This window comes from Luteibacter yeojuensis (genome assembly GCF_000964085.1).
Classification (GTDB): domain Bacteria; phylum Pseudomonadota; class Gammaproteobacteria; order Xanthomonadales; family Rhodanobacteraceae; genus Luteibacter; species Luteibacter yeojuensis_A.
Map to the genome: position 1 here is coordinate 1 of NZ_JZRB01000013.1, position 53707 is coordinate 53707.

The window sequence follows — 53707 nt, forward strand, 5'->3', positions numbered from 1 at the left end:
ACCCACGCCACCCCCACCCGCCAGCGCGTAGCCCTTGCGGTAGCGCGCCGCCAGGCCCTCGCGCTCCGCCCATTGCGGGAACACCAGCAACGTGCCGCTGTTGCCCGTGTCGATGCCGAAGATGCCGCGCCTGCCATCGAGCGCGCCCTCCACCACGGGCATATCGAACGTGAAACGCAGGGGTATCCGCTCGCCCTGCAACGGCAGGTGCTTCTGCAGATCGAACGGCACGAGGCCGAGCTGGCCGCGGTCGTAGTCGAACGTGACCACGAAGCGCTCGAAGACCTCCAGGCCCAGGATGCCGGCGATCGGTTCGCGCTCGCCACGGTCGGCGAAGCTGAAACCGAAGGGCATGACGAGGAAGGTCTGGTCGCGCAACTCGGCGTTGCCGAGCGCCAGCGATTTCACAGGCGCGTAGGTGATCGCCATGGAGCCGGGCCCCGACCCCGTGCTTACGCCCTTGCCTTGCCCCTTGATGCCAAGCGCCTTGGCCGTCGTTTCGGTGAGGATGGCATGGCCCCCGGTATCGAGGATGAAGGGCATCGGTTTCGATCCATTGATCGATGCCTCCACCAGCAGTGCGCCACCTTCGAGCAGCAGGGGGGTGTTCGCGCCCTTCGCACCGTTGCGCATCGTGACGTCGCCGGGGAGTAGCGGCGGCCTTGCCAGCGCCTTCGCCATCGCGGGCCCCGCTGGTGTGTCGTAGCGGGTGATGCGGATGCTCTCGCGGCTGTCCTCGGTGCCGCTATCGGTCTTCGCCAGCGTCTCCATGCGGTAAGGCAGCGCCGCGCCGTTCGTGTCGCGGTAATCCGCGTAATCACGTGTCACCGTGAGGAACGACACGCGCCAGGTCGCCCGGACCAGGTGCCCGGTTGTCTGGTCGAACCACAGCGTGGCCTCCCGGCCGCCGGGCGGCGTCGCCACGGTGCGGCGCAGGTCCATGCCACGCTCGCGCGTCACGACGGATGGCCCCATCACGGCGCTATCGGGGTCCAGCCACCCAAAGCCGAGCAGCCAGGCCTCGGTGACCGCCACGGTCTTCGCCTCGGCCGAATCGAAGGGATGCAACGCACCCGAGACATCCTGGTGCCATCGGCCGGCGGCGTCGGCGCCATCGGCATAGCGGCGGGCCGGGTGCGCGACGCTGACGCGCCATGCGCCGGCGCGGGGGTCGACGGCCTCGGTCCAGGTGCTTTCGAGGCCCTCGCTCACCAGCGTTCCGTTGGCCACGAACGCGGCGGGCCGGGTGGCCTCCGCGGCAAGCGCGCCGCATGCGGCGGCAACGAGGGACAGGAACAGCAGGATCCGATGCATGGGGCACGCCTCCGCCTGGGTTCCCCGGCATTCTAGGCGCCCCGCGATGCGCCGCCATCATCCGTTAGGACGGGGGTGCCTCAGGGCTTCGTTCATGGGAACACCCTACGCAACGTTGGCCACGCCCGATGCCAGCGGATTCGAGAGAACGCTGCGGAATCGGCACACGGCCGCCAGGTGCTCCCGCGCCTCGGGAGAAAGCCACCCAAGCAATTCCACCATCGCGCGGTGTCGCTCATACAGGTCGGGGCGCTGGACGATCGGCAATCGGTGCCATATCTGGACTTCCCGCTGTGCTCCCCTCCTCACACGCTCGACGTGAGTGATGGGCCCCGGGGTATCTTTTTGCGAAAGAGAATTCTAGGCACGCCGCCCTGGGCGGTAAGCCGGCTAATGCTTCAAGCCATGTGCGCCTGCGGCGCTACGTCATGTCAGGGAAAACTCACCCTGTGAGTTCTACCGCGCGCTCGCGCCGCCACGCGCGCCAGCCAAAGGCAGCAAGTACCACGAAGCCCGCATAAAGCACCGCCGTGATGGGCAGGGACTTGTACACATACTCGCCCACGTAGATCACGTCGACGGCGATCCAAAGCCACCACGCCGCGGCGTGCCGCCGTGCCTGCCACCATTGCGCTACCAGGCTGAACGATGTCAGCGCAGCGTCGAGCCACGGAAGCGATGCATCGGTCCACCGATGCATGGCGTAGCCGAGCGCCAGCGCGGCCGCCGTGCCGACCGCCAGATGCAGCGTGGCGCTTCGCGTGCCCAGTGCCGCTACGCGCACATGGCCACTGCCATCGAGGTTACGCATCCACCGGTGCCAGCCATAAACGATGAGCAGCGCGAACACCACCTGCAGCAGCGTATCGGAGTACAGCTTTGCGTCCACGAAGATCCACGCGTACGCCACCACCGATACCAGGCCCACGGGCCAGCACCACGGGCTGCGCCGCGCGGTCAGCCACACACCCGCCGCGCTGACCAGCGCGGCGGCTAGCTCGAAGAACGAGAGTTCAAAGTTCATAGGTCATCGACAGGCGGGCGAGCCGCGGCATGCCGGGGAACAGGTAGCTGTCACCGCCGGATGAGCCGGTATCGCGCCAGTAGAAGTGGTTGAAGACGTTGTCGACGCTGAGGCGCCAAGTCATGGCGTGGCCGCCCACGGTGGTGGCGAAGCGAAGGCCTGCATCGAACACATGGTACGCCGGCACGCGCGTGGCACCATCGGGCGTGGCCACGTTGCTGCTGGCGTAGCGCCAGCCGCCCAGCACGGCAAGGCCCTGCGCGAACGGCAGGCTGTAGTCGGCGTACACGGCGGTGCGATAGCGTGGCACGTTGACCACCTGGTGGCCCTCGTACGCGGCCGTGCCGGTGTTGTCCGCACGCGCACGGATGACATTGGCGCTGGCGGTGAGGCGCAGGTTCTCGGTGACACGGCCGGCGAGGTTCACTTCCACGCCGGTATGCACTTCCTGGCCACGCTGGACGAACGTGAAGCCGGCCTCCGTGTCATCGGGCTGGGCAAACTGGTAGGGCTGGCTGATGCGGTAGACCGCAGCCTGCACATCCAGCGCATCGTTGACCGCATATTTCGCACCGGCTTCGAGCTGGCGCGAATGCAGGGGCGGCAAGGTGGTGCCATCGTTCGATGTCCAGTACGGCGCGGCGCGGCCCAGCGCGAGCCCTTCGCCGTAGCTCACGTACGTGGTCAGCGCGGTGGCCGGCTGCCACAGCACGGCGGCTTGCGGCAGCGTCTTCGTCATGCGCGTATCGCGCTCGAGCACGCCCGTGTCGTCATAGGCACGCTCGTGCAGCTTCACGAAACGCGCGCCGGCAAGCACCTGCCAGGTATCTGACAGGTGCACCCGATCGATCGCGAACAGCGTGCGCTGCCAGCTGGTGAGCCGGCGGGCGGATGGCCCCGGCTGGTTCGGCGATGGGGCGAACACGGGCACCACCGGGTCGTCGATGTTCGCCGTGCCCACGTAGTCGTATACGTCCGGCCGCTGGTCGACCGTGCGCCGGAACGACGTGGCACCCACGTTGAGCTCGTGGTCGATGGCGCCCGTGGCGAACGCACCGGTGAGCGAGGCGCGCACCTCGTCGTTCTGGCGGGTGTCGTCGGGGCTGCGGTAATCGTAGACGTCGTAATCGCCGTTTGGGGCGAAGAAATACCCTGGCGTGGCACCGCTGGCGCACGACGGGGCATAGAAGCAGCCATACGCGAATGCGACGTTGTCGTCGATCACCGTGTGGCTGTGGCCGGCGGACAACTGCATGTTCCACTGGTCGGTGAAACGGTAGTTGAAGCGCAGCGATGTGTTGCTGGAATCGATGCCGACGGGGCGCTGCCACGGCTGGTAGCCCAGCAGGCGCGTGCGGCTCGCGTGGCTGGGAATGGTCGTGCCGCCCAGCAGCTGGTAGCCCGATGCCGAACGCCCGCCGCTGGTCTGGTAGTCCGTATCCAGCAGCAGCGTGGCCTTGTCGGTGATCTTCCAGTCCGCGGCGAGGGAAAGGAAGCTGCGGCGTGCATCGGTATGCTCCACCACGCCGTGGGTTTCTTCATGCGCGGCGTTGACGCGCATGCCGAACGTCGGCGTGAACCATGTGCCGAGGTCGAGGGCTTCGTACGCCGAGCCGTGCGAATCGGTACCTAGCGTGACCTCATGGACCTCCGCGGGCCGCTTGCTCACGTAGTTCACCAGGCCACCCGGCTCGACGACGCCCGCCTCGAGGCCGCCCAGGCCTTTCAGCACTTCGACCCGCGCCTTGCCCTCCAGCGCCAGCAACTGCTCCGCCGACATGATCATGCCGTTGAAACGGAAGCCCGTGGCCAGGTCGAGGGGGAAGCCACGGATCGATACGTCCTGGTAGTAGCCTGCCGGCGCGTAGTTGTCGTTGATGGCGGCATCGCCGCGAACCAGTTCGCTGAGGGAACGCGGCTGGCGGTCATCGATCTGCGCGCGGGTGATCACCGTGATGGCGGCCGGCGTGTCGTGCAGCGGTGCGCTGCCAAAGCTCCCGAAGGTATCGAGCTGCGAGTCGGCGGCGCGGTAGCCTTCGCTGGTGGTGGCGCGCACGTCGATGGACGGCAGCGTGCGGGCCTGCTGCGGCGCGTCGTCCGCGGCGCGCACGGCGGGGGCGAGGGCGAGCAGCAAGGCCAGGGCGATCGGGGTACGGTTCACGGTCATCTTCGTCATTGGGGGCATGGACGAAGCGACGGCGGCCACGGGGCCGCCACCCAGGGAGACGGACGACGACCGTGGCTCTGCAAGCTCCCTACGCCGGTACTAACCGGGTCAGGTTCCAAGGGACTCTCTCAGCCCGGCAACGCCAGGCACCCCCGCTTCAAGACCCCTATTGAACCACGAAACCGCGGCGCGCGTGTCGAATCGTGGCCAGGAAGGCCTGGCCATGTGGCGTGGCGAACCAGGCGGCATGGCCGTGCAGGAAGGTATGCCATGCCACGTCGGCGTGGTCGCCACGGCGGGTGACCCCCTCGAAATACTCCACTTCCGAGAGGGCGAAATCGACGTGGACCAGGGGCAGCAGGCTCGCGATGGCGCGCAGGTCGTCGTCGCCGAGCGGCCGCACGGCGTGGTACCCGGCCAGCAGCGCGCAGGCCAGGTCGCCACGGCCGATGTCACCACGTGCGATATCGAGCCAGGCGATGGCATTGCGCTCGATCGCCGTCGCGATGTCGAACCACGCGAACGTGGCTGCGCACAGCCCGGCGTCGAGGACCTCGGTGATGGCCGCATCGTCGGTGGCATCGCTCCAGCACAGGTTGGAGACGTGCCAGTCGCCGTGCGTCCAGAGGCGCGGTGGCTCGCCGATGGCGTCACGCATCGCGGCGTGCCATGGCGCCAGCGTGGCGTGCAGCGCCGCGTGCCAGTCGCGTGCGCGGAGGTAGGTGGCGAGCGCCGGGCGCTCGTCGAGCTGTGCTTCCAGCGCGGCGACGGGATCGCGCGCGCCCAGTATCTCGGCGCGGGCGACAAGGATATGCGTGCCGCGCTGGGGGGCGTCGAAGCCCTCGGCTGCGAGGTGCAACCGCGCAAGCATGGCACCCGCGGCTTCGGCATGCTGGCGCCCGCCGACTGGCGACCACGAGAACGCGTCGCGGTAGATATCCTGCCCGCGGGCGAGCGCGTGCACCTCATAAACCCAATCGCCCTCGGTGAACACGGTATGGCCAGCCGCGTCGGCGTAAGGCGCGGGCATGGGCACCCCGCCCGCGCGCAGGTGCGCCGCGTACGCGTGCTCCTCGGCCAGCGTGGCCACCGAACGCACGGCCACATGGTGGCGTTTGACGAACACCACCCCCGTGGTGGTTTCGACCAGCGCGGCGGCCGACAGCGGGCGCGGCGAGCGCCATGGCATGCCGCGGAAGCCCCCCGCGCCGACAACGCGTTCGAGCACCGGCGCCACCTCGCTGGCGGCCAGCGGTGGCCAGTCTGGCGGTAGTTCATCGCCGGCAAGGCCATGCGCGAGGTGGGCGTCGTCGATCATCGCGCCAGTGTAGCCCGCGTCAGCCGTCGACGAGGCCCTGCACGATGCCATCGTCGACCCAGCTGCGCAGCAACGCGCCGGCCTGCCGCGCGGCGGTGTCGGGTTCGTGCAGGCGGGTCAGCGCTTCGCACATCTCGCCAAATGTGGCGCCGGCCAGCGCCAGGTCGAGGCAGGTGCATTCCGGCGCCAGCATGCTGGTGAAGCGCGGGGAGAAATCACGCCGCCATACACGCACGCCGGCGTCCACGTCGAAGACCTCCGCGGCGGGCGGCATGGACTCGTTGTTGAGCGCATGCCATATCGCCGTGGCGTTGGTGCGTGTCCAGCGGAACCGCAGCGTGGGCACGAAGCGGAAGCCCGTGGCCTCCCAATCCGCCGAGACGAGGCCATCGACGCCGATCGGCTCGGCGTCCGCGCCAGAGAACGCGCGGCGCAGGTGCCAGTCGAGCCAGGCAAGCTCCGCGATCTCGGGGTCGGCGGGGTAATGCGTGTCGAGCGACTCGATGAAGCTTTCGCCGTAGGCATCGAGTGTCCACGACGCGGGCGGCGTCGAGGCGACATAGGATTCCGCCAGCTCGTCGAAGACGCCATCGCCCAGCCACAAGCGTGTCTTCGCATACGTGTCGCGCAACGACGACACGAGTTGCGAACGGTAGTTGTTGGTGTAGACCGCCATGCCGCGACCATCGAGGCCGCTGATCGCGGGGGCACCCCGCAGCGTGGCGGCGAAACGTTCCTGGAGATCGCGCAGGTTCATGCGGCCCTCCGCGATAGCGCCATGATGGCGCGGGCATGGTCCAGTTCGGCGAGCAGCTCCGCCAGCGGCGGGATATGGTCGTCGCGCTCGATCATCACGGCGACGGGCCCGAGGCGCGCGGCGAAGCGGGCGAACAGGGCCCAGACGGGGTCGGGCACGGGGGCGTCGTGGGTATCCACCAGCATTTCGCGGCCCTGGCTGTGGCCGGCGAGGTGCACCTGGCGCACGCGCTCGAGCGGCAGCCTGTCCACCCACGCGGCGGGGTCGAGTCCATGGTTGGTGGCGCTGACGAAGATATTGTTCACGTCGAGCAGAAGGTAACACCCTGTTTGTTTACAAAGTGCGTCGAGGAACACGGCCTCGTCGAAGCCCGGCTCGGCCATGTGCAGGTACGTGGAGGGGTTTTCGAGCACCAGCGGCCTGCCGAGGATATCCTGCGCCTGGCGGACGTTCGCCGCGACCACGGCGAGAGCCTCCTCGGTGTAGGGCAGCGGCAGCAGGTCGTGGCTCTGGAAGCCGCCCACGGCTGTCCAGCAGAGGTGGTCGGAGACCCACAGCGGCTCGATGCGATCGGCAAGCCCGCGCAGGCGGCGCAGGTAGTCGGGATCCACGCCGTCGGTGGAACCGATGTTCATGGAGACGCCGTGCAGCGCCACCGGGTGGCGTTCACGGACGCGGGCGAGGATATCGAGCGGGCGCCCGCCCTCTACCATGAAGTTTTCCGAGATCACCTCGACGAAGTCGACGGGCTGCGTCGTGGAGATGAAGTCGGCGTAGTGAGGCACCCGCAGGCCAAGCCCGAAACCACCGAACGAGGGCAAGCCAGCCTGGGTCATGGAAGGGCTCCGGGTGCATGCCCGGCCGCACGCTGCGGCCGGGCGGGATCATGATGCCAGCTTATTTCGCGGGCGGCGTGGTGCTGCCGCCCTGGGCCGTGCATTCGCTGGCCGAGACGGCCTTGAAGCCCTGGCCCTTGCAATCGTTCTGGCCCTTGCACGCGTGGTTGCCCGACTTGCAGTCGGAGGTGCCCTTGCAGCTGTTGATGCCGTAACAGTGCACGGTCTTGCCGGCGGGCTGCTCGGCCGCCTGGGCGGGTGCGCTGATGGCGGCGACGGAAACGGCGAACAGGGCGGCTGCGGCGGCGACGCTGTGGGTGGCGGTATTCATCGGGGTTCTCCAGGTGGTGGTGCCATGGGTGGCTTGGGTAAGTTCGCCGCGGGTGGCGCGGCGGTTACAACGCACGAACAACTAGCGGATGCGCAGCGCGTGGTCGAGCGACACGCGGCCGCCACCGCGCGCGATGAGGTATAGCAGGATCGCGGCCCACGAAAGGTGCGTTGGCCACGCATCCGGATACACGAAGATCTCGATGATCGTGGTCATGCCCAGCAACACGGCCGCGGACAGGCGCGTGGCCAGGCCCAGCACCAACAACATGGGCACGAACGTTTCGACGTATGCGGCCATGTGCGCCGCGACCACGGGGGGCACGAGGGGCAAGCGGTATTCGTCCATGAACAACTGGTAGGTGCTGTCGGTGAGGGTCAGGAAACCCTCGACCTTGGTCCGGCCTGACTGGAAGAAAATGGCGGCGATGGCGACGCGCGCGACGAGCGCAAGGACGTCGTGCGTCACGCATTGCTCGATGCGCTCGGCGAGGCTGTTCCAGCGGCTACGCAGGGGCATGGTCGGGTTCCTTCAGGCAAGGGCCAGCGCGCCGGCGCCGAGGGCGGCCGCGATGGCGTGGTCGATGGGAAACGTGGGGAAGGCTTCGCACGCGTGGTCAGCGGCGGCGGCCAGCGGTTGGCCCGCGCCGCATGCCTCGAGGAAGCACAGGGTGGCGGGTGGCACGGGGGTAGCCAAGGGCTGGCTGCCCGGGCGCGTGAGCAGGATCGCTTCGGGCAGCCACGCGAGGTTGCGTGGGGCGACGCCATCGCGACTTGCCTGCCACAGGCTTGCGACGGGGAACGCGGAGGCCACCCAGCGCGTCGCGGGGTGGAGCCGCCAGCGGCGGCGGCCCTCCCAGGCGTCCAGCCAGGCATGGGCATCCAGCGGCTCGGCATCCGCCGCATCGTGGCACGCCGACCACGCGAGGTCGGTGTGTGCCACGTCAACGAGGTAAGGCATGTCGCCGTGCGTCGGCAGGCTTGCAAGGAACGCGGGAAAGCCTTGGCCGTAGCGCGCCATCCGTGCATCCACGGGCGGGGACGCCTCGGCGAAATGCGCGGCGGCAGAGCGGAACCACGCCGCGCCGACCAGCGTGGCCACCGCCGGGAAGTTGGCTTCCAGCGCGTCGATGCAGCCCCGGCGCACCGTATTGCGATACACGTGGAAGCCGTCGTCATGCGCGCCCTCGCATGCACTGGCAAGCAAGGCGTCGGTGAAGGCCGCCTGGAAGGCGCCCAGCGTGCTCACGCGGCCGCCGCTGATATAGCGAGCGCATGCTCGCGCTCGGCAAGCAGCTCGCCGAACGCTGGCACGTTGCCGTCCCGCTCCAGCAGCGTCGGCCGAGGGCCGGTGAGTCGCAGCAGGTCGGCGAACAGCGCCCATACGGGGGCTGCCACCGGTGCGTCATGCGAATCGACGAGCAGGCCCGTCGCGTCCGTGGCATGGCCCGCCAGGTGGACTTCGCGCACCGCGTGCAACGGAAGTGAGCCTAGCCACGCGCGTGCATCGGTGCCGAGGTTGTGCGCGCTCACGTGGATATTGTTGACGTCGAGCAACAGCCCGCAGCCCGTGCGGCGCACCAGCTCGGCGAAGAACTCCCCTTCGCTGTAATCGTGCCCGTCGATCGGCATGTAGTGCGTCGGGTTTTCAACGGCGATGGTGATGCCCAGCGCATCCTGCGTGCGGCCGATGTTATCCGCGACACGCTGCAAGGCCGCGTGTGAGCGCGGGAACGGCAGCAGGTCGGGAAGGTAGGTGCCGCGGCGCGTGGACCAGGCCAGGTGCTCGGACACCAGCACTGGCTGGACGCGATCGACCATGGCACGCAGGCGCGCCAGGTGCGCCGCATCGGGTGGCTCATCCGCGGCGAGCGACAGCGACACGCCATGCAGTGAAAGCGGGTAAGCCCCGGCCAGCGCGTCGAGCAACGCGAGGCGCGGGCCGCCATCCACCATGTAGTTCTCCGGGTGGATCTCGAGCCATAACCCGGGCACGGCCTGGCCAAGCGCCGCTTCCGCGTGCGCGGGCTTGAAGCCAAGGCCGATGCCGGGCGCGGCCATGCGGGTTCAGCCCACCTTCGTCAGCGAGCCGTGGCCCTTCGGGGTCACGATGGAGGTGCAGGTGCCCGCCGGCACGTTCTTCCACGCGTTCTTCTGGTAATCGGCCTTGGCCGTGCCTGCGCACGTGGTCCCGGGGCCGGCGGCACAATCGTTCTGGCCCGCCTTGGCGACGCCCCAGCATTTCTCGACGGCGGGCTTCTTCGCCTCGTCGGCATGGGCTGCGCCGGCGACGAGCGCCGCGACGGCGAGGGCAAGGGATGCGGCGGTACGGTTCATGGTCTCTCCTTCGGGTGCCGGGCCCTGTGCCCGGGGTCGAAGGGGGATTCGCCGTGGCGCCACGTGCGGTTACAGTCGGCGCACACGGAATTTTTTTCATCCCCGCTGTAACCGGGGCCACCGCGCGCGCGAACTGGTAGACATGAGTGCCCTTGCCGCCGAACACGACCTGCGCACGCGCTTCATCGCTGGCTTGCGCGGCGATGCGGGCGCGTACAGGCAATTCCTGGACGACCTGGCGGGTTACCTGCGCGGGTGGTTGCGGCGGCGCCTGCCGCGCGCCCACGCCGACGTGGAAGACATCCTCCAGGAAACCCTGCTGGCCATCCACAATGCCAGGCATACCTACCGCGAGGACCAGCCGCTCACCGCGTGGGTCCACGCCATCGTTCGATACAAGCTCATGGATTACTTCCGCGCCCACGCACGCCGCGAGGCGCTGCACGACCCCCTCGCCGACGACGGCCACCAGGTGTTCGTCGACGCCGAAACCGAACCCGCCGATGCCCGGCGCGATGTCGGCCGCCTGCTCGAAGCCCTGCCCGACCGCCACCGCCTGCCCATCGTGTTCGTGAAGTTGCAGGGCCTGTCCGTGGCCGAAGCGGCACGCCGTTGCGGCATCTCCGAATCCGCCGTCAAGGTCGGCGTCCACCGCGGCCTCAAGGCACTGGCCGCCAGCATCCGGGAGGCCTCGTGAAGACCGACGACCTCATCAGCCTGCTCGCCACTGAAACGCCCGCGGTGGATCGCCGGGTACCTTCGCGACGCTTCGCCGCCGCCGTGCTGGTGGGCCTGGGTGCGGCCCTGCTCCTCATGGTGGCCGGCCTGGGCCTGCGCCCCGACCTCGGCCAGGCGATTCGCCTGCCCATGTTCTGGCTACGCCTCGCCTACCCCGTCGCCATCGCGGCCACCGCGTTCCTCGTCGTGCTGCGGCTGGCCCGGCCCGGTGCGCACGTCGGCGTGCGCTGGGTGGCGCTGGGCGCCGCGCCGCTGGGCGCCCTCGCGGCCATGGCTTGCGTACTCGCCGGCGCGCCCGAGGGCACGCGCATCGCGATGTGGCTTGGGCATACGTGGAAGGTGTGCCCCGTGTTGATCGCCGTGCTGTCGGCGCCCACGTTCGCCGCCATGCTGTGGGCCGTGCGTGGCATGGCGCCCGTGCGCCCGCGGCTCGCCGGCGCCGCCACGGGGCTGTTCGCGGGGGCCGTCGCCACCACGGCGTATTGCCTGCATTGCCCCGAGATGGCCCCGCCTTTCTGGGCGTTCTGGTATCTCGTTGGCATGCTGCTACCCACCGCGCTGGGTGCGCTGGCGGGGCCTCGCTGGTTGCGCTGGTAAACGCCGCACTGACCCATCCGCAATTCTGGCAAATTTGAGTAATCCTCCTGTATTCGCTCGTCTGGATGCCGCTATATCATTTATCCAGAAAGCGTCAGCTGTAACGGGACTTCATCCCCGTGCGGCGAGAATCAGTCGAGGGCGGCCCGTGGGCAAGGCAAACAAGGATCCGTTGGCGTGGGGCCGGTACCTTGCGGTCGCGGCCGCGTATGCCGCGTGTTACGAGCTCACGCGCAATATTTCGTTCTCGCATTGGCTGCTGCCCGCCGGCCTTCGCCTTGCGTGCCTGCTGCTGGTGCCGCGCCGCTTCTGGCCCGCGCTGGCCGTCGGCGAAACCCTGCCTATCGCTGAAATGGCGCTGCTGCACGCGCATCTCTACGGCACCGTGTGGGCCATCGCGGCGTCGGTGCCACCCATTCTCTTCTGCATGCCCGCCTTCGCCTGGCTGCGCCGCCGCTTCGCCGTCGTGGCCAGCGACGGCACGCTGAACATCGGGGTTATCCTCGCGGCAACGCTGGTGTGCGCCATCGTGAACACGGCGGATAACGCCCTTGTGCTCTCGCTCGTGGAACTGGGCGACGGCACGCCCGCACCCGTGCCCACGGTGCCGGTGCTGCTCGCGTGGGTCCTCGGTGCCTACCTCGGCGCCCTGACGCTCACCCCCGTGATCCTCGCCATCCGCGAGCGCATCGCCGCATTGCCCGGCGGCGTCGTCACGTGGCGCACGGTGAAGGAAAGCCCGCTGCTTCGCGATGCGCTGCTATTCGCGGTGCCGTGCCTTGCGCTGCTGCTGCTCGTCGCCGACGGCACCGATGATGGCGACAGCCTGCTTACCTGGATACGCGTCGCCATGGCCGTGCCGGTGGTGGCGCTGACCCTGCGCCACGGCTGGCACGGCGCGGCGGTGGGCGGCATGCTGGCCAGCGTGGCCCAGGCCAGCACCTCGTTCCAGTTGCAGGACCCGGCCATGATCCGCTCGCAGGCCGTGCTGGCCTTCGTGGCTTCCACCGCGTTGATCTTCGGGGTGCGCGTGGCCCAGCGCGTCGCCGCGGCGCAACGCGCCGCGCGTGCCGGCATGCCCGTGCCCGCGCCAGCGCCCGTGCGCCGCCACTGAAAACGCGGGGTGCCGGGCCATCACCCGGCACCCCGCGATGGCGGTGCGTTCAACTCATGGCCCGCGCGTGGAGCACTCCAGCGGGTTCTTGCACTCCACCGGTGCCGCCGCCACGCGCATGCTGCCGTTGGGCTGGGGTGCTACGAACACCTGCACCGCATCGTCCTTGTAGACGGTTTCGCCTACCGAACTGACAGGCGCGGCCATCGGCTCGTCGGGCGTCGCCACGTTTGCCGCGTCCACGCCGACGGGTGAGCCCAGCAGGCTCGTGGGCGTTCGCACGACGGCGGCACGGACGTTACCTCCTGCGTCGTTCACCTGGATGTATTTCAGGCTGCCGCGCTGGAACACGTAGACATGGTAGTTGGGGCTGGTGCTGACATCGGTGGCATTGGGCCAGGACTGGCCGAGGCCCGTGATGGCGGTCTGCGCGTGCGCCGCGCCGACACCGAGGGTTGCGACGGATAACGCAAGGACAAGCGAGCGGAGCGAGCTGGACATGGCGGAATCCCCATATGGGTGCTTGCCAGGCGCGCCACCCCACGTGGCGGTTGCCGGCCTGCCGACTCTCCCGCAATGGCCCGGGCCCAAGGGGCCCGGGTGCCGATTCCGCACAGTGATGCCGCGGGCCATTCAGGGACACGTCGATTCCCGGGGCGCGCGGTGGAGGCGTACCGCCCAGCGCAGCAGCAGCGAGGCCACGCCGACATCCACCAGGACTTCGCTCGGCCACACATCGCCGTAGAAGAAGCCATCCAGCGCCGCCAGCATGCCGTAGATCCCAATGGTGTTGACGCATGCGCCCGCCACGATGGCCGCGCAACACACGCGGGCTGCCCGTGATAGCTGCCGGTCGGTCACGAGCCAGCCCGCGGTAAGCGTGACGAGGCCACAGGCCGCGAGGTCGACGACGAGAAGCCCGCCACTCACTTGCCACCTCCCGCGATGCGCTGGATGAAACGCTCGGCAAGGCCTTCGCCGTGCCGGTCGAGCAGGTGCTGCGCGATCACCGTCACCTTGAGGCCAAACGCGCCGACAAGGAACGCGACGCCTGCCTGCACCTCCGGCAGGGCGTCGGGCAGGAACTGGCGCAGGAACGCGGGGGCCAGGAACACGGCGATGAGCGTACCGCACACCACTTGAACCATGGCGCGGCGGCGTGAGCCCGAATCGCTCATCGCGACCGGGAGGACGGCGCCGCCCACGGCGGCGAGCAATAGCCAGAAACGGGCAAGCAACAAGGTATCCATGGCACGCTCCTCATGGGCCCGGCGTGGCCGACAGCACGCCTTCCCAGGTACGGCCCGCCCGCACGAAGGTGACGCGCACGCCACCACCCGCCCTCGCCATGCGCATCTCGCCAGGGTACAGGCCCTGGCAAAACGGGCCGCCGTTCGGCGGCGGGTTGAACGTCAGGCGTGTTTCGTTGCCGTCCTCCACGAGTACCTCGGCAGGTATGTGGCATTTGTGCGGCTCGCCGATCGCCATGCGCAATGCGTCGCCGCGGCGCGTGATGGATGTGCGCACCAAGGCATCACCCGATGCCAGGGTGCCCGTCCACTGCCCCTCCATGCCCGCCAGTAACATGATCGCCAACATTCCGTGTGACATACCGCTCTCCTTCATTCGGGGATGGCATCCCCGTCGGCACGACGGCGACGCCGTCGATGGATAACCGCGGTACCCAGCCGTCATCGGCTGCGCACCGCACGTTGATTCGCCGCACGGCGTGCCGGCGGGGCCACGTGAACCCGGGGCGCCCCGGCACGACGTGCCATGCACCGTCGACATAGCGTGTCGTCGCATCGAAAGCGAAGCACAATGCCTCGATCGAGGCGGCCCGCCGTGTCGCCGCCCGCCGCATGGCCCCGGCCACGACCTCCAGCTTCGCCACGAGCGTGGCAAGCGGCAGACTGGCGCTGCGCACTTATTCAGTGACCCACGCAGGCTTGCGCGTGAACGCCACGTGGTAACAGATCCACTGCAGCACGACCTGGTGCTCGCCCACCTGCAGGATGGTGAAGCTTTTCTCCGTCGCGAGCAGGTGCCCGCGCGGCGAATCGTTGAGGCACCGGTTCAGCAGGGCGCGCGCTTCTTCGATCTGTGCTTCGGCAGCCATCTGGTTCGGGTTGCTGCTACCAACCACGATGCGTTTGACGAAGCGGGTATCGGTGAGTTCGAACATGGGCCACTCCTTGGGTGTCGTGGCGCGGCGGGCCGCGCCACGACGGTGGGCTGCGCGCGTTACGGCGTCGGCGTCGGTGCCGGCGTCGATGCCGCGGTGGTCTTCGGCACGACGGCCGTCTGCAGGATATCCATGACGCGTGCGAGGCCTTCGGGCATGCCCGTGTCACGCGCCTGGACGTTCACGTGGTACTTCGCCGAGTTATCCGACGTCCGCGTGTTCTCCTTGTGCGTGCTGACCGACCCCGAGACCGCCACCTTCGCCCCGAAGCCGCCCCACGAGGCACTGAAATCGGTCTTGGAGTCCACGGCGTTCTTGTCGTTCGTGGATGTCTTCACCTCCATGTCGAACGTGATGTTGACGTCCTCGACGGCCAGGGTCGGCACCTTGACGATGGCCAGCAGCGGTACGCTCATCGACACCTGCTCTTCCTTCCACGTACCATCGTCCTGCTGCACGGGGCGCATGAACTTGAAGTCGGAGGTGCGCGATTTATCCGTTGCGACGCCGTTGGCATCGTGCTCGAAGCCCACCTTGTTGATGAAGTCGGCCGTGGACTGCGCGAGCCGCACCTGTGCTTCGCACGCCGCCATCAGCGGTGCGCCTACCAGGTCGCCCATGGGCAGGCCGCGGAATTGGTCGGAAATAGTCATCACATCACTCCTTGCGTATGGACATCGACCCTGTACACCTCATGTGCGCAGGGGTTCGGCCGGTGTGTTCAGTCACCTGGCCTGAACGTCTGGAAGACCCCTTGGGTCATCGCTAATTGGTTGGTAAGCCGCGCCAGGCCATCGGTCGGCTCGGTGCCTTCGACGCGCAGCTTCACCTGCACCTTGCCTGCACCGCCTTCGCCGCGGCGAGCATGGGTGTCGAGGGCGACCGAGCGCCTGCGCAGCCTGGAAAGGAAAGCCCAGCGATCACCGAAGCCGCCCGGTGACGCCCCGGCGTCGGCATCGTCGTCGCCCGGCTCGAAGAAAGCACCCAGTTCGGCGTCGAACTCGATCTCCACGTCCCTGATGCGCAACGAGGTGCTCGGCACGAGGGGCAGCAGGGGAACGCGGTAGAGGTCTTCGTCGTTCTCCGTGGCGCCGGGTTGCATGGAAGGCATGCGTATCACCACGCTCTTGGGCCGGTTGTCGTCGTCGAAGTATTCGCCCAGGTGGGCGACCTGGGCTTGCTCTATCCGTGCCTGCGCTTCGACCACGGCACCTGCCATGGCTTCGATCAGGCCCTCGAGCGGTGCTGTTCCCGTCACGCGATCTCCTTGTTCATGTGTTGCTCCGTGGGGTCACTATCGCGCGCCCGCCGACGCCTGGGTATCGGCGATCGCCTGATTCGGTGTCACTGGCCAAGCGTGACCCAGCCCTCGCGCAGCGCGTGGCGTGTCACGTCGGCGATGCTTTCGCCGTCGAGTTTCGAGAGGATGTGCTCGCGGTGGGTCCCCACCGTTTTCATGCTTATGTGCAGGGTTTCGGCGATCTGCCGCGTCGAGAGGCCCTTGGCGTAGAGCGTCGCCACTTCACGTTCGCGGTTCGACAAGGCGGGTGCCGATGCACGGCGGCCATCGTCGTCGAGCAGTGCGTGGGCCAGCCCGGGGCTAACGTGGTACCGCGCCGACAGCACGTTGTCTATGCCGTCGATGAGGTGGGCGAACGTGCAGCGTTTCAGGACGTAACCGTGTGCACCCGCGTCGAAAGCAGCCCGCACGCACGGCCTGTCGCCGTGCTCGGCGAGGCACAGCATGCGCGTGGACGGGCAATGCGCCGCGACGTGCCGTACCGCCTCTGCACCCGTGAAACCGGGCATCGCATCGTTGAACACCAGCAAGTCGGGCTGCGTGTCGACGCAAAGGCGCAGGCAAGCGTGCCCATCGCCTGTTGTTCCCACCACGTCGAAACGCGGCTGGGCCGCGAGCAATGCGGCAAGGCCCTCGCGCATCAGGGCCTGGTCGTCCGCGAGCACCACGCGGACCGGATACGGTGCACCGTGTGACAGAATGCCGCCCGCCCGGCGGCTGTTCGTAGCGTTCCCTTGCATCCCACTGCTCCTCGGTTGCTTGAGAAGCTAACGTCGGCGAGGAAAATTCTCACGTCCTTCCGGCAACCTTACGGAATGACTATTTTTCGTTGAATCAAAGCGTTGCCTGAACAGGCGCGCGCTGCTGGCCGCATGCAGGACCCACTCACCTCTTCTCTTTTTCTCATTGGTGACTGGGTCGTGGATGTCCGCCGCCGTGAAATCACGCGCAGCGGGCTCACGCGCGTGCTTGAGCCGCGCCACATCGACGTGCTGTGCGCACTCGCAAGGCGCGCGGATGGCGTGGTCAGCACGACTGAGCTACTCGATGTGTGCTGGCAAGGCGGCTACTTCGGCGATAACCCCGTGCACAAAGCCGTGGCGATGTTGCGCAGGGCCCTGGGTGACGATGCCAAGGTGCCGCGGTATATCGCCACGGTGCGCAAGCGCGGCTATCGGCTGGTCGCACGGGTGCGTGCGCATCGCGCCGTCGGCGAGCGGCTGGAGCGGGCGATCATCCGCTGGGGGCACTCAGGCAAGTTCCAGCGACGCGTGCGCGCCCTCGGGCCCGTCGACGAGCGGGACTGGCATGTGCTGGTGGCCGTGCTGCTGCGCGTGGCGTCGTCGCTGGTGGAACGGGGCGCCTATGCCGATGCCCTTGGCACGATGGACGACGCCCGCGGCTGGCTGCTGCGGCTGGGGCCGGGTCAGTCGACGAAGAACGCCTGCGTTTCGCCGTCGACATAGCCGGCCAATGCGGCAAGCACCACCCGCCGGGTGTGCGCAAGGCGCGCCTCGACCCAGGCTTCCAGTACCGGATCACCCGGCAGGGCGAACGCCGCGATGCGCGCCGGGGTGAGCTTGCGGCCATAGGAGAAGCGCCATTTCTCTTCATGCAGGCACGCCGCGGCAATGACGAGCATGGCTTCGCTCATGGGCTTGCGCGGCAGCAGCACCAGGCAATCGTCGTTGACGGCGCACGGCTCGAACTGCACGAAGGCCTCGCCAATGCTGCCGGTCTGCGCCACGGTGACGAAGGGTGGCCGCATGGCCTGGCCGAATTCCAGCCAGCCATAGCAGCCGTTGTAGGCCTCGGTGGGTGAGATGACGAGTGTCTCGCCGTCGGCGATGCCATCGCGGCTGTGCAGCTCCTTCATGCCATAGACGATGTCGAAGGCGTCGCCGATGCTTCCGGGCCGCGCCGCATCGCTCAGCGCCCTGGCGTTGTCTTTCTTCGCCTGCGAAATGAGGCCACGGTAATCGGCCATGCGCAGCGCGCCCTGGCGTACCTGCTCGCGCTGTACGGTGACTTCGCGCGCGTAGCGGATGTAGAACGACGCGAGGCGGCGCAGGTGGACGTCCACGGCCTCCTGCACTTCCTCGCGGCTAGGGGGCGCGGAATCGACGTAGGCACCCGCGGCCCACTCGCGCTCGCCCGAGACCTTGCCCAGGCCCGAGAACCCGGGGATGGCCTGCTTGTTGACGATGGCATCCACCGCCTTCGGGATGTGGTTGGGCTCCGTCGGGCGCTCGACGCGGATGCCCTTGCGCAGCGTCAGCCCATCGTGGTGCAGGCGCACGAACACGGTTGCGACGCCCGGATCGTGCTTCACGCCCTTCTCGAGCAGCACCACCGACGTGGTAGCCGAGGCGTAGGGCTGGAACAGTTCATCGGGCAGCTGGCATACCGCCAGCAGGCGGTTGTGCTTCAGGATCTTCTGCCGCCACGCGCCCTTGCTCTTTTTCACGATGAGGCTGGTCGGCAGCACCACGGCGAGCTTGCCACGCTGCTTGAGCGCATCGAGCGCACGGTCGACGAAATCCTCCGACGGCGTATCGGAGGCCTTGTGCGGGAACGGCGGGTTCATCAGCACGACGTCCACCTCGCCCTCGGGGAAATCCGGCGCGGTGAAGCAGTCTTCCTGGTGGATCCGCGTGGCCCCATCGCCGCGCAGGATCATGTTGGCGACGCACAGGGCCGCCGTGACCGGCTCGGTCTCGAAACCGTACAACTGCTTGCGCGCCACCTTGACCATCTCGGCGCGGCTGAGCTCGTGCGCGCGTAGCAGGCGGTCCATGGCGGCAACGAGGAAGCCGCCCGTGCCGCAGGCCGGGTCGAGCACGTGGTCGCGCGGGCCCACTTCGCATACATCGGCCATGAACTGGGCGATGTGGCGGGGCGTGAAATACTGCCCGATGGTGTTGCCGCCGGTGTAGCGGAAGAAGGTTTCGTAGAGCTGGCCGAGGTAGTCGTGCTCGGCCGTCAGCACGCTGACGTTGAGCTTTTCGAGGATGCGTGCGATCTCGACCGCGCGCGTGGCCAGCTTCGCGTTCGCCTCTTCCACGTGCAGGCTGCGGCCGAGCGCGGGCTTGCCCGCTTTCTCAAACGCGCGCAGGCACTCGGCGTTGATGTCGGCGAGGATGTGATCCTCGTCGCGCCGGATGCGGCCCTTGGAGCTGGCCAGCGCCAGCATGATGGCGGCCACCACCGCAGGGCGGAACTCATCCTTGATCTTGGCCTCGCGCAGCAGGCGGTTGATCTCCTCCGCGCGGCGCGCCAGCACCTCGGGCGGCGGGATGGTGGGGCGTAGCTCCGGCCGGCCGTGCGGCGAGGCAATACGTTCGAGATCGGCGCGGTTGGGGATCCACGACACCGGCTTGCCACCATAGGTGACGATGGCCCACTCACCATCGGCGAAGCGCGATACACGCAGCTCGAAGCTATCGTCGGACGTGCCGGCAAGGCCGATGGCCAGCGGCGCGTAGCCCTTGCGCTGGAACCGCTCCGCGTAGTGCTGCGCTTCGCGCAACGCCTTGCCATGTTCGCTGCTGAATTTCTTCGCCTCGATGACAGCGAGCACTTTCTCGCTCACCTTGTCGACCAGCAGGGCTTCCGGGTAACCGCTGCCGGTGCCGGTCTTGCTGGCCTGCTTAAGCGCTTTTTCGATGAGGGGGTAGGCCGCGTACTCGTTCTGCAGAAGGACATCGCCCACCGGTGGCTTCCGCGGGTTCCACCCCTGGGCGCTGAGCAGCTCGTCGAGCAACTTCTCGCTGCGCCGTTCGGAGATTCCCTTGGACTTGCTCATCACGACTCCGCTGCCGTCCGCTGCGCGGCAGGAACTAGATACGGTAGGGGGCGGATGTCGCAGATCGCGAGATTACCCGGGCGCCCATGATAGCCGAGCGCAAAAAGAAAGGGCCTTGATTGCTCAAGGCCCTTTCCGGTTTGGCTGGGAGACTAGGATTCGAACCTAGATAAACGGAGTCAGAGTCCGTTGTCCTACCGTTAGACGATCTCCCAAAAACCTGTTCGAAGCGCTCTGACCGTCGTGCTTCGAAGTGTAGCGCGTGATTAGCGCTTGGAGAACTGGGTAGCGCGGCGGGCCTTGTGGAGACCGACCTTCTTACGCTCGACTTCGCGGGCATCGCGGGTCATGAAACCCGCCTTGCGCAGCGGCGACTTCAGCGCTTCGTCGTACTCGACGAGGGCGCGGGCGATGCCGAGGCGGATGGCGCCGGCCTGGCCGGTGATACCACCGCCGGCGACCGTGACCATGATGTCGAACTTCTCGCTGTTCTCGGTCAGCTCAAGCGGCTGGCGAACGATCATGCGCGAGGTTTCGCGACCGAAGAAGACGTCGAGCGGCTTGCCGTTGACGACGATGCCGCCGGTGCCCTTGCGGAGGAACACGCGAGCTGCCGAGGTCTTGCGACGGCCGGTGCCGTAATTCTGCTGGATAGCCATGGCGATTCCTTAGATGTCCAGCTGCTGCGGCTGCTGGGCGGTGTGCGGGTGCTCGGCACCGCCGTACACCTTGAGCTTGCGGTACATGGCGCGACCCAGCGGGTTCTTCGGCAGCATGCCCTTGACGGCGATCTCGATCACGCGCTCCGGATGGGTGGCGAGCAGATCCTTCAGACTCGTGGTCTTCAGGTTGCCGACGTAACCCGTGAAGCGGTGGTACATCTTGTCGTCCAGCTTGGCACCGGTGACCGCGACCTTCTCGGCGTTGATGACGACGATGTAATCGCCGGTATCAACGTGCGGGGTGAACTCGGGCTTGTGCTTGCCGCGGAGACGGCGCGCGACCTCGGTCGACAGGCGACCCAGGGTCTTGTTCGTGGCGTCGATCACGAACCAATCGCGCTTGACGCTCTCCGGCTTGGCGCTGAACGTTTTCATTTCGAAAATACCTGGTTTGCCGCCCTGAAACAGGCGGAACACGGAATCGGTGAAAGCAAAGACGCGAGAGAATACCTGACTCATCGCGCTTCACGCAAGCCCACCGGACAGGTGAGCTTCGGGCCGACAATCATAGCATGATGACGGCGCCTTAACACAAGCCCTGCCAGTAGGCAGGTGCGCCGGGCGCGACAAGCGACCACGGCACGGTTCACCCCCTGGGGGTGGCCGCACATTGTAACGTATGCAGGTCCCCCGTTCAAAGGAGCCGCCCGTGTCCGTCCGCACCCTGACCCCGCTCGACCGCCTGCTTGCGGGCGTGGAGCGCGCCATGGAGGCCGTGGCCGGCTCGCCCGAGCCCAGCCGCCGCTCGCCGGGCGATATCGTGCCGGACGCCCCCATGGACGACGCCGAGCGCCGCCATGCCGCCGGCCTGATGCGAATCAACCACGTGGGCGAGGTCTGCGCCCAGGCCCTCTACATGGGCCAGGCCGCCCTGGCCCGCACGGACGACACCCGGCAGCACCTGCTGCACGCCGCGCAGGAAGAGACCGACCATCTGGCGTGGTGCGCGGCGCGCCTGAAGCAGCTCGACAGCCGGCCCAGCCTGCTCAACCCCGTGTGGTACGCCGGCAGCTATGCCATCGGCGTGGCCGCGGCAGCCGTGGGCGACCCGATCAGCCTGGGGTTCGTGGTGGAGACCGAGCGCCAGGTGGAGGCGCACCTCGCCGAGCATCTCGAGCGCCTGCCGGCCAAAGACGACCGTTCGCGGGCCATCCTGCGGCAGATGCAGGAGGATGAGGTGCGGCATGCGGACGCGGCGGAGGCGCGGGGTGGCATCGACCTGCCCTTCCCCATACCCGGCCTCATGCACGCTGCATCGGCGGTCATGAAGGCCGTGGCTTACCGCATCTAGCGGCAATAGCCGAAGCCACTGCCCTGCGCGTGGAAGTGCGTGCGGTGCGCGGCGTTGTAGTCCGGGCCGAAGAGCGCGCCAAAGTAGTGGCAGCCGTCAGCCTGCACGCCCCGCAGGAACCCCGCCTCGTCGCTCCAGTCCTTTTCCACGCTGATGCGCCGGCCATTTGCCAGGCGGAACCCAGTGATGTCCAGTGCGTCCGCCCGCGCATGCCGACTGAGCGGTGCCTCGTCTCGATGGTAGATGTTGCGACAGGCGTAGCTGCCCACGTGGTCGATGGTCCGTACCGGGCTACCGAATGCGGCCTCGGCGTGCGGCTGGAGCACGTTACGCTCCCACATCGCCAGCGAAGCCGCGAGGGGGCAGGTGAGCATGACCGGAGAAGCGAGCCTCGCGCCATTCAGCGCGCTAACGCGCAAGGCGTCATGCCAGCCACAACCACTCGCCTCCTCGCGGTCAGCCACCGGCGTGAAGGCCACGCGCGCGCCTTCCAGGGCCGCGTGGCACACGGCGGGGTCGTCGCCCAGCCGCGAGAGTTTGAAGCGCAGGAACATGTCGGGCGCCGCCGCCAGATCCAATGGGGCCCATGGGTTATAGCGATCCGGCGGCCGCCAGCCACCCAGCCACGCGGCGGCAACGAGCGTGATGATGGCGAGGACGATCAGCAGGGGGCGCATGGCGCGCAAGCTAGCTGCGGGCGCGTGACGGCGCGGCGACGCCCAAAAAAAACCCCGCTTTCGCGGGGCTTTTCAGTTACATCAGGTTGCGGCCGTGGAAGAGTTCCTCGATCTCGCGGCGGAGCAGCGATTCGATGCGCTGGCGCTCCTTGAAGCTGAGGTCGTCGGCCTGGGCTTCGAACAGGTAGGTATCGAGGTCGAAGTCCTTGATGTGCATCTTCGTGTGGAAGATGTTTTCCTGGTAGACGTTGACGTCGAACATCTCGTACTTCTGGCGGATGTGCTTCGCCAGGTAATCCTGCACCGAGTTGATCTTGTGGTCGATGAAGTGCTTCTTGCCCTTCACGTCGCGGGTGAATCCACGGACGCGGTAATCGGCGATGACGATATCGGACTCGAAGCTGTCGATCAGGTAGTTCAGGGCCTTCAGCGGCGAGATGACGCCGCAGGTGGCCACGTCGATATCGGCGCGGAACGTGGCGATACCGTTGTGCGGGTGCGTTTCCGGGTAGGTATGGACGGTGATGTGGCTCTTGTCCATGTGCGCCACCACGGCACCGGAGATGGTGTCGCGGCCCAGCTTCTCGACCACCGGCTCCTCGGAGATGAGGATGGTGACCGACGCGCCCTGCGGGTCGTAGTCCTGGCGCGCGATGTTCAGGATGTTGGCACCGATGATCTCGGCCACGTCCGTGAGGATCTGGGTCAGGCGATCGGCGTCGTACTGTTCATCGATGTACTCGATGTAGTTCTGGCGCTGCTGCTCCGAGACGGCGTAGCAGATGTCGTAGATGTTGAAGCTCAGCGCCTTGGTGAGGTTGTTGAAACCCTGGAGGCGAAGGCGGGGAAGCGGTTTGACCACAGCGACTCTCCGAGGCCGGTAATGACGGCCAGCAGCAGACACGGGTTAGCAGCAAGGGTCCCCGCAACGGATAAGAATGTAAGGGCAACAGCCAGACGGCCAGTCTGGACGCCTCGTATGAACGGCGTAAGACATAGGGGCCGCCGCCGAGGGGGTAAAATTATGGGGCAAAGTGGCGAGGATTTGAACAACTTGGGCCCAATCGTCATTTATGGTGGATTTTGTCCGGCCTTTGTCTGCAATAATCCGGTCGGGGACATGGCAAGCCAGCGTCGCCCGACGGAAAACCGTCGGCACCTGGAGGGGGCGCCATGCCATTGAGGCTCAACGGAATCTGCTGTGGCTCAACTTAAATACATGTTGCAACAGGCATTCGAACGGTCGCAGGCTCCGCTGAGCTTCGCGCCCGACCCGGCGTCGATGAGCCGCTTCCTCGATGCCTGCCACCGCCGCCGTTACCCGGGGAAAACGGCCATCATCCGCCCGGGCGACCCGGCCAACACGCTCTATTACGTGGTCGAAGGCTCCCTGGCCGTCTGCACCGAGGACGAGGAAGGCCGCGAGCTAATCCTTGCCTATATCAACCGCGGCCAGTTCATCGGCGAAATGGGCATGTTCGTCGAACAGGCCCAACGCGAATCGCTCGTGCGCACCCGCACGGCGGTCGAAATGGCCGAAATCAGCTACGAGCGCCTGTTCCAGCTCCTGGAAGGCCCGTTGGCGGCGGAATGCCCCAAGCTGCTGTTCGCCATCGGCTCGCAACTCACGCACCGCCTGCTGCGCACGTCGCGCCAGGTCAGCCGCATGGCGTTCATGGACGTGACCAACCGCGTCTCGCGCACCCTGCTCGATCTCTGCCAGGAGCCGGATGCCATGACGCACCCGGACGGCACCCAGATCCGCATCTCCCGCCAGGAAGTGAGCCGCATCGTCGGTTGCTCCCGCGAGATGGTCGGCCGCGTCCTGAAGCAGCTCGAGGAAGAGCGCATGATCGACGTCTCGGGCAAGACCATCGTGGTGCGCGGCACCCGCTAGGCCGCGCAGGCCCCATCAGGGGCCCTCGAACACCATGTACACATCCGCCCGCTCGTAATGCGAGCCCGGGCGGATGGCCTGCTGGCGAACGAAGCCCGCGCGCTCGTACATGCCCAACGCACGACCGAGCCGGCTGTTCGATTCCAGGAACAGGCGCACGCCCTTGCGCTCGCGCCACGCCGCGATGGCGGCATCAAGCAGCTTCCGGCCAGCGCCCAGGCCGCGGAAGTTCTCGTCCACGCCCATCTTCGAAAGCTCGTACACGCCCGCGCCCTCGTGCAGCAGCGCGCACGTGCCGATGACCTCGCCCGCATAAAGGGCGAAAAAAATGGCACCGCCCGGCGCGATCACCAGGCTCTCGGGGTCGGCGAACAGGGTACGGTCGAGGTCCTCCACCCGGAAGTGGCGCTCCAGCCACTGCTGGTTGAGGCGGCGGAAATGGTCGGCGTAGGCCGCGTCCCAGGGCACGACCTGCACCGCCTCGCGCGCCAGCGACGCACGCTGCTCGAGTACCGACGCCACCAGGGGCTTATCGGCCAGCGCCTGCTCGCAGCCATCGATGGCGTCGAGCAGGTCGAGCATGCGCGGGCCCAGCGATTCAGCCATGCCCCGTCGCAGCGCCAGCCACACGGGGCCGAGCGCCCCCAGGGCCCGTTCACCCGCGTCGGTCAGGGCCAGGACACTGCGACGCCCGTCACCCGGGTCGCGCTGGCGAACCACCATGCCGGCCTCGACCAGGCGATCTGCCAGCTGGCTCACGGCCGAATGGGTCTGGCCAATGGCCACGGCCACCTCGGTCACCGTCGTGGGGCCCACGTCGCGCAGGAAGCGCATGACCGGGAACCAGCGTGACTCGATACCCGCCCCACTGGCGCGGTAGACCTCGTCCACGGCCTGGTAGAAGTAGTCGCTCAGGGCCTTGAGGCGGCTGCCGATGGCAAGCTCGCGCAGGGAGGTGAGGTACATCGGCAATCCATTCGGGGACGGGACTCAGAAACGGCAGGCTAGCCGTGGCGGGAGCCCCCGCGCAAGCGATGCGTCAGTACCAGCCGAGGATCTCGAGTTTCCCGCCCAGCGGCTTGCGCATCTTCTTCAGCGTACGCGCGCTCGGGTTGACCAGCTTCGCTGCATCGGCCGCCTTCAGCATCGCGAGATCGGACGTGGAGTCGCCGTAGGCCATGGCGAAGGGGCGCGCCACGCCCGCGCGCTCGACGGCCTTCACCTTCATACCGTCGACGTTCTGCCGCGTGAAATGGACGCCGAACGGGCCACCGCGCACCTGCGACGCGATGAGCTCGGGGCCGCGCAGGTTCACTTCGTCGAGGATGGCCTCGACCAGCGCAGGCACGTTGCCCGTCACAATGATGACGCGATCGCCCGCCTCGATATGCCGGCGCATCGCGGCCACGCCATCGCGGACGAAAACGCCGGGACGGCGCGCGTAGGCACGGCCGAACGCGGCGACGACGCGCTGGAAGTTCTTCTCCGTGCGGCCGAACGTCACCACGCGCAGGAACACGCGCCCCAGGATGCGGGTACCCGCGTTGCTGCGGATGATGAACGGCACGACGGGCAGCCACGGCAGGGCCAGCAGCAGGCGCCAGCGGCCCAGGCCTTTCAGCCGTTCGCGGAAGAACAGTTCCAGCGTCTGGTGGCGCACGATGACGCCATCGAAATCAAACAGGATGACGCGTCGTGCGTCGGCGGCGGTGCCAGGCATCGCCGCGTCGTTCCCCTGGTCCATGGCCTGCTCAGTGCTTCGGTGGGTGGGTTGGCACATGGGTGCCAAACAGCTTCTGCAGTTCCGCGCCCGGGTCGGCCGCGCGCATGAAGGCCTCGCCCACCAGGAACGTGTGGATGCCCTTCTCGCGCAGGGTGCGCACGTCTTCCGTCGTGTGGATGCCTGATTCCGCGACGATGGCGGTATCGGGGCCGACACGATCCTTCAGCTTCAGCGACGTGCCGAGCGAGGTCTCGAAGGTGCGCAGGTTGCGGTTGTTCACGCCGATCAGCGGCGCGGGCATGCCCAGCGCGATCTCGAGCTCTTCTTCGTTGTGCACCTCGACCAGCACGTCGAGGTCGAGCTCGGCCGCGAGCAGCGACAGTTCGGTGAGGCGGCTTTCGTCGTACACCACCTCGCCATCGCCGTACTTCGACCCGAAGGCGGACACGATGAGCAGGATGCAGTCGGCGCCGATGACACGCGCCTCGTACACCTGGTACTCGTCGATGATGAAGTCCTTGCGCAGGATCGGCAGGTTGCACGCCGCACGCGCCTGGCCGACGTAATCCTCGTGGCCCTGGAAGAAATCGGCGTCGGTGAGCACGGAAAGGCAGGTGGCGCCGCCGGCTTCGTAACTGCGCGCGATGGCCGCCGGGTCGAAGTCGGCGCGGATGAGGCCTTTCGACGGGCTGGCCTTCTTCACCTCGGCGATGACCGCGGGCTTGTTCTCGTACAGGCGCGCATCGATGGCGGCGACGAAGCCACGGGTTTCGCCGAGGTCGGCGATCTGCGCGGCCATGTCGTCCATCGTGCGCTTGCGGCTGCGCTCGGCGATCTCTTCCAGCTTGCGGTCGAGAATGCGGTGGAGGATATCGGGCATCGTTGTCGCTTCCTTGGGGTCAGGCGCCAAGCCGCTGCGTCGCGGCCACGAAGGCGTCCATTTTTGCACGAGCCGCGCCGCTTGCGATGGTGGCCCGCGCCAGGTCGATCCCGGCCTGGATGGAAGGCGCCACGTCGGCGGCATAGAGGGCCGCGCCGGCGTTCAGGCAGACGATATCGTGCGGCACACCGGGCACGCCCGAAATGGCGTCGAGCAGCATGGCCTTTGATTCTTCGGCGTTTTCCACCCGCAGGTTGCGGCTGGAAGCCATGGAAAGACCGAAATCCTCCGGCTCGATCTCGTATTCGGTGACCTTGCCGTTACGCAGCTCACCGACCAGGGTGGCCGCGCCCAGCGAGATTTCGTCCATGTTGTCGCGGCCCCACACCACGAGGGCATGGTGGGCGCCAAGCGCCTGCAGCACGCGGACCTGGATGCCGACGAGATCGGGATGGAACACGCCCATGAGGATATTCGGGGCGCCGGCCGGATTCGTGAGCGGGCCCAGGATATTGAAGATCGTGCGCACGCCCATCTCGCGGCGCACCGGTGCCACCACCTTCATGGCGGGGTGGTGGTTCGGCGCGAACATGAAGCCGATATCGGCCTCCTCCATGCACACTGCCACCTGGGCCGGCAGCAGGTCGATGCGGGCACCCAGGGCCTCGAGCACATCGGCGCTGCCGGATTTGGACGATACGCTGCGGCCACCGTGCTTGGCGACGCGCGCACCCGCCGCGGCGGCCACGAACATCGACGCCGTGGAGATGTTGAACGACGAGGCGCCATCGCCACCCGTGCCCACGATATCGACGAAGTGGGGGTGCGGCGCCACGTCCACCTTCGCCGAGAGGTCGCGCATGACACGCGCGGCACCCGTGATCTCGCCGATGGTTTCCTTCTTGACGCGCAGGCCCGTGAGGATGGCCGCGGTCATCAACGGGCTGACATCACCGCGCATGATCTGGTGCATCAGCTCGATCATCTCGTCATGGAAGATCTCGCGGTGTTCGATCGTGCGCTGCAGCGCCTCGGAGGGGGTGATCGGCATGGAGCGTCCCGGCGGGGTGGTCAGGCGGCGAGCGGCAGCGGCATGCCGAGGAAGTTACGCAGCAGGTCGTGGCCGTGCTGGGTGAGGATGGACTCGGGATGGAACTGCACGCCCTCGATATCGAGCGTGCGGTGGCGCAGGCCCATGATCTCGTCGAGGGAGCCGTCCTCGCGTTCCGTCCATGCGGTGACCTCGAGGCAATCGGGCACCGACTCTTTTTCAACCACCAGCGAGTGGTAGCGCGTGGCTTCGAAGGGATTGGGCAGGCCCGCGAACACGCCCTTGCCGAGGTGCTTCACCGGCGAGGTCTTGCCGTGCATGATCTCGCGCGCCCGGACCACCTTGCCGCCGAACACCTGGCCAATGGCCTGGTGGCCGAGGCAAACGCCGAAGATGGGCAGCTCGCCCGCCAGTTCCTTCAGGATATCGACGGAGACGCCCGAATCATCCGGCGTGCCCGGCCCCGGCGAGATCATGATGCGCGAGGGCTTCAGCGCGCGTATATCGGCCACGGTGAGCGCATCGTTGCGCACCACCTTCACCTCCTGCCCCAGCTCGCCGAGGTACTGGACGAGGTTGAAGGTGAAGCTGTCGTAGTTATCGATCATCAAGAGCATGGTGGGGAACCGTGGCGCTCGGGGGTTGGCCGGTCATTGTATGCCAGCATGAGCTTGCAGGCAGGCTACCAGGGCATCGAACACCACTTTGTGCCGCCGGCTGGTGCGCAGGTTGCCGTGCATGGCCACCCACGTCTCGAGGGGGAACACCATGGCCGGCAGCACGCGGACCAGCCGCGGGTCGCGGCGCGCAAGCGCTACCTGGCAGGCACCGATGCCGGCACCCGCCCGCACGAGGGCAAGCTGCACGAGATCGCTATCGGCGCGGAACGTGAACGCGTCGCGCCGCCAGCTCGGCCACGCCTTGCGGGCTTCGCGGATGAAAGGCGTCTCGCGGTCGTAGCCGATGAGGGCATGCCGGGCGAGGTCGTCCTCGCTCGACGGGGTACCCGCCCGCGCCAGGTAGTCGTCGCGCGCGAACAGCGCCACCGCCACGGTCCCCACGTGGCGCGCCACCAGCACCCCCTGTTTCGGGGGCGCCATGCGGACGGCGATATCCACCTCGCGCTGCGTCAGGTCCTGCACCGCATTGCTCGCATCCACCTCGATACGCAAGCCGGGGTGGCGCTGGTGCAGCGCGGCCAGTGCCGGCGGCAGCACTTCCATGCTGATGACCTCGCTTGCCGAAACGCGGACCGTGCCGGTGGCCTCCCCCTCCCTGAAACCGGTGCCCGTGCGCCGCAGCGAGGCCGCCACGCTCTCCATCGCTTCGGCGTGGCCCTGCAGCGCCGTTGCCGCCTCGGTGGGTTTGAGGCCGGTCTGCGTCCGGGTGAAGAGCGGCTGGCCGAAGGCGTCTTCCAGCAGGGCCACGTGCCGCCCGGCCGTTGGCTGGGTGATGCCCAGGCGCCTTGCGGCACCCGATAGCGAGCCCTCGCGGAGCACGGCGAGGAAGGTGCGGTAGAGCTCCCAGCTGATGTCGTCGGCCATGCATAAATGTATAGCAGCTTGGCTGTGCTAGATAATTCCTTTCGTATCCACCGGCGTGGAGACTCTGTCTGCACCCCCTTGGCTGGAGCCGCCACATGACGACTACCCCTTCCCTCCGGGACCGCACTGCCCTCGTCCTTGGCGCCACCGGTGGCGTCGGCGGCGAGGCCGCGCGCCAGCTCGTGGCTGCCGGCTGGCACGTCCGTGCCCTGACCCGCCGCGACCCGCTGGCAGGCAAGACCGTGGACGGCATCGAATGGCGCCGGGGCAATGCGATGCGCGCCGACGACGTTGCCAGCGCCGCCGAGGGCGTCGCCGTGATCGTCCACGCCGTGAACCCACCTGGGTACCAGCACTGGGCCGAACAGGTCGTGCCGATGATCGACAACACCATCGCGGCGGCGGTGGCGGAAGGGGCAACCGTGGTCCTCCCCGGTACGGTCTACAACTTCGGCCCCGACGCGTTCCCGGTGCTCCGCGAAGGCGCCCCGCAACACCCGGTGACGCGCAAGGGCGCCATCCGCGTCGAACTCGAGAAGCGGCTGCGCGAGGCCGCCACGCGCGGCGCCCGCGCCATCGTCGTGCGGGCGGGTGATTTCTTCGGCCCGCAGCCGGGCAACAGCTGGTTCTCGCAAGGCCTGGTGGCGCCGGGCAAGCCGGTGACCGTGATCCGCTCGCCTGCCCGCCGCGGCGTCGGGCACCAGTGGGCGTATCTGCCCGACGTGGCGCGCACGATGGTGGCGCTGCTCGAACGCCGCGACACGCTTCCCGCGTTCTGCGACGTGCATTTCAAAGGCCATTGGGACAACGACGGCACGGAGATGCCGCGGGCGATCCAGCGCGTCGCGGCACGCCACGGCCAAAAGGCCACGATCAAGGCGTTCCCGTGGTGGGCGATGCCGTTGATCGCGCCGTTCGTGCCGACGATTCGCGAGCTGCTGGAGATGCGTTACCTGTGGAAGACGCCGGTGCGGATGACTAACGACGTGTTGCTGGGGTTGCTTGGCGAGGAGCCGCATACGCCGTTGGACAGGGCGGTCGAGGCGACGCTGGCAGGGCTCGGCTGCCTCCCGGGCCGCCAGGCGGGCTGACCTGCAAGCGCGGGCTCACGTCGGCTTCGCCACGCTGGCGCCAGGATCCGCCCATGCGCAACCTCGACTTCAGCTCCTGGCAGGCCCTGCTCTCCACCCTCCTCGGGCTGGCGGTCATCACGCTCATCGGCGTCGGCATCCGCCTGGTGGCGATGCAGACGGTGCAGCAGCGGCGCGAGCGTGCGAACCGGCAGATCAACGAGCGGCTGCGCACCCTGATCGCCGCGTACAAGACGCTGGGCGGGTCGTTCACGGGAAACCTCGCCGTCGACCCCACGCACTTGCGTCAGCTGCGCGAGCGCGGCGAAGCCGATCCAGCCGCGGCGTTGCTCCTTGCCGCTGCGACAGGCAACGACCGGGCGCGCCGCGTGCGCGATGCGGTGGAAGCCGCGCTATCGGACATCGTGCTGCTGGGCACGGAGAAGCAGGTGGAACTGGCAGCCCACGCGGCCAATGAACTTGTCGCCGGGCGGCCCGTCCACACCCACGAACTCGTCGTCTCGCTGCGCGACTTCATCCGCGAAGTGCTCGACCTCGATCCGATTCCGTCAACGGTCGCCATTCCCAACCAGGGGCCCGCGCGCATCAGCGGTGCGGGTGGCAAGGGCCAGGGTGGCGCCAAGGGCGACGGTGCCGGTGGCGGAGGTGGCGGAGGCGGTGGTGGCGGCATGGGCGGCATGGCCGCGGGTGCCGGTGCCGGCATCGGCCTTGGTGGCCATCTCGCCAGCGACGAGGACGAAGCCCACCACTGAGTGGCCTTAACTGTGGGAGCGCGCTTGCGCGCGATCGCGCGCAAGCGCGCTCCCACAGGGTTATCAGCCGATCTTCGCCAGCAGCGCTTCCGCCGTCGTGGTTTCACCCAGGCGCGGGAAGATGTTCTTGATGCTGTTCTCGTGGGCGTCGGCCTTCAGGTCGGCCATGGCGTCGGTGACGAGCACCACGTTGTAGCCGAGCTCGCTGGCGTAACGTGCAGTGGATTCCACACCGATGCTCGTGGCGATGCCGAGGATCACCACCTGCTCGACATTGAGACCACGCAGGTGCGCGTCGAGGTCGGTTGTCTGGAACGCGCCCCAACGCTTCTTCGTCACGACGTAATCCGTCGGCGCCTGGCCGAGTTCCGGTGCGAAGGCCTTGAACGCCGCATCCTGCGGCACCTGCGGCACGCCGCCATCGGTGCGGCCCGGTGCGCCGGCATCGACGTTCACGAGGACGACGTGGCGGCCACTTTGGCGGAACGCGCGGGCGATCGCGGCGGCCTTCTCAACGACCGGGCCGGCGGGCGACGCCACGGGCAGGCTGATGATGCCCTGCTGCAGGTCGATGACAATGAGGGCGGCGTTGGCGTCGAGTTGGGTGAGTGCCATGGGGATGCTCCTTCAGGGGTGGGCTTTGGAAAGCGCGCCCGCGCGCGGCAGCGTGCGGTCGAAAAGCGTGGCGACAAGCAGCAAGGCCGACATCACGCCCATGCCGATGGCCAGCGAGTGCAGGCTCTGGTCGGTGGGGCGGTGGCCGTAACAGATGCCGATGACGACGGTGGCCGCCATCGCGCCGACATAACTGAACGTGCGTTGCAGGCCCGACGCGGCGCCTAGCTGCTCGGCGGGTGCCTGCATGTATACCGCCGCCTGCGTGGTGACGGAGACCAGCCCTTGCGGGATGCCGAACAGCGCCACGGCCGCGGCCATCATCCACAAGGGCGACGTGGCATCGATGCAAAGCAACGCGACGGCACCCGCGATGGAGCAGGCGAAGGCAAGCAGGAAGGGTCCGCGCAGGCCGCGTGTCCGCGCGCCCGCCATGGATGCGATGCCCGCGAGCAGGGAGAGGGGCACCGTAGCGATACCCGCCTGCGCCGATGAATAGCCACCGGCGCCTTCCACCCACTGCGCAAAGCCATAGAACACGCAGTAGACGACGGTGAACGCCACGGCGGCGCGCACATACGTGAGGCTGAGCGGCACGTGCTTCGCAAGCATCCGCAGATCGATGAAGGGATCCACGCGCCGCAGCGAATGCCACGCCAGCAAGGCGCCGGAGATAGCCGCCACCGGCAGTGCCATCCACAGGCGGTGCCCGATGTCGAGCAGGAACACCATGACCGCCAGCAGCATGCCGGAGAAAAACAGCATGCCCGGCACATCCAGTTCCTGCCACAACGGGCGCCGCGCGCGACGCGGGGGATCCTTCGGGATCCACGCCAGCGCCAACAGCAAGGTGATAAGCGCCAGCGGCATGTTGACGGTGAAGATGGCATGCCAACCGAACACACCGGTCAGCACGCCGCCGAGCACGGGCCCCACCGCCGCCGTGGCCACGCCCGTCAGCGACAACATGCCCATGGCGGTACGCGGCGGCGGGCTGCCCGTCGCATCCGCGCGTTCGCGGAACAACCGCATGGCCGAGGGGTACGCACCGGAGGTGCCAATACCCAGCAGCACGCGCACGCCTACCAGCCAGCCGAGCGACGGCGCGATGCGGCCCATCACGCCAGCGATCATCACGAGCACCAGCGACGCGAGGTACACGCGCCGCGCACCAAGCAGGTCAGCGAGGCGGCCAAGCGTCGGCTGCGCGACGGCACAGCAGAGGTATAGGGCAGCGATAAGCCAGCCAGTCTCCGCGACGCCCGCGTGGAACTCCGTCGCGATGGGCACCAGCGCCGTCGCGATCATGGTGGAGTTGATGGGGTTGAGGCAGGAGCCCAGCGCGATAGGCAGCAGGAAGCGCACGCCGAACGGTTTGCTCGCCACGCCACGGCCCTCGGCCGCGGCGCTCACGGCGTATCCTGCGTGCTCATTTCCGCCAGGTTGCGGATGACTCGCGCGGCCACGGCGAGGTCGTCGCGATCGTGCGGCGACAGGCGCGAAATGGCCTCCGCCAGCCACGCGTGTTTCGCCGCCTTGACACGACGCCGCGCCTCCATGCCCTCCTCGGTCAGCCCGTAGAGGAACTGTCGGCCATCGGTCGGGTGCGGCTCACGCGCCACCAGCCCGTCCTGCTCCATCGTCGCGAGCGTGACACCCATGGATTGCGGCTTCACCGCCTCGGCACGCGCGAGGTCGGCCGTCGAGAGCGGGCCACTCACCTCCAGCCGGCCAAGCACAGCCGCCTGTGACCACGTAAGGCCTAGATTGTTGGACTCAGCACGCACGCGGCGCACCAGCAAGCCGCACGCCGTGAGCAGGTCACTGGCGGCGACATCGACAGGGGAAGGCGCGTTCTTTGGCATGCCTGCCAATCTAGGGCCGGGCCACGAACATTACAAGGCAAACTTCCAAGTTTGGCTTCGAAAGTTTTTGCGCCGATGTAGGTGCATGCCGACAGACGCATCCCTCATTGTCGAGGAGAATGCACGTCCCAGACATCAGAGCGCACGACGGGGTATCACGAATACATGGAAGTACGATGGACGAGATGACTGAATTCCGCCTCACCTACGATGGCCCTGCCCTTGCGAACCACGAGATGGATCCGCGCGAATTGGCGCCTGCGCTGATGGCCATGGCAGACCTGCTGGAGGCATCGGCCCGGGTCCTCTATGGCGACGATGCCAGGATCAAGGTAAGCGTCAAAGGATCGTTCAAGACCGGCAGTTTCAATATCGACTTCGTCACGAGCTTCCAGTGGCTTCAGTCGGTCAGGGATATGTTCGCCGGGCAAAGCGCCACCGCTACCGCAAATGCCCTCGCCATTCTGTCCGCCGTGGGCGTTATCGGCAGAGGTGCCATTTCCCTTTTGAAATGGCTCAAAAACCGCACGCCCGATCGCACTGAGCTCATCGAGCCCGGCTCGGACGGCAAGCCTCGCGTACGGATCTTCGTTGGCGACGACTTCTACGACGTCGAGAAAGGGGCACTGGATCTTCTGCGCGACGTTGACGTACGAAGGGCGCTTGACAGAACACTCGCTCCGCTCGCCAAGCCGGGTATCGACACATTTGCCCTTGGCCGGGGCACGTCCGTCAATGTCATCATCGAGGACGACGAACGAGAATACTTCCTGGCACCAGGCAGCCCGGAAGATCGCCTGCTGATCGACGACGTGCGAACAATGGCATTCTCGATCGTGTCCCTCGCCTTCAAGGAGGACAACAAGTGGCGCCTGTCGGATGGCTCATCCACGATCAGTGCGACGATTTCCGACGAACAGTTCCTGCACGGCGTCAACACCAATGCCGCGTCGTTTGCCAAAGGTGACGCGCTCGTGTGCACCGTCAGGGTACGGCAATGGCAAACGGTGAATGGCACGCGGACTGAATACGACGTCGTGCGCGTCAACGATCATCTGCACGCCGCCCGGCAGATCGAGCTGCCGTGGCTGTCATGACACGCATGCCGGTGCCCGTCCGCCCTGCGCTACGCCGGCCTTCTACATGCTGCCGTGCATCGCCGGCGTCCCATCGGCATACGCGCTGGTCGGCTGCAGGAAGACGGAGATTGGCGGCAGCGTGGCGGCTTCGGCTTCATGCCCTGGCATGAGGTACCAGTAGTTTCCGCCCATCAGCGGCGAACCCTTCTCGTTCGCGCCCCACGTTGCGCCGTCCTTCACCGGCACATAGAACATGATGTGCGCCATGTTGTGTTCGCCCTGTGCCGAGAGGTAGGCGTTCTTCGACATCATGTAGCACATGGCACCCGCCTGCAGCGGCGGAATTTCTTTACTGCGCAGGGCGGCCTTGATGCGGTCCATGACTTCGGCATCGGTCTTTCCCGCGAGCGTCAACGCGGTCCGCAGTTTGATTAGCGCCGTCATGGTGGGTGCTGCCTGCGGGTTGTCGCAGGCTGCGGCACGAATCGACGGATCCCACCGCTCCGGCCAGTCAGGTGCGCCACCGAAGCCCCGGCCCACGTAGCAGACGAACCCATTGGTGCCCTTCACCGCCGTTTCGTAGCCCGTGCGCGTCAGTATCAGGACGGTCGCATGGTCGGATATCGCCGCGGGCGCGGCGCTCTTCGCCAGGGCGATCTCCGCGGTGCGGTCCATCAGGTACGAAGCCACCGGGGCCATGTGGGCATGGTCGTCGGCGCGCGCCGGCGTGCCGATGGAGCCGATCAAGAACAGTGCTGCCAACGCATTCAAAGTCTTCATGTGCATTCCCTCCCCAGATGGCGGACGTTGCCATACCCAGACGTCGAACGAAGCCCGCGCGATTCGACAGGCAGCCGAGGATAAAGGTACGGCTATTTCCAGGGCTGGGTGGCCAGCCCTGCCACGAGGTATTCGACAAAGGCCCGGGCGGCGGCGGTCTCGTCCCGGGCCGAGGGGGTGACCACGTAGATGGCACCTGCATCGGGCGTGCGCCAACCGTCCAGCACGCGCCGCAGCCGCCCGTCCGCCAGGGCGTCGGCGGCGGCCCACTCGGACGTGAGGAGGATGCCGTGGCCGTCGCACGCGGCGGCGACCAGGGCCTCCACGTCGTCGCTGCGCACCGGCCCGCGCACGTCCACCCGGTGCACGCGGCCCTTGCCGTCGCGCAGCTCCCAGCGCGGCCCCGGCGTGCCAGGGAAAACGAGGCAGGCATGGTCCACCAGGCTTGCCGCCGTCGCCGGCTCGCCATGGGCCGCGAGGTAGGCAGGCGAAGCGCAGAGGACACGAGGCCTTGGCGCGACCTTGCGCGCCACCAGCCGCGCGTCGGTCACGTCGCCGAGCCTCACGGCGGCATCGAACCGCTCGGCCACCATGTCCACGAAGCGGTTCTCGAACGTGGCCTCCACCGTGACGTGCGGGTGCGCGGCCAGGAACCGGCTGATGAGCGGCCACACCCAGCGGCGCCCGAAGGAACCGGGAAGCGCCACGCGCAGGTGGCCGTGCGGCTCGCCGCTGGCAAGGCCCGCTGCCTCGCGGTCGGCATGCGCCATGGCGCCGAGGATGGCACGGGCCCGGCCGAGGTAGGTGCGCCCGGCGTCGGTGAGCGACACGGCCCGGGTGGTCCGGCGAAGCAGTTTCACGCCAAGGCGCGCTTCGAGCGCCGCGACCCGCCGGGACAGGACGGTGGCATCGCGGCCCATGCGCTGGCCAGCGCGGGTGAACGAGAGCTCCTCGGCCACGGCCACGAAGGCCATGAGCTCCGCGAGGGCGGCGCCATCGCCGGATTGCTGTGCTGGTGGCAGGACTGTTTTGGCCATGGGCAGGTTTTTCCGACGAAGCAACAGCAATAACGTAGCCGAACCTTCCCCACGGAGCATCCCCCATGGCAACTCCCCTCCGCGTTGGCCTCATCGGTGCCTCGGCCAAGGGTGGCTGGGCCCGCGAGTCGCATGTCCCCGCCATCCAGGGCACGGCTGGCCTCACCCTCGAGGCCGTGGCCACCAGCCACGCGGCGAGCGCCGAAGAAGCCGCGCAGGCGTTCGGCGCCCGCCGCGCGTTTGGCGACGCACACGCCATGATCCAGTCGCCCGACATCGATATCGTCGCCGTGTCGGTGCGCGTGCCGCTGCACCGCGCGCTGGTGGTCGCCGCGCTGGATGCCGGCAAGCACGTCCTGAGCGAATGGCCACTGGGTACCGACGTGGACGACGCCGCGGCGATGGCCACCGCGGCGGCACGCACGGGCCGGCATGTCGCTGTCGGCCTGCAAGCGCGCTTCGCACCGGCGGTACGCGTGGCCCGCGACATGCTCGCCGCCGGCCGCCTTGGCCGCATCCTCAGCGCGCGCGTGCTGTCCACGACGATTGCACTCAGCCCGGACGTCACGCCTGATGCTGCCTATATGGAAGACCCGACCACGGGCGTCACCGTCTACACCATCCACGGGGGGCACACGTTCGACCTCGTCGAAGCGTTGCTGGGCCCCATCGCGCTGGCGAACGTGCAGCTGTCGACGCTGTACCCCGACGTGACGTTGCCTGGTGGCCGCCAGGGCCACCGCGTGGTGCCGGAGCATGCGCTGTTCACCGGCCGCCTTGTGCAGGGCGCGCCGTTTTCGATCGAAGTGGCCGGTGCGCGAACGAACGCATGGCCGTTCGAGTTCGAGGTGACCGGCACCGAAGGTACGCTGGTGCTGCACGGCGGCGGCCCGCGTGGCTTCCAGGCCACACGGCTTTCGCTGGCCCTCGACGGCGTCGAGGTACCCGTCCCGGCATGCACCCTTCCGGCGCCGGCGGTCAACGTCGCCGGTGTCTACGCCGCGCTACGCGACGATATCCTCGGCGGCACGCACCATGCGCCGGGTTTCGGGCATGCACTCGCGCTGACGAAAGCCCTCGATGGCATGGCGGGAGGCGCGACGGTCGCGTACGCGGCGGGGTAACGCACGGCGCCAAACACTGGTAAACAGTCGGTCGTTGCCCACCAGCCTGGCGGGCGGTCCCGAGGAATGGTCATGCCCGACATCACCCTAGTCAGCCATGCTGGCGCGCCTGCAGGCGTGGCCGACGACTTGGCCCTCGCGGCAGCGATCGCTGACGCAGGTGGCACCGCGCGCATCCTCGCGTGGAGCGACCCTGCGGCCAACTGGTCAGCCAGCCCGGTCGCCGTCGTGCGCTCGACGTGGGATTACCATCTGCGCGGCGCCGAATGGGCCGCGTGGCTTGATCAAGCCGGCGCGCGGACCCGCCTCGTCAACGCGCCGGAACTGATTCGCTGGAACAGCGTGAAGACCTACCTGCTGGAGCTGGCCGGCAAGGGCGTGTCGGTGATTCCCACTGCCCTCTACGACGCCGACCTTGGGCTGGATGCGCTTTGCCGCCAGCGCGGCTGGGTCGACATCGTCGTGAAGCCAGCGGTGGGGGCGAGCTCCCACGGTGCCAGGCGCTTTGAAGGTGATGCCATCGCACGCGACGGCGATGCGCATGCGCGCACGCTTGCCGCGCACAACCCGGTGCTGGTGCAGCCCTACCAGGCCGCCATCGAGACGGAACGGGAGCGTTCGCTCGTCTACATCGACGGCGCGTTCAGCCATGCCTTCAGCAAGCCGGGCTTCTACGCCGGGGGTGCCGCGAACGTGCTTGAGCGGCACGACCCACCCGAGGCCGAGCTTGCCCTTGCCCGCGACACGCTGGCCGCCCTACCCGTCCAACCGGTGTTCGCGCGCATCGACATGCTGCCAGGCGCGAACGGCCCCATGCTCATGGAGGCCGAGCTGATCGAACCGTTGCTGGCGTTCCAGTTCGGCCAGGCGGGGCTGGCGCGGCTCGCCGCCGCGTTGCTTCGGGTCATTCGATAAAGGCCGGGGCGTTGCCGCCCCGGCCTCATGCACACGAACGACGCTTTACTTCGCCGCCAGGCGGTGGCTGCCCTGGAAGCGGTTGGCCGGGAGGATCGCCGAGGCTGCCACGGTGAGCGGCGTGCCGAAGGCATCCGCCACGTTAGCGGCGGTGAACCCGCTGCCGGTGCCCTGCCAGTCGACGATACGGTTGTTCGCACCACGCCACAGGATGTCGACCACGCCGTCGCCGTCGTAATCGCCGATACCTGCGAGCGTCGCGCCCGCTGGGATCGCCTGGCTCTTCGTGCCCGTCACCGCGAAGCCCTGCATGGTCCACCACGAGAGCTGCGTGCCCGCGCTGTTGGTCCACAGCAGATCCGTGGTGCCATTGCCATCGACATCGCCGACGCCCTGCAGCACCGCACCCGCCGGGTGGTCGGGCAGCGCGTGGGCGACATAGCCGTCGCGACGGTCGTCCACCCACACCGCGGTGCCGTTGGAGTTGCTGCGGGTCCAGACGATATCCGTGTAGCCATCGCCATCCACGTCGGCCAGTACCGGCTTGCCGCCGGCGATACCCTGTTTCGGGTACGACTGGCCGGTCACGATGATGTCGTTCTGCGTGACCGGATCGAGGTCGAGCGCCCACCACACGATCTGCGAGGTGGCGGTGTCGAACCACACCAGCTTCTGCTGGCCGCTGGCGTCATGCACGCCCACGCCAAGCAGTGTCCACGTGGCCGGCACATCGCGGTTCACCACGAACGGGAAGTAACCGCCACCGCCCGTCGACACCCAGACGTTGAGCTTGTGGTTGCCGTCCATCAGCAGCACCTCGCCCGATTGCAGCGACAACGCGTCCAGGCCTGGCACCACGTCGCCGTAGCCGATCACCTTGAGCGACGGATCGATCGCCGCGGCCTGGTCGTACAGGTCAACGGCACCCTTCATCGATACCGAGTGGAACGAGCCGCCATCGATATAGGCAAAGTCGCTGTAGCCGTCATTGGCGAAGAGGTCGTTCAGTGACAGGAAATCCGCCGGCACGGCGTAATGCCGCTTGCCAGGCGCGCTCCACGCCGTCACCGCGTCGGCGAGGTTGCTGGCGTTGATCGAACCAAGGCCCGTGGCCAGGCTGTAGCCGACATTGGCTTTCCACGCCGGCACCAGCGTATGCGTGGTGGTATCGCCGCCTTCCACGATGCCGACGAGGTTGTTGAGCTTGGTGCCGGTATCGCAGTTGGGCGAACCCGTGCCGCAGGGCTGCACGATGTCGCCTTCGACCACGTTGTTGAACACGCACGACGAGGCGATGGTGTTGCCGGTGTTGGCGTTGCACGCCGTCAGCACCTTGGTGTTCGGCGCACCCACCGTGCCGTACTGCCGCGCGGCGATGCCATAGAACGCGTTCAACGGGTTGCCGACGCGCTCACCATTCACCTGGTTGAGCAGCGCCTGCACGCCGGCCATGGCGGGCGCGGCGAACGACGTGCCACCCGCGGAGTTGGCGAAGACGGAATCCGGGTCACGGAAATCGCATGCCGTGCCGCCGTTGTCGCTATCGGACATGCAGAACACCAGCGCGTGGCCATACAGGCCATTGGCCGAGAACAGCGACACATCGGGGATGGTGCGCGACGTGTGGTTGATCGAACCGCGGATGCCGATCTGCGCTTCCGGCTGGGTGAACAGCGAGCTCGGCCCACCGCCACCGCCGCCCACCTGCAGGAAGTCCTGCCCGCGGCCCACGCTGTCGTTGCACGCCGTGATGCCATCGCTGTAACCAAGCAGCGTGTAGAGATGGCTGCTGGCGCAGCTGTTGTTCCAGGTCATCTCGGGGATGTACGTCACCGCCGACTGGTACTTCGGCAGGTTAGTCGACGTCCAGTAGGTGGATTCCTTGCCGAGGTCGTTGAAGTCGGTACCACCGATGGCCACCGCGGACGTCGACGCCGCCAGCCCGTTGATCTGCGCACCGCCCGTCGAGTAGAACAGCGCGTTCTGGTCGCATTGCGTCGAGCCGCCATCGCCTGTCGACACATACACCGAGACGCCCTGCGCGGCCGCGTCGGACCAGATGATGTCGGCAAGGTAGGCATCGGACGAATCGGCGCTCTCGCAGGCGCCGTAGCTCAGGCTGAAGATCGGCGGCGGCAGGCCCGTCGTGGTGTCGAGCAGCCGGATGGCGGCGATGAATGGCCCGAACGTCGCCCCCGTATCGGCGCAGGACGCCAGCACGATGTCGGCATCCGGTGCCGCCGCACCAGCCCACTCGGCATCGAGCGCGGCTTCGCCCTCGTCGCCGTTCAGGCCCGGGTCCGTGCACGGTGCACTCTCCTGGCCGGTCGGGTGCACGGTCGAGAACGTACCTTTCGAATTGTTCGGAAGGAACGCCGCGCGGAAGTGCGCGACGTCGGCTGGCAGTACGTTGGTGCGCTCCAGCACCACCACGGTCTGCCCCGCGCCACGCACCGGCGTCGGCCGCTGCCAGAGCGGGTTCACGTTGTACACGGTGTTGAAGTCGGCCGGCACCAGGTCATACGACGTGGCGGTGTTGATCGTGCCCGGCGGCACCGTGAAATCCGGGTTATCCGCGGCCGCCGTGGTGAACTTGCCCCGCTTCGCGTCGAGGCGGGCCTTGGCGATCGGCGTGTGCTGTGGCGTCGGGAAGAAGTTGTGCAGCGAAACACCCTGCACCAGCGGCGCGACAGCAGCGGGCACATGGGCATCAGTGGTGTTCGCGAAGCGCGTGCCGCCGCCATCCACGGTGTAACTGTGCAGCGACGTGGCGAACGCCCGCGATACGGCATCGGCGCTGCCGGACAGGGATAGCGTCATGCGGTCTTGCGACACGCTGTCGACGGTGATGCCCTGGCCTTGCAGCCACTGGCGCAGCGTGTCGATGTCCTTGGTGGCTGGCCCGAAGCGGTCACCCAGTTGCTTGCCTGTGAGCCAATGGTGGAAGTCTGGCGACGCCGGGTTGGTCTGCCGCGCCAGCAAGGCGCGGAACGCCTTCTCATGGTCGGCATCGCGCTTGAGCGTGAGTGTGATGTTGGTGATGGCCTGGCTGCCCGGCACCACGCCCGCGTCCTTCGCCGCCACGGCCTGGCGCGGATGCGAGCCCACCAGCGTGCTGGTGCTCGCGCCGCCGGCGTTGGCGGTGAGGCGTGGCGTGGCCGGGTTGGCCATGGATTTCACGGATGTGCCGAGATCGGCGGCCGCGACGGTGGACGACAAGGCACAGCCTGCCGCCAGGCTCGCCAACGCGAGCCATGCTGAAAACCTGCAAGACATGCAACGGACTCCCTTAAGCCAAGTGAAGGATCTGGATCTCCACCGACCTCCCTGCTCCCCATCCGGGCTCCCCCAAAACAAGGCCTGGCGTCAGGGTGTTCAGCCGCGCCAACGTACGCCCGCGACCGTGACGAAGGTATGACGCAGTTCACATTTGGCCGTCCAAATAAGCAAATTCGGGCAGGTTCGCAACTTCGTGCGATTCGCAAAAGTATCCATTGACTACCTTATGCCCACGAACTTGCGCCACGCCCTGGCGAGGTTTGCCGCGTCCACCGAGCCAAGCCCACTGGCGAAGCTCCAGCCCGGCTGGGCCATGTAGGCGGCAGTCTCCGGTGAATAAGGTACGGCCGCGTTGGTGGTCGTGAGGCCTACCCTCACCGGATAGCCCCCGTAGTTCGCCGAACCGTAGAACGCGCAGTCGGGTGTCACGATGGGTACGCCGTGCTCGTCGACAAGGTCGTCGACCTCGACGCATTGTGTCGAGATGGATCCACGCGTGATGTTGTGGAATACGCAGCTAGCCGCGGGATCGTTGGCGTTGCAATCGGCGAGCGTCGGTGGCGCCCTGCCGCCCGGGGCGCCATAGGCTTCTTGCGCCAGCGCGTACAGGGTCGGTGCCGCATTGCCCTGTTTCATCGGCAGGCCACGGGTGGCCAGTGACTGGTTGATGAGCGCCTGGATCCCCGCGAACATCGGGGCTGCCAACGATATGTCGGTATCAACGTAGACCGATGTCGTAAGGCCCTTGTTGCACGGATAGGCCTCGAGGCACATCACGAGGCCCGTGGCCTGCGCATACGAGCCGCCGAACAGCGCCACGTCGGGCACGTCGCGCGACTGGTCAAGCGGTGCGTTGTGCACCAGGCGCTGCCATGCAGGCTTGGCGTTGACGACCGAAGGCCCACCGCTGCCACCCACGGATGTCACGTAGTGCGCGTACGGGTCAAGCAGCAGGAGCATCTTGCAGAACGCCACCACATCCTTGAACCCGTTGGCCCTGGCGGCGACGGGGTTGCCGCACGAGGCGTTCCATGGGATTTCCGGCACGTACCCTTTGGCGGTGCCATAGACGGCATTTTGCTTCTTGCGGAAGTACTGCGCCGTGGTTCCGTCGAGTTCGTCGGCCAGGTCGGTACCGCCCACGGCCGTCACGTTGGGCGAACTGGCCAGCGACCCCGCGCTGATTCCTGCGCCATTGATCGGCACGCGGTAGAAGCTGGGATTGACGCTGTCGTCGCCGGCCCCCGCGAACACGGAGATGCCCTCGGCATCGGCCTGGGCCATCACGAGGTCCATGCCTGCCTTGCTGGCCGCGTCCGTCAGGTCTTCGCCATACGAAACCGTGAAGCTCATGATGTCGGGACGCTCGTCGCCATTGACGATATTCGTCGCTGCGATGAAGAAGCCCTGATAGATGTTGGTGCTCGCGTCGCTGTAATCGTCCTTGACGGCAGAGCAATCGGCCACCTCGATGTGCGCGCCCGGGGCCATGGCCGTTGCCCATTCGGCATCCTGCGCACTCTCATCGTCCTCGATCAGCTCACCGTTGACCGTGTTGGTGTCGTAGCAGTTATCCAGGCCACCCAGCCGCGGGTTGAACTGCCGGAAATCGCCACCGTATTTCGCAAGGTCGAACGTCTCGACGAAATTGCTCCAGTCATGGGGCAACGCGGTGCCGAGCTCCACCAGCGCGATGGTCACGCCCTTCCCCGTGATGCCCTGTTTGTGCAACCTGGCGGCGCCGTACATCTGCGCGAGGTCATCGGGCACGAGGCCGCGCAGCCCGAGCAGATCGCTCGTGCCGATCGCCATGGGCCGGGCGCCGCCAGCACCCACCGTCGGGCTGGTGTCACGCATGAAGCGGCCCGTCGACGCGTCGCGCTTCGCAGGTACGAGCGGGGCGCGCACGGGTGCAGGCCGGCCGTTCAGGCCAACGACCCCTGCGACGACATCGCGCAGGGCCGAGGGTATGGCCATGTCGCCTGACAGGACCGTACCCCTGCGCCCGCCGACGTCGTACTGCATCGGTTGCGCATGGAAGGCGCCGCCCACCTGCGCCGCGGTGGCCGTGATGTCCATCAGCGACTGGTTGGGATACACGGCATTGACCGTGACGCCCTGGCTGCGCAGCCACGACGCGACCGCGCTGATGTCGGCATCCGCGGCGCCAAAGGCCTTGCCGTACTCGGCGGGGGTCAGCCATTGGTGGAAGCGTGGCGAGGCAGGGTCGTGCTGGTCGGCCACGAGCTGCTGCAAGCGTGCCAGGCGCACCGCGCTGGGCTTCAGTACCAGTTGCAGATGGGCCAGCCGCGTGCCGGCGGCCATCGGCACCGGTTTCGACGCACCCACGGGAACGGCAGCCCGTGAGCCGACCAACGCTACGAGGTGGCGGCTGTCGATTGGTTGCGTTATCCGCGGCACTTCGGCCCCATCCTGGGTAGGGAGCGTGGCCGCCTGGCCGTGCACCGGTGCGGCGCAGAGCGCGGCCAGGGCGGTCGAGGCCAGCCCGGCGGCCGCCAGGCGTGCGATGAAAGCGTGAGAAGCCATGGTGTTCTCCCGTTGTCAGTGCGTCGCAGGCGGAACGCCGTCGAAGGCGGCCCACGCGTTAAGGAGGTTTGCGGCATTGACCGAACCCAGGCCCGAGGCGAAGCTCCAGCCGGGTTGGGCGACATAGGCCGCTGTCCTGTCGTTGTATTTCTTCGCATCGGTGGACGAGAGGCCGATCTGTATGTCGCCGTGATCGATCGTGCCGATGAAATAGCACTGGCTGGTGGCCACGCCACTGGGGATCGATTGGAGGCACTCCGTGGCGATGGAGCCGCGCGTGATGTTGTGGAAGACGCACGCCTGCGTGCCGTCACGGCCGTTGTCGGCGCTGCACCGTGCCAGCGACGCCGGTGCCTTGCCGGATGGCCCGCCATACTCCGCCTGCGCAAGCGCATACAGCGTGGGTGCCGCATTGCCCTGCCTGGATGGAACACCGCGCTTGGCGAGCCCCTGCTCAACCAGTGCCTGGAGCCCCGCGAACAGGGGCGAGGACAGCGACGTGCCACCCGTCACCTCGATCGGCGTGGTGAAGCCCGGCGTGCACGGATACTGGGCCGTGCACACCACCGCATAGGTATGCTCGCCATACGAGCCGGCGAACAGCGCCACGTCAGGGATATCACGGCTCTGGTCCTTCGCGGCGCCATGGACGATGCGCTGCCACGCAGGCTTGCCGTCCACGATGGAAGGCCCGCCGCTGGCGCCCTCAGATGTCACATACCACCCCTGCTGGTCGTACTTGATGAGGTACTTGCAGAAGGCCACCGCGCCTGGGAACCCGCCAAACTGCGTCGCGGCCGCGACTTCATTGCCGCATGACTGGTTCCACGGTATCTCCGGGACATACCCCGTCAGCGTGCCGTAATTTGGCCCGGCCTTCCTGGAGAAATACTTTGCCGTCGTGCCATCGAGCACGTCGGCCGTGTCGGTACCACCCACGGCGGTGACGTGGGGCGACGTAGCGACGGCGTTGGCGTTGATGCCGTAGCCGCGGATCACGGCGCCGTTCCAGCTCGCGTTCGCGCCCGAATCACCCGTGGAGACGAACACCGCGATGCCTTCCGCATCCGCCTGCGCCCACATCAGATCGAACGCCGTCTTGCTCGCGGCATCCACGTCGTGCTCGCCAAAGCCGTAGCTGGCGCTGATGATGTCCGGTCGCGCCGACCCATTCACCAGGTTGCTTGCCGCCATGTAGACGCCACCGAAGAAGTTGTCGTTCACCGGCTTGCCCGCGGCATCCGCGTCGGCGCACGTGGCAACCTCGATGTGCGCGCCGGGCGCCATCGCCGTCGCCCACTCCGCGTCGAGCAGCGTCTCTTCGTCGTCGGCCTGGATGCCGCTGACGGCGTTGCCATCCAGGCAGTTCGCCATGCCGTCAACCTGCGGCTGGAACTGGGTGAACGTCCCGCCGTACCCATCAAGGTGGAACTGCTTCGTGAAGTTCGACCAATCCGCCGGCACCATGTCGTTGTCTTCCACCACCGCGATCGTCACGCCCTTGCCCGTGATGCCCTGCGCGCGCAGGCCATCGGCGCCGTACATCTTGATGAGGTCATCGGGTACCAACCCGCGTGTGCCGCTTTCGAACGTGACCGCCATGGGGCTGGCCGCCATCGCGGCGCGCGACGCGTCCGTCGGCCGCAGTCGCGCACCGGGCGCGCCAGGCGCGCCGTCTAGCACACGCGCCTTCAGGTGTTGCGGCACAGGGTGGAAATCGTGCAGGCCGAGGACACCGGCGATCACGGGCGAGAGTGCCGCCGGCACGGCTATGTCGTTTGCGTTCGCGATATGCTTTGCCGCCCCATCGGCATAGACGCGCAGCGGCGCCCGAAAGGCCTTCCGCACCAACCCGGCGTCGCCGCTGAAATCGATCTGCGTCTTGTTCGGGTACACGGCATGGACCGTGAAGCCTTCCGACACCAACCACGCGCGCACGGCGTCGATGTCGCTATCGGCAAGCCCGAACCGCTTGCCGTACTGTTCGGGTGTCAGCCAATGGTGGAACGTTGGCGAGGCCGGGTCGTGCTGGGCGGCCACGAGCGTCTCAAGCCGCGCCAGCTGGTCATCGCTCGGCTTCAGCACGACCTGGAGATGCATGACACGCATCGTGTCGGGGACGTCGCCGGTGGTTTTTAGCCCCGCGATGAGCGCGGGGTGGCTGTTCGGCACCGTGGCCCGCTGGGCAGCGTTCACCGCGTGCAACACACGGGGTGGCGCGGGCGCCGTATCGTCGGCGGGGGCCTGGGCAGCGCGGCTTGCACCGCCTGCGCTGGCTAGTGCAACGAACACGGAGGAAAGGAGAAGACGCCTGGACATGGTCACCTCTGCGTGGACGGTGGAAGACACGCCCCCTCCCGGTGGCGCGAATGCGCCGCCGGGTCCGTGTCGGTCAGGAATACCCTGTGGCATGCCGGATAAGCGCATGCGCTTGCAGTTGAAGTCTTTCGATACGCAAGCACAAGGCGGTGGGCTGGAAATTGTTTCCAGTGGAACGAACGGCCATCCGAGGCACCATGGCCACCAGCATCCATGGAAACCAGACGATGAATGAAACCGACGAGGTGCTCGCCGTGGCCGGCCGGCGCGCGACAGCCATGATGGCAGCCGATGTGGAAGGCGTTGCCCTCCTGCTTGACGAGCGTTGTGTCTACACGCACTCCAGCGGGCTTACCGATACCAAGGAAAGTTACATCGCCGCGCTACGCAAGCAGGCGTACATCTACCATGCCGTGGAAACGGTGGCCGTCGAGCATGCGGTGATCATCGGCCACCTTGTCATCCTCAACAGCGTCATGCGTGTATCGATGACCGTGAAGGCCACGGGGACCTCCGTCGATAGGAAGATCAAGGTGACCGAAATGTGGGTCCGCGACCAGGAAGGGCCTGGCTGGAAGCTACTGATCAGCCACTCGACGAACCTGGCGTAAGCCGGCGGTACGCCAGCGGCGGCATCGCATACCGCTTCAGGAAGGCGGCGCTGAACGCCGCATGGCGCGCGTACCCACACGCCGCGGCGACGTCGGCCACGGGCATGCTGGTGGTGCGCAGCATCGCACTCGCCATGCGCATCCGTTCTTCGGTGAGGTAGCGCTGCGGCGACATGCCAACGGCGCGGTGGAACAGGCGCGCGAAATGGAACGGGCTTACGCTGGCCACTCGGGCCATGTCCGCAAGGGTGATGTGCTGCTCGAGGTTTGCCTGCATGAATTCGATGACGCGGGCGAGGCGGCGATCCGTGATGCCGCCCACGCGGCGATCATCCTCCGCGGGATCGAACGCACGTCCATGGGCATGCACCAGGTGCATGGCAAGCCACCGCGCGCCTTGCTCCGCATACAGTTCACCAGCGCCTTGCTTGTTCGCCTTCACCAGCGCGGCGAGGGTGCCACCGATGGCCATGTCGTTGAGTACGAGCGACGAACCCACGTCCGTGTGCAGGTGTTGCCCCGGACGACGCAAGGCATCGGCCGCCTCCTCGAGGAATAGCCGGGGCAGATAGATGGCAGCCAGGCGGAAGGGCTGCTCGGGATGGCGGTTGCGCCAGCGCAGGCGCATGGCCTGGCCGCCGTCGTTGACGGCCACCGAACCCGCGTGCAGGATCGCGCGGCTGGTGCGACGGCCGTAATGCGCCGTGATGTCCCAGGCCCCGGCAAGCGCAACAACGAGGCGGATATCGGGAGTCAAGCGCCGCTCATAGTCGTCGCTGGCACCCGTGGCCTCGAAGTGGTCGAGCAACAATGACGACCACCCAAGCTGGCGGCTGGATGCCACCAGTGTCGCGTTCGCCGGCTCGACATCCTTGGCTTCGAGGCTTTCGCGGGCGAAAACGGGGGTACGCGCTTGGTGCGTCATGCCAGGGCCGCCGTGATGCACGAATTCGGCCCGATAGTGCGCCCGCGGGGCCGCCGCGTCTAGGTCGATCGATGCGCGGCGTCGGTTTCCAGCAGCTTGCGCCCACGCACGATCAGGTCGATCCACCCGGCAAACGCGTGGCCAACCTGCACCACCAGGTCTTTCAGGGGGCCATCGACCAGGCAGCCTTCCGCGTCGAAGCTCTCATCGGTGACCCTTGCGAGGTAGGCCTCGGGTTGCTGCATCAGCGGCATGTTGAGGAACACGCAGTACTGGCGCAGGTGGTGGTTCGCACCGAACCCGCCGATGGAACCCGGCGCCGCCGTGACGATGGCGGCAGGCTTCTTGTCCCACACGCTTTGCCCATAGGGCCGAGACCCGGTATCGATCGCGTTTTTCAGGAAGCCGGGTACGCCACGGTTATATTCCGGGGTGACGAAAAGCACGCCATCCATCGGGCGCACCTGGTCACGGAAGCGAACCACCGACGGCGGCGGGTCCGCCTCTTCGTCCTGGTTGTAGTGAGGCAAGCCGCCAATGTCGATGATTTCGCAGTCCAGCCATTCCTGTGTGAACGCGGCAAGCGAGTTGGCGATGCGCCGGTTGATGCTGTCGCGGCGAAGGCTGCCTACGAGGATGGCGATGCGGTGCCTGGGGAGTGCCATGCGGAAACCTCAATAACCTAGGTTGTGAACCAGCGGACCAGGTATCGGCCCAGGATCTCGCCCACCAGGATGCCGAGGAGCCCTAGCAGCGCGACGGCGGGTGGTGCCGGCGATTTGACCCGGAACACCGCATAGAGCACGCCGACAAGAAGGCCCATGGCAAGCGACAGCGCGTACGGCTTGAGCAGCATCATGGTCCAGGGTATCGCCGGGGATGGACCGTTGGGAATGTACCGGCGCCTCGCTCGCCAGCCTACCGCGCGTGGCGGATTCAGTTTCCGGCATGCCGGATTGTCGCCATATTGCGCAGTGGTATCGCCACCGTGCCGTCACGCTTCCTTGCCCGGCCACGAGCCGGAACACTGCGCATGCGCAGTGGTGGAGGTGGGGCATGCTTGACCTGAACGACTTTCGTTTTTTCGTCGAAGTGGTGGATCGCGGCGGCTTCTCAGCGGCCGGCCGGGCGCTGGAACGCTCCACGTCGACCATCAGCTACCGGATCCAGCAGCTCGAGCGCGCACTGGGCCTGGTGCTGCTGGCGCGCTCGACGCGGCAACTGAACATGACCCCCGCTGGCGAGGAGTTCTACCAGCACGCCCAGTCGATGCTCGAACGCGCCGCGCAGGCCGAGCATGCGATGCGCGGCCGGCGGGCGGCGCCGGACGGCATCGTGCGCTTTACCGTGGGTGTCGCCGTCGCACAGTTCGCCATGCCCGAGATGCTGATGCGCTTCATGGCGGCGTACCCGGGCGTGGAGCTGGTGCAACACACCACGGACACCGCCGTGGACGTGGTGGCGGAGGGGTATGACATCGCCATTCGCGCCCACTCCACGCCGCTGCCCGACTCCGGCCTCGTTCAGCGGCCGCTGGCGGAGGTGCCATGGCACCTCTTCGCCGCGCCGGGCTACGTTGCGCAGGCCACCATGCCGACCAGGCCAGGTGACCTCGGCGCGCACCCCGCCTTGTTCATGCGCCGCGACCACGTCACCCCTGCGTGGCACCTGCGGCGCGAGGACGACCGGCACGCGGTGGCGCACGTTCCGCTGCACCCGCGCATGTTGGCCAGCTGCGTCGCCACGCTAAAGCGTGCCGCCGTCCACGGCATGGGCATCGTCGCGCTGCCTGCCTACCATTGCCGGGACGAAATCCGAGAGGGCACGTTGGTGCGCGTGCTTCCGGACTGGGTCGCGGCGGACGCCAGCATCACCGCGCTGATGCCGAGCCGCTGGGGCCTGAGTGCCGCCGCGCGCGCGTTCGTCGACCACCTGGTGGAGGAGTTCCCGGGTGCCGTGCGCATCGATTGAGCACGCAACGTCGCGCAAGGCGCGGCATACTGGCGCATCCCCATTCCAAGGAATGCCCATGCCCTCCCTCGGCGCCATCACCTTCCTCGTCCACGACTACGACGAAGCCATCGCCTTCTTCACCGGCGCGCTACGGTTCGATCTGGTTGAAGACTCGCCGCAAGGCGAAGGCAAGCGCTGGGTCACCGTCACGCCGCGCGGCGGCGCCGGTGGCACGAAGCTGCTGCTGGCGCGCGCGGCGGACGATGCGCAGCGTGCGCACGTGGGCAAGCAAGGCGGTGGCCGCGTGTTCCTGTTCCTCGAAACGGACGATTTCGCCGCCGACCACGCGCACATGCTTGCCCACGGCGTGCACTTCCGCGAGCCGCCGCGGCACGAGCCGTACGGCACGGTGGCCGTCTTCGACGACATCTACGGCAACGGCTGGGATCTTATCCAGCCCAAGCGCTGAGGGCATGCCATGACCGGACGCCTGCGCATCGCGGTTCTCGATGACTACCAGGGTGTCGCGCGCGGTAGCGCTGACTGGTCGCCACTCGACGCCGTGGCCGATGTCGTGGTTTTCCACGACCATGTGGCGGATGAAGGGGCGCTTGCGCGGCGCCTCGCCCCGTTCGACGCGGTATGTGTCATGCGCGAGCGCACGCCCATGACGGCGTCGCTCATCGCCGCGCTTCCCCGGCTGCGGCTCATTGCATCGACGGGGCGCGCCAACGCCGCCATCGACCTCGACGCCGCCGCCGCGCACGGCATCGAGGTGGCGCACACGAACTACGCCTCCACGCCCACCATCGAATTCACGTGGGCGGCCATCCTGGGGCTGGCGCGCAACCTGGCCAACGAGACGGCCTCGGTTCGCGCCGGGGGCTGGCAGCAAGGCATCGGTATCGAACTGGCAGGCAAGACCCTGGCCCTGCTCGGCCTGGGCCGCATCGGCTCGGCGGTGGCACGTATCGGCCAGGCCTTTGGCATGCCGGTCATCGCGTGGAGCCAGAACCTCACCCCGGGGCAGGCGGCGGAGCATGGCGTCACCCGCGTCGAGAAGCGCGACCTCTTCGCACGCGCCGATATCCTCAGCATCCACACGCGGCTGAGCGAACGCACGCTCGGGTTGGTGGGCGCGACGGAACTGGCGCTGATGAAGCCCACGGCGCGCCTGGTGAACACATCACGCGGGCCCATCGTCGACGAGGCCGCGCTGGTCGATGCGTTGACGCACGGCAGGCTGGCGGGTGCCGCGATCGACGTGTTCGACCCCGAGCCGCTCGCGGCCGACCACCCGTTCCGAAGGCTGCCCAACGTCCTCGCCACGCCGCACATCGGCTACGTCAGCGAGGAGATGTACCGCACCTTCTACGGCGACACGGTGCGCAACGTGCGCGACTGGGCGGCGCGCGTCAGAAGCTGACGACGTGGTCGCCGTTCTCGTCGTGGTCGTCCTTCGTCGAGCCCTTCGGCTTGATCGCCATGAGCTCGAGCGGTTTGCCGTCGACGGTGTGGATCTTCCAGCCCTGCTGGATATCCGCAAGGTCGTTCAGGCGCGGGCAGATGGCATTGGCGCGCGCATCGAGATCCTTCGAGCGCTTGTTCATCTCGGCGTTGATGCTCTTGTCGAGGGCGTTGGCCCGCGCCGTCAGCGCCTCCATCTTCGCGCTGTCGCCGGATAACGCGGCGGTGACGGCGCTCGACGTCACTGAACCGACGAGTTCGCCGACCGAGTCGGACACCGAGCCTGCCACCGTTTCTGTCATCCGATCGGACGACCAGTGGCCGCTGCCCACGCCTTCGTCGATCTCCTTCATGGCCTGCGCCTGTTTGCGCTTCAGCTTGGCGAGGATCTCGTCGCGCTGGCCGGCCTCGGCGAAGGTCATGGTCACCGTCGTCATGGCATCGAAGCCCATCTGGATGCCCATCCGCGACACCGTGGCCACCTCGGGCAACAGCTTGCGGACGGTATCCTCGTAGCGACGCAAGGCCGCGGCGTCGGCGGCGGAAACCGCGACATCGCGGCCATCGACCTTGAGTGCGCCGTCGTGGAGGAACACCTTCGACGGCGTACCGTCCTTGCGGTGGAAGCTGAGCCCACCCGCGGTGACGTCAACATCGTAGAGGGTCGAGTAATCGTGCTTGCAGCTATCGGTGCTGAAGTTGAAGCCGCTGGACGCGGCGGCGTGGCCCGCGCCCAGCGCGAGGGCGGCGGCGAGGCCGGCGGTGGCAAGCAGGTGGCGCATGGTCCTTCTCCCCAGGGTGGTCGCCGGCTCAGATGCCGCACGCCTGGGGATGGTTTAAGCCCTTGGGGCGCCGGTGGCATGGGCGCTTCGTCACGCCATGACTTCCGGCAGGGGTCAGGACGACATGCCCTGTTCGCGGGCGTACTCCGAGAGGCGGCTATCGTGGTCGATGCCCAGCTTGCGCATCGCATCGCGCTTCTGCCGGCTCACGGTCTTGACGCTGCGGCTCAGCCGGTCGGCGATCTGGGTGATGGACATGCCACCCACGTAGAGGCGCACCACCTCTATTTCCCTGCTGGAAAGCCGCGCGTCGCCAAACGTATCGACCACGCTGGTCTTTTCGATTTCACGGCGTATGGTCTCGCTGATGAACCCGCGGCCCGCCGCGGCGTTGCGCAAGGCGGTGACCACCTCGCGCAAGGGTGAGCGCTTGTCGCAGAGGCAATTGGCGCCACGGAAGCGCATGGTCTGCAGCACGGCAACGTTCGACACCATGGTGAGCACGATGATGGGCAGGCGCGGGTACTTGCGGCGGATGGCGTCGAGCAACAGCAGGCCATCGCCGTTGCTGCCGTCGGGCATCGAGAAATCGGTGACCACCGCATCGCATGGCCGTGTGGCCAGCAATTCGAGCAGCTGGTCGCCGTTGGCCGCCTCGCCCACCACCTTGATATCCGTCGTCTCCAGCGCGGCGCGCAGGCCCATCAACACGACGGGGTGGTCGTCCGCAATGATCGTTCTCAAAAGCATAGGTACGGCTGCCCTCCGTGAGCCTGTGGCGTGGAAGGCGCGGAGAGTAGCGCAAAGGAAATGCGTACGCGGAAGTGGCCGTGAATCGTGCCGCGAATGCGTGGGTGCGCGGCAAAATGCTTACGAAACACCTCAAATTTCGGTCTGATTTTTCAGACTAGTCTGATTCCATCGCCACGTTCCGACACGCCATGCTTTGCGCATGGACG

At 67.4% G+C, this 53707-nt stretch carries 59 protein-coding genes, 1 tRNA gene and 1 riboswitch (1 of these 61 cut by a window edge); of the genes, 16 read left to right on the top strand and 44 right to left on the bottom strand.

Translation table 11 applies throughout. The annotated features are described in order from the left end of the window. The 11 genes from VI08_RS06210 to VI08_RS06260 all read right to left on the bottom strand — a co-directional run. The coding region (locus tag VI08_RS06210) for a retropepsin-like aspartic protease (protein WP_045828697.1) at positions 1 to 1314 on the bottom strand (1314 nt) is incomplete at its 3' end. A gap of 442 nt (positions 1315 to 1756) precedes the next feature. Beyond that, positions 1757 to 2338 (bottom strand): nicotinamide riboside transporter PnuC, encoded by a 582-nt coding sequence (pnuC, locus tag VI08_RS06215; RefSeq protein ID WP_045828698.1) that lies wholly within the window; start codon positions 2336 to 2338, stop codon positions 1757 to 1759. Then, positions 2328 to 4505, bottom strand: coding sequence for a TonB-dependent siderophore receptor (locus VI08_RS06220; RefSeq protein ID WP_232309482.1), 2178 nt, complete (start codon positions 4503 to 4505; stop codon positions 2328 to 2330). Before VI08_RS06220 ends, pnuC begins: the two co-directional genes overlap by 11 nt. 68 nt (positions 4506 to 4573) lie before the next feature. Then, positions 4574 to 4669, bottom strand: a riboswitch (TPP riboswitch). A 2-nt stretch (positions 4670 to 4671) separates the two neighbouring features. Then, the gene (locus VI08_RS06225; RefSeq protein WP_045828700.1) at positions 4672 to 5823 is read right to left on the bottom strand and encodes a phosphotransferase enzyme family protein; all 1152 of its coding nucleotides are present in this window, start codon (positions 5821 to 5823) and stop codon (positions 4672 to 4674) included. 19 nt (positions 5824 to 5842) lie between these two features. After that, positions 5843 to 6580 (bottom strand): DNA-binding domain-containing protein, encoded by a 738-nt coding sequence (locus VI08_RS06230; protein WP_045828701.1) that lies wholly within the window; start codon positions 6578 to 6580, stop codon positions 5843 to 5845. After that, on the bottom strand, positions 6577 to 7416 hold the full coding sequence (bufB, locus tag VI08_RS06235) for an MNIO family bufferin maturase (protein ID WP_045828702.1): 840 nt from the start codon (positions 7414 to 7416) through the stop codon (positions 6577 to 6579). The genes VI08_RS06230 and bufB (VI08_RS06235) overlap by 4 nt, the downstream gene beginning before the upstream one ends. 61 nt (positions 7417 to 7477) lie before the next feature. Beyond that, the gene (bufA2, locus tag VI08_RS06240; protein WP_045828703.1) at positions 7478 to 7747 is read right to left on the bottom strand and encodes a BufA2 family periplasmic bufferin-type metallophore; all 270 of its coding nucleotides are present in this window, start codon (positions 7745 to 7747) and stop codon (positions 7478 to 7480) included. Positions 7748 to 7828: 81 nt separating this feature from the next. Then, complete coding sequence (locus VI08_RS06245) at positions 7829 to 8266, bottom strand: DoxX family protein (protein WP_045828704.1); 438 nt, start codon at positions 8264 to 8266, stop codon at positions 7829 to 7831. Between the two features lie 12 nt (positions 8267 to 8278). After that, positions 8279 to 8995 carry a DNA-binding domain-containing protein gene (locus VI08_RS06250; protein WP_052697717.1) on the bottom strand — a complete coding sequence of 239 codons (717 nt, stop codon included), beginning with the start codon at positions 8993 to 8995 and terminating at the stop codon, positions 8279 to 8281. Continuing rightward, the gene (gene bufB, locus VI08_RS06255; RefSeq protein ID WP_045828705.1) at positions 8992 to 9807 is read right to left on the bottom strand and encodes an MNIO family bufferin maturase; all 816 of its coding nucleotides are present in this window, start codon (positions 9805 to 9807) and stop codon (positions 8992 to 8994) included. Before bufB (VI08_RS06255) ends, VI08_RS06250 begins: the two co-directional genes overlap by 4 nt. 6 nt (positions 9808 to 9813) lie before the next feature. Further along, positions 9814 to 10083: a BufA1 family periplasmic bufferin-type metallophore gene (locus tag VI08_RS06260; protein ID WP_045828706.1), complete on the bottom strand. Its 270-nt coding sequence runs from the start codon at positions 10081 to 10083 to the stop codon at positions 9814 to 9816. 142 nt (positions 10084 to 10225) lie between these two features. Between VI08_RS06260 and VI08_RS06265 the strand changes: the two genes are divergently transcribed. The 3 genes from VI08_RS06265 (at position 10226) to VI08_RS06275 (ending at position 12532) form a co-directional block, all read left to right on the top strand. Further along, a complete protein-coding gene (locus tag VI08_RS06265; protein WP_045828707.1) occupies positions 10226 to 10780 on the top strand; it encodes a sigma-70 family RNA polymerase sigma factor in 555 nt (184 codons plus the stop codon). Beyond that, a complete protein-coding gene (locus VI08_RS06270) occupies positions 10777 to 11418 on the top strand; it encodes a DUF1109 domain-containing protein (RefSeq protein WP_045828708.1) in 642 nt (213 codons plus the stop codon). Before VI08_RS06265 ends, VI08_RS06270 begins: the two co-directional genes overlap by 4 nt. 148 nt (positions 11419 to 11566) lie before the next feature. Next, a complete protein-coding gene (locus VI08_RS06275; RefSeq protein ID WP_198148854.1) occupies positions 11567 to 12532 on the top strand; it encodes an MASE1 domain-containing protein in 966 nt (321 codons plus the stop codon). 54 nt (positions 12533 to 12586) lie between these two features. Here the strand turns inward: VI08_RS06275 and VI08_RS06280 are convergent, their stop codons facing one another. The 8 genes from VI08_RS06280 to VI08_RS06315 form a co-directional block, all read right to left on the bottom strand. Next, positions 12587 to 13033: a hypothetical protein gene (locus tag VI08_RS06280; RefSeq protein ID WP_045828710.1), complete on the bottom strand. Its 447-nt coding sequence runs from the start codon at positions 13031 to 13033 to the stop codon at positions 12587 to 12589. 132 nt (positions 13034 to 13165) lie between these two features. Beyond that, positions 13166 to 13462, bottom strand: coding sequence for a hypothetical protein (locus tag VI08_RS06285; RefSeq protein WP_045828711.1), 297 nt, complete (start codon positions 13460 to 13462; stop codon positions 13166 to 13168). Further along, positions 13459 to 13782 carry a hypothetical protein gene (locus VI08_RS06290; RefSeq protein WP_045828712.1) on the bottom strand — a complete coding sequence of 108 codons (324 nt, stop codon included), beginning with the start codon at positions 13780 to 13782 and terminating at the stop codon, positions 13459 to 13461. The genes VI08_RS06285 and VI08_RS06290 overlap by 4 nt, the downstream gene beginning before the upstream one ends. 10 nt (positions 13783 to 13792) lie before the next feature. Further along, positions 13793 to 14143 carry a hypothetical protein gene (locus VI08_RS06295; protein WP_157006379.1) on the bottom strand — a complete coding sequence of 117 codons (351 nt, stop codon included), beginning with the start codon at positions 14141 to 14143 and terminating at the stop codon, positions 13793 to 13795. A 316-nt stretch (positions 14144 to 14459) separates the two neighbouring features. Continuing rightward, complete coding sequence (locus VI08_RS06300) at positions 14460 to 14717, bottom strand: hypothetical protein (protein ID WP_045828714.1); 258 nt, start codon at positions 14715 to 14717, stop codon at positions 14460 to 14462. A 59-nt stretch (positions 14718 to 14776) separates the two neighbouring features. Beyond that, entirely contained in the window at positions 14777 to 15370 is a 594-nt protein-coding gene (locus VI08_RS06305) for a DUF2589 domain-containing protein (protein WP_045828715.1), read from the bottom strand. 68 nt (positions 15371 to 15438) lie between these two features. After that, positions 15439 to 15936: a DUF2589 domain-containing protein gene (locus VI08_RS06310; protein ID WP_045828758.1), complete on the bottom strand. Its 498-nt coding sequence runs from the start codon at positions 15934 to 15936 to the stop codon at positions 15439 to 15441. Positions 15937 to 16061: 125 nt separating this feature from the next. Further along, on the bottom strand, positions 16062 to 16757 hold the full coding sequence (locus VI08_RS06315; RefSeq protein ID WP_084621306.1) for a response regulator: 696 nt from the start codon (positions 16755 to 16757) through the stop codon (positions 16062 to 16064). Between the two features lie 132 nt (positions 16758 to 16889). Between VI08_RS06315 and VI08_RS20755 the strand changes: the two genes are divergently transcribed. Further along, the gene (locus VI08_RS20755) at positions 16890 to 17483 is read left to right on the top strand and encodes a winged helix-turn-helix domain-containing protein (protein WP_084621308.1); all 594 of its coding nucleotides are present in this window, start codon (positions 16890 to 16892) and stop codon (positions 17481 to 17483) included. Here the strand turns inward: VI08_RS20755 and VI08_RS06325 are convergent. The 4 genes from VI08_RS06325 to rplM form a co-directional block, all read right to left on the bottom strand. After that, a complete protein-coding gene (locus VI08_RS06325; protein WP_084621309.1) occupies positions 17444 to 19822 on the bottom strand; it encodes an HsdM family class I SAM-dependent methyltransferase in 2379 nt (792 codons plus the stop codon). The two genes, VI08_RS20755 and VI08_RS06325, sit on opposite strands and share 40 nt — an antisense overlap. Positions 19823 to 19963: 141 nt before the next feature. Next, positions 19964 to 20037: transfer RNA gene (locus tag VI08_RS06330), tRNA-Gln, on the bottom strand. 51 nt (positions 20038 to 20088) lie between these two features. After that, positions 20089 to 20481 (bottom strand): 30S ribosomal protein S9, encoded by a 393-nt coding sequence (rpsI, locus tag VI08_RS06335; protein WP_045828716.1) that lies wholly within the window; start codon positions 20479 to 20481, stop codon positions 20089 to 20091. 9 nt (positions 20482 to 20490) lie between these two features. Continuing rightward, the gene (rplM, locus tag VI08_RS06340; protein WP_045828717.1) at positions 20491 to 20919 is read right to left on the bottom strand and encodes a 50S ribosomal protein L13; all 429 of its coding nucleotides are present in this window, start codon (positions 20917 to 20919) and stop codon (positions 20491 to 20493) included. Between the two features lie 244 nt (positions 20920 to 21163). On the opposite strand from rplM, the gene coq7 reads away from it, so the two are divergent. Next, positions 21164 to 21835, top strand: a complete 672-nt coding sequence (gene coq7, locus VI08_RS06345; RefSeq protein WP_045828718.1) for a 2-polyprenyl-3-methyl-6-methoxy-1,4-benzoquinone monooxygenase — start codon at positions 21164 to 21166, stop codon at positions 21833 to 21835. Here the strand turns inward: coq7 and VI08_RS06350 are convergent. Beyond that, a complete protein-coding gene (locus tag VI08_RS06350; protein ID WP_045828719.1) occupies positions 21832 to 22512 on the bottom strand; it encodes an extensin family protein in 681 nt (226 codons plus the stop codon). The genes coq7 and VI08_RS06350 overlap by 4 nt on opposite strands. A gap of 76 nt (positions 22513 to 22588) precedes the next feature. Beyond that, positions 22589 to 23374: an adenosylmethionine decarboxylase gene (speD, locus tag VI08_RS06355; RefSeq protein ID WP_036109987.1), complete on the bottom strand. Its 786-nt coding sequence runs from the start codon at positions 23372 to 23374 to the stop codon at positions 22589 to 22591. A 357-nt stretch (positions 23375 to 23731) separates the two neighbouring features. Between speD and crp the strand changes: the two genes are divergently transcribed. Then, positions 23732 to 24409: a cAMP-activated global transcriptional regulator CRP gene (gene crp / locus VI08_RS06360; RefSeq protein WP_198148855.1), complete on the top strand. Its 678-nt coding sequence runs from the start codon at positions 23732 to 23734 to the stop codon at positions 24407 to 24409. A 15-nt stretch (positions 24410 to 24424) separates the two neighbouring features. Here the strand turns inward: crp and VI08_RS06365 are convergent, their stop codons facing one another. From VI08_RS06365 to VI08_RS06390, 6 genes are all read right to left on the bottom strand, one after another. After that, positions 24425 to 25375 carry a bifunctional helix-turn-helix transcriptional regulator/GNAT family N-acetyltransferase gene (locus VI08_RS06365; protein ID WP_045828721.1) on the bottom strand — a complete coding sequence of 317 codons (951 nt, stop codon included), beginning with the start codon at positions 25373 to 25375 and terminating at the stop codon, positions 24425 to 24427. A gap of 73 nt (positions 25376 to 25448) precedes the next feature. Further along, positions 25449 to 26153 carry an HAD family hydrolase gene (locus VI08_RS06370; protein WP_045828722.1) on the bottom strand — a complete coding sequence of 235 codons (705 nt, stop codon included), beginning with the start codon at positions 26151 to 26153 and terminating at the stop codon, positions 25449 to 25451. 7 nt (positions 26154 to 26160) lie between these two features. Continuing rightward, complete coding sequence (gene trpC, locus VI08_RS06375; protein WP_045828723.1) at positions 26161 to 27012, bottom strand: indole-3-glycerol phosphate synthase TrpC; 852 nt, start codon at positions 27010 to 27012, stop codon at positions 26161 to 26163. A 19-nt stretch (positions 27013 to 27031) separates the two neighbouring features. Next, positions 27032 to 28063, bottom strand: a complete 1032-nt coding sequence (gene trpD, locus VI08_RS06380; RefSeq protein WP_045828724.1) for an anthranilate phosphoribosyltransferase — start codon at positions 28061 to 28063, stop codon at positions 27032 to 27034. A gap of 20 nt (positions 28064 to 28083) precedes the next feature. Continuing rightward, positions 28084 to 28680 carry an anthranilate synthase component II gene (locus VI08_RS06385; protein ID WP_045828725.1) on the bottom strand — a complete coding sequence of 199 codons (597 nt, stop codon included), beginning with the start codon at positions 28678 to 28680 and terminating at the stop codon, positions 28084 to 28086. Between the two features lie 33 nt (positions 28681 to 28713). Beyond that, positions 28714 to 29607 carry a LysR family transcriptional regulator gene (locus VI08_RS06390; RefSeq protein ID WP_045828726.1) on the bottom strand — a complete coding sequence of 298 codons (894 nt, stop codon included), beginning with the start codon at positions 29605 to 29607 and terminating at the stop codon, positions 28714 to 28716. Positions 29608 to 29702: 95 nt separating this feature from the next. Here VI08_RS06390 and VI08_RS06395 point away from each other — a divergent pair, with 95 nt between their 5' ends. Continuing rightward, positions 29703 to 30698, top strand: coding sequence for an NAD-dependent epimerase/dehydratase family protein (locus VI08_RS06395; protein ID WP_045828727.1), 996 nt, complete (start codon positions 29703 to 29705; stop codon positions 30696 to 30698). 53 nt (positions 30699 to 30751) lie between these two features. After that, a complete protein-coding gene (locus VI08_RS06400) occupies positions 30752 to 31450 on the top strand; it encodes a hypothetical protein (protein ID WP_045828728.1) in 699 nt (232 codons plus the stop codon). Positions 31451 to 31513: 63 nt separating this feature from the next. Here VI08_RS06400 and VI08_RS06405 read toward each other — a convergent pair whose 3' ends face one another. The 3 genes from VI08_RS06405 to VI08_RS06415 are packed head-to-tail and all read right to left on the bottom strand — an operon-like array spanning position 31514 to position 33930. Continuing rightward, the gene (locus VI08_RS06405) at positions 31514 to 32065 is read right to left on the bottom strand and encodes an isochorismatase family protein (RefSeq protein ID WP_045828729.1); all 552 of its coding nucleotides are present in this window, start codon (positions 32063 to 32065) and stop codon (positions 31514 to 31516) included. Between the two features lie 12 nt (positions 32066 to 32077). Next, complete coding sequence (locus VI08_RS06410; protein WP_052697719.1) at positions 32078 to 33478, bottom strand: MFS transporter; 1401 nt, start codon at positions 33476 to 33478, stop codon at positions 32078 to 32080. Beyond that, a complete protein-coding gene (locus VI08_RS06415) occupies positions 33475 to 33930 on the bottom strand; it encodes a MarR family winged helix-turn-helix transcriptional regulator (RefSeq protein WP_045828730.1) in 456 nt (151 codons plus the stop codon). Before VI08_RS06415 ends, VI08_RS06410 begins: the two co-directional genes overlap by 4 nt. A gap of 176 nt (positions 33931 to 34106) precedes the next feature. On the opposite strand from VI08_RS06415, the gene VI08_RS06420 reads away from it, so the two are divergent. Further along, entirely contained in the window at positions 34107 to 35027 is a 921-nt protein-coding gene (locus VI08_RS06420; protein ID WP_045828731.1) for a hypothetical protein, read from the top strand. Positions 35028 to 35069: 42 nt separating this feature from the next. Here VI08_RS06420 and VI08_RS06425 read toward each other — a convergent pair whose 3' ends face one another. After that, entirely contained in the window at positions 35070 to 35789 is a 720-nt protein-coding gene (locus tag VI08_RS06425) for a hypothetical protein (protein WP_157006385.1), read from the bottom strand. A gap of 92 nt (positions 35790 to 35881) precedes the next feature. Then, positions 35882 to 36826 (bottom strand): LysR family transcriptional regulator, encoded by a 945-nt coding sequence (locus tag VI08_RS06430; protein WP_045828733.1) that lies wholly within the window; start codon positions 36824 to 36826, stop codon positions 35882 to 35884. A gap of 65 nt (positions 36827 to 36891) precedes the next feature. Here VI08_RS06430 and VI08_RS06435 point away from each other — a divergent pair, with 65 nt between their 5' ends. Both VI08_RS06435 and VI08_RS06440 read left to right on the top strand, forming a co-directional pair. Then, positions 36892 to 37950, top strand: coding sequence for a Gfo/Idh/MocA family protein (locus VI08_RS06435; protein WP_045828734.1), 1059 nt, complete (start codon positions 36892 to 36894; stop codon positions 37948 to 37950). A gap of 72 nt (positions 37951 to 38022) precedes the next feature. Continuing rightward, positions 38023 to 38865 (top strand): ATP-grasp domain-containing protein, encoded by an 843-nt coding sequence (locus VI08_RS06440; RefSeq protein WP_052697720.1) that lies wholly within the window; start codon positions 38023 to 38025, stop codon positions 38863 to 38865. A 45-nt stretch (positions 38866 to 38910) separates the two neighbouring features. Here the strand turns inward: VI08_RS06440 and VI08_RS06445 are convergent, their stop codons facing one another. The 3 genes from VI08_RS06445 to VI08_RS06455 all read right to left on the bottom strand — a co-directional run bounded on the left by VI08_RS06445 (position 38911) and on the right by VI08_RS06455 (position 46983). Further along, the gene (locus VI08_RS06445) at positions 38911 to 42084 is read right to left on the bottom strand and encodes a protease pro-enzyme activation domain-containing protein (protein ID WP_045828735.1); all 3174 of its coding nucleotides are present in this window, start codon (positions 42082 to 42084) and stop codon (positions 38911 to 38913) included. 279 nt (positions 42085 to 42363) lie between these two features. After that, complete coding sequence (locus VI08_RS06450; protein ID WP_084621315.1) at positions 42364 to 44691, bottom strand: S53 family peptidase; 2328 nt, start codon at positions 44689 to 44691, stop codon at positions 42364 to 42366. A gap of 15 nt (positions 44692 to 44706) precedes the next feature. Then, on the bottom strand, positions 44707 to 46983 hold the full coding sequence (locus tag VI08_RS06455) for a S53 family peptidase (RefSeq protein ID WP_232309484.1): 2277 nt from the start codon (positions 46981 to 46983) through the stop codon (positions 44707 to 44709). A 254-nt stretch (positions 46984 to 47237) separates the two neighbouring features. Here VI08_RS06455 and VI08_RS06460 point away from each other — a divergent pair, with 254 nt between their 5' ends. Then, on the top strand, positions 47238 to 47621 hold the full coding sequence (locus tag VI08_RS06460; protein ID WP_198148857.1) for a nuclear transport factor 2 family protein: 384 nt from the start codon (positions 47238 to 47240) through the stop codon (positions 47619 to 47621). On the opposite strand, the gene VI08_RS06465 is transcribed toward VI08_RS06460, so the two are convergent. Genes VI08_RS06465 through VI08_RS21185 form a run of 3 tightly spaced genes read right to left on the bottom strand, consistent with a single transcriptional unit; the run spans position 47596 to position 49405 of the window. Continuing rightward, positions 47596 to 48546: a helix-turn-helix domain-containing protein gene (locus tag VI08_RS06465; RefSeq protein ID WP_045828739.1), complete on the bottom strand. Its 951-nt coding sequence runs from the start codon at positions 48544 to 48546 to the stop codon at positions 47596 to 47598. The two genes, VI08_RS06460 and VI08_RS06465, sit on opposite strands and share 26 nt — an antisense overlap. Before the next feature lie 59 nt (positions 48547 to 48605). Then, positions 48606 to 49211, bottom strand: a complete 606-nt coding sequence (locus VI08_RS06470; protein WP_045828740.1) for an NADPH-dependent FMN reductase — start codon at positions 49209 to 49211, stop codon at positions 48606 to 48608. 17 nt (positions 49212 to 49228) lie between these two features. Further along, complete coding sequence (locus tag VI08_RS21185; protein WP_045828764.1) at positions 49229 to 49405, bottom strand: DUF1427 family protein; 177 nt, start codon at positions 49403 to 49405, stop codon at positions 49229 to 49231. Positions 49406 to 49602: 197 nt separating this feature from the next. On the opposite strand from VI08_RS21185, the gene VI08_RS06480 reads away from it, so the two are divergent. Genes VI08_RS06480 through VI08_RS06490 form a run of 3 tightly spaced genes read left to right on the top strand, consistent with a single transcriptional unit; the run spans position 49603 to position 51925 of the window. Then, positions 49603 to 50517, top strand: a complete 915-nt coding sequence (locus VI08_RS06480) for a LysR substrate-binding domain-containing protein (protein ID WP_045828741.1) — start codon at positions 49603 to 49605, stop codon at positions 50515 to 50517. 58 nt (positions 50518 to 50575) lie between these two features. Next, positions 50576 to 50968 carry a VOC family protein gene (locus tag VI08_RS06485; protein WP_045828742.1) on the top strand — a complete coding sequence of 131 codons (393 nt, stop codon included), beginning with the start codon at positions 50576 to 50578 and terminating at the stop codon, positions 50966 to 50968. Positions 50969 to 50977: 9 nt separating this feature from the next. After that, positions 50978 to 51925, top strand: coding sequence for a D-2-hydroxyacid dehydrogenase family protein (locus VI08_RS06490; RefSeq protein ID WP_045828743.1), 948 nt, complete (start codon positions 50978 to 50980; stop codon positions 51923 to 51925). On the opposite strand, the gene VI08_RS20760 is transcribed toward VI08_RS06490, so the two are convergent. Continuing rightward, positions 51915 to 52748, bottom strand: coding sequence for a DUF2884 family protein (locus VI08_RS20760; RefSeq protein ID WP_052697721.1), 834 nt, complete (start codon positions 52746 to 52748; stop codon positions 51915 to 51917). The two genes, VI08_RS06490 and VI08_RS20760, sit on opposite strands and share 11 nt — an antisense overlap. Positions 52749 to 52862: 114 nt before the next feature. Then, on the bottom strand, positions 52863 to 53492 hold the full coding sequence (locus VI08_RS06500) for a response regulator transcription factor (protein WP_084621320.1): 630 nt from the start codon (positions 53490 to 53492) through the stop codon (positions 52863 to 52865). Between the two features lie 208 nt (positions 53493 to 53700). Here VI08_RS06500 and VI08_RS06505 point away from each other — a divergent pair, with 208 nt between their 5' ends. Then, positions 53701 to 53707 carry the 5' end (the start) of a hypothetical protein gene (locus VI08_RS06505; protein ID WP_045828745.1) on the top strand. 215 nt of this gene lie beyond the right edge of the window, so the window shows 7 of its 222 coding nt (coding positions 1-7); its start codon is at positions 53701 to 53703; its stop codon lies beyond the right edge, outside the window.

Coding starts and splice junctions, on each gene's coding strand:
- VI08_RS06480 (WP_045828741.1), top strand. CDS start 49,603: ATGCTTGACCTGAACGACTTTCGTTTTTTCGTCGAAGTGGTGGATCGC.
- crp (WP_198148855.1), top strand. CDS start 23,732: ATGTTGCAACAGGCATTCGAACGGTCGCAGGCTCCGCTGAGCTTCGCG.
- VI08_RS06220 (WP_232309482.1), bottom strand. CDS start 4,505: ATGACCGTGAACCGTACCCCGATCGCCCTGGCCTTGCTGCTCGCCCTC.
- pnuC (WP_045828698.1), bottom strand. CDS start 2,338: ATGAACTTTGAACTCTCGTTCTTCGAGCTAGCCGCCGCGCTGGTCAGC.
- rpsI (WP_045828716.1), bottom strand. CDS start 20,481: ATGGCTATCCAGCAGAATTACGGCACCGGCCGTCGCAAGACCTCGGCA.
- VI08_RS06365 (WP_045828721.1), bottom strand. CDS start 25,375: ATGTACCTCACCTCCCTGCGCGAGCTTGCCATCGGCAGCCGCCTCAAG.
- VI08_RS06440 (WP_052697720.1), top strand. CDS start 38,023: ATGCCCGACATCACCCTAGTCAGCCATGCTGGCGCGCCTGCAGGCGTG.
- VI08_RS06310 (WP_045828758.1), bottom strand. CDS start 15,936: ATGGCAGGTGCCGTGGTCGAAGCGCAGGCACGGATAGAGCAAGCCCAG.
- VI08_RS06470 (WP_045828740.1), bottom strand. CDS start 49,211: ATGGCACTCCCCAGGCACCGCATCGCCATCCTCGTAGGCAGCCTTCGC.
- VI08_RS06290 (WP_045828712.1), bottom strand. CDS start 13,782: ATGGATACCTTGTTGCTTGCCCGTTTCTGGCTATTGCTCGCCGCCGTG.
- VI08_RS06265 (WP_045828707.1), top strand. CDS start 10,226: ATGAGTGCCCTTGCCGCCGAACACGACCTGCGCACGCGCTTCATCGCT.
- VI08_RS06295 (WP_157006379.1), bottom strand. CDS start 14,143: ATGTCACACGGAATGTTGGCGATCATGTTACTGGCGGGCATGGAGGGG.
- VI08_RS06460 (WP_198148857.1), top strand. CDS start 47,238: ATGAATGAAACCGACGAGGTGCTCGCCGTGGCCGGCCGGCGCGCGACA.
- bufB (WP_045828705.1), bottom strand. CDS start 9,807: ATGGCCGCGCCCGGCATCGGCCTTGGCTTCAAGCCCGCGCACGCGGAA.
- VI08_RS06300 (WP_045828714.1), bottom strand. CDS start 14,717: ATGTTCGAACTCACCGATACCCGCTTCGTCAAACGCATCGTGGTTGGT.
- coq7 (WP_045828718.1), top strand. CDS start 21,164: ATGCAGGTCCCCCGTTCAAAGGAGCCGCCCGTGTCCGTCCGCACCCTG.
- VI08_RS06435 (WP_045828734.1), top strand. CDS start 36,892: ATGGCAACTCCCCTCCGCGTTGGCCTCATCGGTGCCTCGGCCAAGGGT.
- VI08_RS06430 (WP_045828733.1), bottom strand. CDS start 36,826: ATGGCCAAAACAGTCCTGCCACCAGCACAGCAATCCGGCGATGGCGCC.
- rplM (WP_045828717.1), bottom strand. CDS start 20,919: ATGAAAACGTTCAGCGCCAAGCCGGAGAGCGTCAAGCGCGATTGGTTC.
- VI08_RS06280 (WP_045828710.1), bottom strand. CDS start 13,033: ATGTCCAGCTCGCTCCGCTCGCTTGTCCTTGCGTTATCCGTCGCAACC.
- VI08_RS06450 (WP_084621315.1), bottom strand. CDS start 44,691: ATGGCTTCTCACGCTTTCATCGCACGCCTGGCGGCCGCCGGGCTGGCC.
- VI08_RS06230 (WP_045828701.1), bottom strand. CDS start 6,580: ATGAACCTGCGCGATCTCCAGGAACGTTTCGCCGCCACGCTGCGGGGT.
- VI08_RS06425 (WP_157006385.1), bottom strand. CDS start 35,789: ATGAAGACTTTGAATGCGTTGGCAGCACTGTTCTTGATCGGCTCCATC.
- bufB (WP_045828702.1), bottom strand. CDS start 7,416: ATGACCCAGGCTGGCTTGCCCTCGTTCGGTGGTTTCGGGCTTGGCCTG.
- VI08_RS06395 (WP_045828727.1), top strand. CDS start 29,703: ATGACGACTACCCCTTCCCTCCGGGACCGCACTGCCCTCGTCCTTGGC.
- VI08_RS06370 (WP_045828722.1), bottom strand. CDS start 26,153: ATGGACCAGGGGAACGACGCGGCGATGCCTGGCACCGCCGCCGACGCA.
- VI08_RS06315 (WP_084621306.1), bottom strand. CDS start 16,757: ATGCAAGGGAACGCTACGAACAGCCGCCGGGCGGGCGGCATTCTGTCA.
- VI08_RS06405 (WP_045828729.1), bottom strand. CDS start 32,065: ATGGCACTCACCCAACTCGACGCCAACGCCGCCCTCATTGTCATCGAC.
- VI08_RS06385 (WP_045828725.1), bottom strand. CDS start 28,680: ATGCTCTTGATGATCGATAACTACGACAGCTTCACCTTCAACCTCGTC.
- bufA2 (WP_045828703.1), bottom strand. CDS start 7,747: ATGAATACCGCCACCCACAGCGTCGCCGCCGCAGCCGCCCTGTTCGCC.
- VI08_RS06350 (WP_045828719.1), bottom strand. CDS start 22,512: ATGCGCCCCCTGCTGATCGTCCTCGCCATCATCACGCTCGTTGCCGCC.
- VI08_RS20755 (WP_084621308.1), top strand. CDS start 16,890: ATGCAGGACCCACTCACCTCTTCTCTTTTTCTCATTGGTGACTGGGTC.
- VI08_RS06390 (WP_045828726.1), bottom strand. CDS start 29,607: ATGGCCGACGACATCAGCTGGGAGCTCTACCGCACCTTCCTCGCCGTG.
- VI08_RS06415 (WP_045828730.1), bottom strand. CDS start 33,930: ATGCCAAAGAACGCGCCTTCCCCTGTCGATGTCGCCGCCAGTGACCTG.
- VI08_RS06465 (WP_045828739.1), bottom strand. CDS start 48,546: ATGACGCACCAAGCGCGTACCCCCGTTTTCGCCCGCGAAAGCCTCGAA.
- VI08_RS06225 (WP_045828700.1), bottom strand. CDS start 5,823: ATGATCGACGACGCCCACCTCGCGCATGGCCTTGCCGGCGATGAACTA.
- VI08_RS06305 (WP_045828715.1), bottom strand. CDS start 15,370: ATGACTATTTCCGACCAATTCCGCGGCCTGCCCATGGGCGACCTGGTA.
- trpC (WP_045828723.1), bottom strand. CDS start 27,012: ATGCCCGATATCCTCCACCGCATTCTCGACCGCAAGCTGGAAGAGATC.
- VI08_RS20760 (WP_052697721.1), bottom strand. CDS start 52,748: ATGCGCCACCTGCTTGCCACCGCCGGCCTCGCCGCCGCCCTCGCGCTG.
- trpD (WP_045828724.1), bottom strand. CDS start 28,063: ATGCCGATCACCCCCTCCGAGGCGCTGCAGCGCACGATCGAACACCGC.
- VI08_RS06245 (WP_045828704.1), bottom strand. CDS start 8,266: ATGCCCCTGCGTAGCCGCTGGAACAGCCTCGCCGAGCGCATCGAGCAA.
- VI08_RS06260 (WP_045828706.1), bottom strand. CDS start 10,083: ATGAACCGTACCGCCGCATCCCTTGCCCTCGCCGTCGCGGCGCTCGTC.
- VI08_RS06400 (WP_045828728.1), top strand. CDS start 30,752: ATGCGCAACCTCGACTTCAGCTCCTGGCAGGCCCTGCTCTCCACCCTC.
- VI08_RS06490 (WP_045828743.1), top strand. CDS start 50,978: ATGACCGGACGCCTGCGCATCGCGGTTCTCGATGACTACCAGGGTGTC.
- VI08_RS06420 (WP_045828731.1), top strand. CDS start 34,107: ATGGACGAGATGACTGAATTCCGCCTCACCTACGATGGCCCTGCCCTT.
- VI08_RS06325 (WP_084621309.1), bottom strand. CDS start 19,822: ATGAGCAAGTCCAAGGGAATCTCCGAACGGCGCAGCGAGAAGTTGCTC.
- VI08_RS06485 (WP_045828742.1), top strand. CDS start 50,576: ATGCCCTCCCTCGGCGCCATCACCTTCCTCGTCCACGACTACGACGAA.
- VI08_RS21185 (WP_045828764.1), bottom strand. CDS start 49,405: ATGATGCTGCTCAAGCCGTACGCGCTGTCGCTTGCCATGGGCCTTCTT.